This is a genomic window from Empedobacter sp. UBA5036 (assembly GCF_002415215.1).
Lineage (GTDB): Bacteria > Bacteroidota > Bacteroidia > Flavobacteriales > Weeksellaceae > Empedobacter > Empedobacter falsenii_B.
Map to the genome: position 1 here is coordinate 1 of NZ_DICC01000023.1, position 57,671 is coordinate 57,671.

Below are 57,671 nucleotides of genomic sequence, written 5' to 3' on the forward strand. Positions count from 1 at the left end.
CAAAATTTTGGACAGTGTCTATTAAATAAAAAAGGAGCTATTAATTAGCTCCTTTTCTATTTTGATGTTTTTTGGCGTGCAATTCTTTCAATGTTGCTTTTTGTTCTGGTGTAAAAACAGCATTGATTTCATTAAACTCTTTTTCACGAACTTCTTTCATTTTTCGTTTCAATTCAATTTTTTCGTCTTTGTAGCTGTCTTCAATTTGTTTGATTTTGATGACTTGAGCATCTGTCAAGTTCAAATCTTTTTTTAATTGTTGTAATTTCTGCTCTCTTGATCCTTCATTTCTGTCTTGCGCTGAAGCAGTTGTTAAAGTGAAAGCAATTAATCCTAATCCTACATATTTATAAAATGCTGTTCTCATAATTATCAACTTTTTTTGTTTTATTTATTCTTAAGACTTCAAAAAAATAAAAAGGTTTAAAATGATAAATGTTAAAATTTTTCGGTAATGATGAAATCTTTTAAAAGATGTAACATTTGAGACGAATTATCGACCAATATTTTTTGAAATTATTTTTGAAATCGATTAAACCTTTTCCAAAAAGGATTGTCAAACAAGTTGTAAAATTATAAAACTACAAAACGAAAAATTAAACAAATGAGGTTAAGAAGTTTATTTGCTTTGATTTTTATTTGTGTTTGTGCAGGATTGAATGCGCAAGAGCTTTTAAAAATTAAAGGGAAAGTCTTATCAAGTGAAAACAAGCCTGTAGAATATACTACAATATCGCTTGAAAGCTCGGAAGATGGAGTTGTGGCAGAAGCGGCAACGGATGCAAAAGGAGAATTTACAGTAGAAGCAAAGGCAGGACAATATGTTATTGTGATTGAGCCATTGGGATACGATGTAATAGAAAAACAAGTTAATTTAGAGTCTGCATTAGATCTAGGTACTTTTACTGTAAAAACAACGCAAACTGTATCATTGGGAGCAGCAGTTGTAACAGCGGAAAAACCAATTTATAAGGTAGAATTGGACAAGAAAGTATATGATATGGCGAATGATCCAATGTCGCAAGGTCAAACATTGTCTGATGCTTTAGCAAATGTACCATCGGTTTCTGTAGATGCACAAGGAAACGTTTCATTAAGAGGGAATGATAATGTAAAGTTTTTGATTGATGGAAAACCTTCGGGAATGTTAGGTGTTTCTGATGTAGCAGAAGCTTTAAAAAATATTCCGGCCGAAAATGTTGAGCGTATCGAATTGGTGACAAATCCTTCTGCACGTTACGAGGCTTCTGGTTCTGCAGGGATTATCAATATTGTTTTAAAGAAAGGTTCTAATACAGGTTTTAATGGTTCTGTAACGTTAAATGGAGGAATTCCTAAAATGGTTGGAGGAAACGTAAACTTGAACTACAAAACAAAAAAATATAACATCTATACTACTTTAGGTACACGTTATATGGATAGAGAAGGAGAAGGGAATGCTTTGACAACAAACTATCCGAATGGAATTATTTCTGATTATAGAAAAACAGATACGAACAACAATAGAATTCGTAGAAACTATAATGCACGTTTAGGAGGTGAATATTATTTAGATGATAAAAATACATTAGGAGCTTCTGCAGGATATCGTTACAATAATGGAAATAATATTAATGATGTTAGATACTATTATTATGATGCATTATGGAATCAAACAGATAAAACTGCTCGTATCGAAAATGAAAAAGAGTTAGAAAAAAGTTTTGATGCGGATTTTAACTACAAACACGCTTTTGATACAAAAGGACATGAGTTTACTTTTACAGGACGTTACTCGTACCAAAAAGAAGACGAAAATGGAATTATTCGTAATTTAAATGCAAGTGATGTATTGACAGGAAATGAAAGAACATATAGTTTAGAAACTCAAAATTCTGCAGTTTTTACAGCAGATTATGTTCGTCCAATTGGAGAAAAAGGGAAATTTGAACTAGGTGCACGTGTTGATTTAAGCGATACAAAAACAAATAGTGGAAATAATACAATTAATACGTACGGAACAGAAACTCCAAATAAAGCTTTCTTGGCTGATATTGACAATCAACAAAATGTTTACGCTGGATATGTGCAATATGGAAATGCAATTGGAGAAAAATTCCAATACTTTGCAGGTTTACGTGTAGAAAGTTCTGATATGGAAATTGCAAATCATTCAGAAGGAAATACAATCTCAAAAAAATATACAGATTTATTCCCAACATTAACATTGAATTATAAATTGACAGATAAAAATGAGATGCAATTAAGCTATTCTCGTCGTGTTCGTCGTCCAATGGGATTCATGTTGATGCCATATTTTTCTAGTGTAAATGCATTAGATGTTCGTCGTGGTAATCCAGATCTTAATCCAACATATACTAATTCATTTGAATTATCGTATATCGCAACAGTTGGTAAATTGATGGTGACACCAAGTTTATTCTACCAAAGAACAACTGATGTGATTAATGATTTCCAAACATATAATTATATAGAGTCAGGAAATCCTTTAAAACCATATAATCAAGCATTCGAAACAATGCCAGTTAATGCAGGAAATGAAGATCGTTATGGTTTAGATTTAACTGCTACTTATCGTCCTTTCAAATGGTGGAATTTAATGTTTAATGTCAACTTATTTGGATACAATAGAACAGGTTCTTACTCAGCAACAATTTCAGATTATTTAAATCCAGATACAGGAGTTACAGAGTCGAAAGAATTTACACAAAGTTTCAAAGGAGATGGATTTAGTTCTCGTGGACGTTTATCATCAAACTTTATTTTACCAGCTGATTTAAAATTACAAATCGCAGGTAATTATATGGGAGGAATGAAAACTGCTCAACAAAAAACAGAAGATAACTTATCAATGGATTTATCTTTATCAAAAGATTTATTGAAAAAGAGAGCTTCATTAACATTAAATATTCGTGATGTATTCAATTCTCGTAAAAGAGAGCAAACAACTTTCTACGAAGAATCAGAAAACTATCAAAGTATGCGTTGGATGAAACGCTCTATTAACCTTTCATTTACGTATCGTTTCAAAAATACAAACGAGAAAGAGCAACGTGGTAAACAACAACGTTCAAATGGAGAAGAAATGGGAGGTGGAGAAGAAATGCAAATGCAATCAGCTTCTTAGTAGTTTGAAAATAATCGATAAAAAAAGGATCGCAATTGCGATCCTTTTTTGTTTTATTAATTGTTCGAAAAATGATTATTTGTTTTTTAACAAATCACGAATTTCAGCCAATAATTCTTCTTGTGTTGGTCCTGCAGGTACTGGTTCTTCAGCAGGAGCTTCTTTTTTCAATTTGTTAATTCCTTTAATCATTACGAATAAAGCAAATGCAACAACTATAAAAGAAATAGCAGCAGCTAAAAAGCTACCATATTTAATTGCAGTCCCTGGTATTACTAATGCAGCTAAATTTTCAGCGTTAATAGCTTTCAAGGCTGGATTTAAAATGGCTGGCGTAATGATATCTTCAACTAAAGAAGTAACAATTTTACCAAAGGCACCACCGATAACTACACCGACAGCTAAATCTACTACGTTACCTTTTACTGCAAACTCTTTAAATTCTTTAAAAAATCCCATAAGTTTAAAATTTATTTCTAAGTTTATAATAATTCTAAGGTTGATTGGTATCTAATCTATTTTTAGAAGAGATAAATAAGTATAAACCGATTAACATAAAAGGAATACTTAAGATTTGACCATTGTTTAATCCTATATTCAACATTTGAGCAACAGCTTCTTCACCTTGATTTTCTTTATAGAACTCAACAACAAATCGTATTAAAAATAATAAAAATAAGAATACGCCTAACAAGGCTCCTAAATATTTTCTCTTGTCTGTTTTGTTGTACATATAAAGCATGATAATTCCTAAGATAACATACCCTATTGCTTCATAAATTTGAGCTGGATGACGAGGGATTACTTCTCCATATCCCAAACTTTGTTGATGAAATTTTACTGCCCAAGGTAATTCTGATGCCTTTCCTACAATTTCTGAGTTGTAAAAGTTTCCAATTCGAACCGCAGCTCCACCAAAAGGAACAACAACAGCAATACGGTCTAATAACCATAATACATTGCGATGCAAATATTTTCTACTAAATAAATAGGAAGTTAAAATTACACCCAATGCTGCTCCGTGACTTGCAAGTCCACTAAATCCTACAAATTCGTAATCTTGTAATAGACCAAAGAAAGCACTTTGTCCTGGTGAATGTTGTACAGGTAAGAAAACTTCGATTGGTCGTTCGATAAACGCTGCTGGATCATAAAAAATATATTCTCCAAGTCTTGCACCTACAATTGCTCCAATAAATGTGTAAAGGAATAAAGGATCAAGTAATTCTTTTTTCTGATTTTCTTTCTTGAAAATGTTCGACATCAAATACCAACCTACGACAAAGGCAACTATCCAACATAAACTGTAAATATGTACTTTGAATCCTGCTATTTCAAATAAATAAGGTTTTGGATCCCAATCGATAAACGAAATTAAGTTAATCATTAATTTTTCTTTTTAGGTACAGGGTCGTATCCATGTCCTCCCCAAGGATGACAGCGACCAATTCTTTTTGTTCCGAGCCACAAACCTTTCAGTAAACCATGTTCTTTTAACGCCTCTATCATGTAAGAAGAGCAAGTTGGTTGAAATCTACAATTACTTCCCATCCAAGGAGAAATTGCTAATTGATAAAATCTTACCAACAGAATAAATGGTGTAACCAAAATTTTGTTCATCTTGCAAAGTTAATCAATAACCGAAATAAAAAAGAATCAATCTAAAAAGTTTATGCTTTTGCAGATTGATTCTCTATACGATACGTGCTTAACGCAGATTATTTTTTAGTATAACTCGCTGGATCTAATGCTTTGTAAGACCAGTTTTGTAAAAATTCTAACACAACTTTCGGATCGTGTCCTTTCACTTCTTTGCTTTCAAGATAAGCCGAATTTTGTGTGTGAATTAAATTTCCTTTCTCATCTAAAATCACAAAAACAGGAAACCCAAAACGCTCTGGATGTTTCAATGCAGCTAACGTTTCTTCGTTTTTATTTTTTGGAGAATAATTTACATGAACTACTTCATAATTATTCGCGATATAGTCTTTTACTTCTTGATTTTCTTTCGTCAATTTATCAAACATCACACACCAAGCGCACCAGTTACCACCAATTTGCAATAAAACGTGTTTCTTTTCAGTAGAAGCTTTTTGCACCGCATTCGCAATATCTACTTTCGGATTTGCTTCTTCGCTATAAATTTTTGGTTTTTCTGTTTGTTGACCAAATGCAAAACTTAATGATAAAATCATTAAGCTAAAAAACATAGTTAATTTTTTCATTTCAAATTCTAAATATTAAGTCGAATTTACAATAAAAAATTATGCCGAAAACGTTTTTCTACGAATTAATAATCGTGTAGTATAAATTTAGTTTTTCTTGAACTGAATTTATTTCATTATTTTTTTCGTTTTGATTAAATTGATTAATCATATTGATAGAGAATTTAGATTCAAATTCTAAACGATCCAATTCAATTTCATAAAAATTAATTTGATGATGAATTTGCGTGAAATAATAATTCACCAATTCAACATACATCAATCTAAGTTCTTGATTAACTCTGATAAATTCGACAAATTCTTGCAATTCGACCAAAAACTCAATCATTTGTTTATTGATTTCTGATTGTTTATCTTTTAGTTCAATCTTTTTCAAATAATCAGTTGATAAAGCAATTTTATCACCCAAAAGTTGGTGCTTTCTTGTTAAAATTAAAGCACATTCTAACGCTTTCTTCATCATTTTAATTTTTATTCTAACACAAAGAAAATAAATCTAAATGCCAAAATATGTCGTCCAAAAAATCATTCATTTTGACAAAACATTCCCTAACTTTGAAATCTAAACAAGATTTTATGAATGCGCCTTTAGCTGAAAGAATGCGTCCAAAAACGCTTGAAGAATACATTAATCAAAAGCATTTGGTGGGCGAAAACGGACCAATAAAAATGATGTTGCAACATGATATGATTGCTTCGATGATTTTTTGGGGACCGCCAGGAACAGGAAAAACGACACTTGCACAATTAATTTCCGAATTGACTGATCGACCATTTTATACGTTGAGCGCCATAAATTCTGGTGTGAAAGAAGTGCGTGAAGTAATTGAAAAAGCAAAGAATCAAAATTTGTTTTCGGGAACGAAAAATCCGATTTTATTTATAGATGAAATTCATCGTTTCAATAAATCACAGCAAGACAGTTTGTTGGGAGCGGTAGAAACTGGTTTGGTGACTTTGATTGGAGCAACAACCGAAAATCCAAGTTTCGAAGTTGTTCCAGCTTTGCTTTCGCGTGCGCAAGTTTATGTGTTGAAACATCTCGAAAAAGAAGATTTAGTTGATTTAATCGAACGAGCTATAGAAAAAGATAAGGTTTTATCTAAATTAAATATTGAATTAGTTGAAACAAATGCATTATTAAGATATTCGGGTGGTGATGCAAGAAAACTGTTGAATGGTTTGGAGTTGGTGATTAATAGTTTTTCTCCAACAGATAAAATCATCATCAACGATGAAATTGTACATGAACGTATTCAGCAAAATTTAGCGCGTTATGATAAAACGGGTGAACAGCATTACGATATTATTTCCGCTTTTATCAAATCGATTCGTGGTTCAGATCCGAATGGAGCGGTTTATTGGTTGGCTCGAATGATTGAAGGTGGTGAAGATTTGAAATTTATTGCGCGACGAATGTTGATTTCGGCTTCTGAAGATGTGGGAAATGCAAATCCAACTGCAATGATTTTGGCGAATAATACATTTCAAGCTGTTTCGGTGATTGGTTATCCAGAATCTCGTATTTTATTGAGCCAATGTGCGGTTTATTTGGCGAATTCTCCAAAAAGTAATGCGACTTATTTAGCGATTGGTAAAGCGCAACAAATCGTTAAACAAACGGGCGATTTACCTGTTCCGTTGCATTTACGAAACGCACCAACTAAGTTGATGAAAGATTTGGATTATGGAAAAGAATATAAATATTCGCACGATTTTCCAGGAAATTTTGCTGAGCAAGAATTTTTACCAAATGAAATTTCGGGGACGACTTTTTATGAGCCAGGAAATAATAAGCGAGAGCAAGTGGATAAACAATCGCTCAATCAAAAGTGGAAGGGAAAGTATGGGTACTAAAATTAAAAATCCCAGTTAATCATTTGTTAACTGAGATTTTAAGGTTTGGTTGATTTTTTTGGTTTAGATTGGTTTATATGATAATAGGTTGGTAATTGTATATATACAAGGTTTGTGCCAAAACTTAATAAAAAGTAAAAAATTGATTAAAAAAAAGAAAAAATTAAACTTTTTCGATCTAAAAAAGAGATTTATATTTATAAAATAAAGAAAATGAAACAAATACAAATTATAAACGGACCTAATTTAAATTTACTTGGCGTTCGCGAACCAGAAATTTATGGAACACAAACTTTCGAAGATTTTTTTGAACATGAATTGAGAAAGCAATTTCCAGAAGTTTCGTTGCATTATTTTCAATCAAATCACGAAGGAGATATTATTGATAAGTTGCACGAAATAGGTTTTAAATATGACGGAATTATCTTAAATGCTGGTGCGTATACGCATTATTCGTATGCGATTGCAGATGCGATAAAAGCGATTACGACTAAAGTGATAGAAGTTCATATTTCGGATATTTATGCACGCGAAGATTTTAGAAAAAATAGTGTAACAGGTGAAAGTTGTTTAAAAATTATTTCAGGAAAAGGTTTACCAGGTTATGTTGAAGCTGTGAATGATTTTGTGAAATAATTAATAGTCATTATCTTAACAAGATTAAAATCTATTACCTATGAAGAAAATTATTTTAGGATTAATCTTTGGATTAACCATTGTTAGCTGTAATTCGAAAGCTGATAAACATAATGCAGAACAAAAAGCTCAAGCAATGACGGCTTGTGAACAAGCGGCAATAACACCAGGGATATCTGCGGCTAAAAAAGAACTGATTACAAAATATTGTGACTGTTCGACAGATAAAATGATGGATGAATTTACGTATACAGAAATGATGCAAATGAATAATCCAACACCTGAATTACAAGAACGATTAATGAAATTAATAGAACCTTGTATCAATGATTTGAAAACAAAATCTGCTGAATTAGGAGAGTAATAAACAAAAAAGTCGGAACATAGTTCCGACTTTTTTAATATTCTTTTTTGTATTGTTCTTTCTTAAACTCGTCTACAAGATGTTCGTTCAAACTATCAATGTAGCCTAAGATTTCTAATTTACCAATTTTACTCGAAGCCGAACTTGTAAATATTTTTGGTAATTCTTCCCAAGTTTTTAATAACTCGTTTTTGTAATGATTCAAGTTTTTTTGCATTTGTGTACTCGTTAGTTTATCTAATTTTGTAAATACAATCGCAAACGGAATTTGTTTGTTTCCTAACCATTCCATAAACTGTAAATCTATTTTTTGAGGCGTGTGTCGAGAATCAATCAATAAAAAAACATTTACTAAGTTTTTACGAAACTCAATGTAATCATAAATCATTTTATTGAAACCACCACGGACACCTTTTGGTGCTTTAGCAAAACCATAACCTGGTAAATCGGCTAAATACCAAGTATCATCCATTTCGAATGTATTAATCAATTGAGTTTTACCTGGTGTTGCAGAAGTTTTAGCTAATGCTTTTTTATCTGCTAACATATTGATTAATGACGATTTTCCAACATTAGAACGCCCAATAAATGCGTATTCTGGTTTGAAAGGATCTGGACAATCTGTATATTTTTGCGAACTTTTTACGAATTCAGCTTTTTTAATCATAATTATGCTTTAGTGGCTGGATCTAATTGTTTTTCGATTAGCCATTTGTATAAAATTTCGTTGAATAATTCAGGGTGTTCCATCATTGGAGCGTGCCCGCATTTATCAATCCAAAATAAAGAAGCGTCTGGTAATTCTTCTTCAAATTCTATTGCAACTTCTGGTGGAGTTACATTATCTTGTTTTCCCCAAATCAAACAAACAGGCATTTTGATGTCTTTTAAATCATCTTTCATGTTAGATTTGATTGCGTCTCTTGCGATATATAAAGTTTTGATAGCTTTATTTCTGTCATTTACAGTGTCAAAAACATCATCTACAATTTCTTTTGTCGCGATAGCAGGATCGTAAAAAACTTCGCGCGTTTTACGTTCTACATATTCGTAATTACCACGTTTTGGGTAAGTTTCTCCAAAAGATTTTTCGTACAAACCAGAACTTCCTGTTAAACAAAGTGCTTTTACATATTCCGGATGTCTGTGACAAACCATCAAACCAATATGTCCTCCTAAAGAATTTCCAACTAAAATAGCTGGTTCTTTAACGACTTCTTCAATAAAATTTGCAACATGTTTTGCAATATTTTTGATATTAGTATTGATGACAGATAAAGAATATAATGGCAATTCTGGTGCGAAAACCTTATATCCTCTTTGTGCATAATAATTTGTAAGTGAGCTGAAATTGCTAAGTTCACCCATTAATCCATGAAGCAAAACAATTGGTTGTCCCTCTCCTTCTTCTATGTAAGAGAACTTATCTTTTTTCTTTAAGCTAAAAAACATTTACTCGATATTAAGTCGACAAATTTAATTAATTATATTTTTTATTTCGTGGTTTATATGAAAAACTTTAACAATCCATATTAATCACTTATCAAAACAAGGTCTATATAAACATTATTTCTCATTTTATACATGGGGTTTGCGTTAGAAAAAACATAACTATCTGATACTAAATTTTAAATTGTTGATAACTATTTCAATAAAAGTGGTAAAAAATGGTAATTTGTGGTAATATTTTCTTTATTTTTGGAAAAAATCTATCATGAATTCATTAATTGGAACATATGAGTGTAAGGTAGATACAAAGGGTAGGCTCCCAATACCAGCGGGTTTGAAGAAACAACTTGCTGAATGTTTGGAAGATGGCTTTGTGTTGAAAAGATCTGTGTTTCAAAATTGTTTAGAACTGCATCCAATGAAAGAATGGGAAAAAGTGATGAATGATTTGAATAAATTGAATCGATTTGTGAAGAAAAACAATGATTTTATTAGAATTTTTACGGCTGGATTAAAAATTGTCGAAGTTGATGCAAATGGAAGGCTACAGATTTCAAAAGATTTAGTGAAATTTGCAGAAATTAATAAAGAAGTCGTTCTAAATTCTTCTGTAAACATGATCGAGATTTGGGATAAAGACAAATATGAAGAGTCGATTAATGTAGATGATTTAGATTTTGCTTCTTTGGCGGAAGATGTAATGGGAAATTTAGGAGAAGATGAGTGAATATCATAATCCAGTATTATTAAAAGATAGTGTTGATGCGTTAATTATTAACGAATCAGGTATATATGTAGATTGTACGTTCGGGGGTGGAGGACACTCACGTGAAATATTAAGTCGTTTGGATCAAAATGGAAAATTATTTTCATTTGATCAAGATGTGGATGCTGTTCGTAATAAAATTGATGATGATCGATTTGAGTTAGTTGAGCAAAATTTTAGATTCTTGAAAAATAATTTAAGATTTCGTGGAATAAAACAAGTTGATGGTGTTTTGGGTGATTTGGGAGTTTCTTCTCATCAGTTTGATACACCAGAACGTGGTTTTTCAACTCGCTTTGATGGAGAATTGGATATGCGAATGAACCAGAATGCAAAATTATCTGCCAAAACAATTATTAACGAATACGAAGAAGAAGATCTTGCTCGTGTTTTTTATGATTTTGGAGAGTTGCAAGGTTCGTATCGCTTGGCGAGAGAAGTTGTAAAAGCAAGAGCTGATAAACAAATCAATACAATTGATGAGTTGAAGCAAATTTTTTCATTCATTCCAAAAATGAAAGAAAATAAATTTTTCGCTCAAATGTTTCAAGCGTTACGCATCGAGGCAAATGATGAAATGGCAGCATTGAAAGAGATGTTGACGCAATGTGGAGAAGTGATAAAGCCAGGTGGTCGCTTGGTGATTATTTCGTATCATTCGTTAGAAGATCGCTTGACAAAACGCTACATGAAAAACGGAATTTTTGAAGGAGAACCAGAACGTGACGTTTTTGGAAATTGGTCGGCGCCTTTCAAACCTTTACAATCAAAGGTGATTGTGCCAACGCAAGAAGAAATTAATGAAAATCCAAGAGCTCGTAGTGCGAAAATGCGTATTGCGGTTCGTAATGAGGATTAAGAAATAGGAATGGCAAAAAAGAAAAAAATATTACCAGAGAAAAAAACTTTTACAGGTTTGTTGAGAGGTGAGTTTTTAATTAAAACTGGCTCAGAACAAAACTGGAAGTTTATGTTGTATCTGGTAGGTTTGGCTTTTTTGAGTATTTCGAGTTCGCATTTAGTTGATCGAAAAGTGGTTCGAATCGCTGAATTGCAAGATAAAGTAGAAGATTTAAAATCTCAATATACAGATAAGCATCGCGATTTGATGCGTATGCAATTAGAAACGGAAATTTTGGAGCGTACGGCAGTGTATGGTTTGAAAATTCCAGATAAACAACCTTATTATATAGTAGACAAAGTTTATGACGAAGTCAGCGAAAAATAAAAACAATATTGTCATCAAAGGATGGGTATTTGCCGGCGCGCTTGCGATTTGGGCCATCTTTATTATTGTTTTTATGTTTCGAATTAATATTGTAGAAGGGGTTGAATTAGAGCGTTTTGCTGAAAAGAATAATTTTAGATTAGATACTGTTACGGCGGAGCGTGGTAATTTATATGCTTCTAATGGCGCATTAATGGCTACAACTGTTACAAAACACAATGTTTATGTGGATTTGACGGTGATCAAAGATGAATTATTCAAAACAGAAATGCACAATCTTGCCGATTCTTTAGGTAAGATGTTTACAAAATCTCCCTCTTATTTTTACGACAAATTTTCTACAGAACGTAAAAAGAAAAATCGTTACATGATGTTGGTGAAAGATTTGGATTATGAGCAATATCAACGCATCAAAAAATTTCCAATTTTCAACAAAGGTCAAAACAAAGGTGGATTTATTCATGAAACTGAATCAAAACGAGAATTAATTGTTCAAGATATTGGTGTTCGTACAATTGGTTACGATGATCAACGCGGAAAAGTAGGATTAGAAGGAGCTTATTCTGACTTATTAAGCGGTATTGAAGGTCGTCGTTGGGAGCAATTTATGGGACGTGGTAAATGGAAACCAATGAAAAGTTGGGAGCAAGAGCCTCAAGCAGGTTCATCTGTTTACACAACAATAGATGCCGATTTGCAAATGGTTGCTTACGATGCTTTGTACAAACAACTTTCTGAATTTGAAGCGCAACACGGAAGTGTGGTTGTGATGGAAGTTCAGACAGGGAAAGTTCGTGCAATTGTAAATTTATCTCGCAAAAAAGACGGAACATATATCGACGATTATAACTATGCGGTTGGTGAAGCTGCAGAGCCAGGATCTACTTTCAAAACAGTTTCGTTGCTTGCAGCAATGGATGATGGTTTTATCAATAAAAACTCAACTGTAGAAACAGGAGGTGGAAGTTATAAATTCTATGGTCGTACGATTACAGATACACACGGTTATGGAACATTGACTGTAGATGGCGTGATGAAAAAATCGTCTAACATTGGTACAGCAAAAATTATTAATAAATACTACGGAGAAAATCCAAAAGCTTTCTTCAAAAAAATGGATAAATGGCATATGACTTCGCCTCTTGGAGTAGATATTCTTGGAGAAGGAAGTCCAATTATGCACCGTCCAGATAGTAAATCTTGGAGTAATATTACGTTACCTGTAATGGGTTATGGATATGGTTTACAGTTAACTCCAATTCAAATTGTGACTTTTTACAACGCAGTGGCAAATAATGGTAAAATGTTGAAACCATTATTTATGGATAAAATCACGCGTAAAGGTGAACCTGATAAAGTTTTTGAACCTGTCGTTTTAGTAGATCAACTAACGTCTTTGGAAAATGTAAAACAGATGCAAGAAATGCTTCGTGGAGCAGTAGAACAAGGAACGGGACGTATTATTAGTAATAGTAATTACGATATTGCTGGTAAAACTGGTACTGCTCGTGTTGATTATTGGAAGCGAGATGGTAAAGGAATGCAATATCGTGCTTCATTCGCAGGGTATTTTCCAGCAGAAAAACCAAAGTATTCTTGTATCGTAGTTGTGCACAAACCAAATACAGCCAAAGGGTTTTATGGAGGTAGTGTAACTGCTCCGGTTTTTAAGAAAATTGCCGATTGGGTATATTCAAAAACTCCCATACCTTTGCCACGTGATTTAGTAAAAAAGAACGCGGTGAAAGAGTTTAAAAAAGGAGATGATATTAATGTTAGTAATTCTAAAAATATAGTGCCAAATGTGACTGGTCATACAGGATCTAAAGCAATTCCGGTATTAGAAAATTTAGGATTAGATGTGCAATATTCAGGGTTTGGAAAAGTAACAAATCAATCCATTCCTGCGGGAACAAGATTTAAGAAGGGTGAGACAATTTATTTAATGTTGGAAGGATGAGAAATTTAGTTGATTTATTATATAAAGTTTCCATCTCAGAAACGATTGGTTCAACAAAAGTTGAAGTCAATAATATTCAATTTGATTCAAGAAAAGTATCAAAAAATGATGTTTTTGTCGCTGTAAATGGAGTTACAGTTGACGGTCATCAGTATATAGAAAAAGCGATTGGTTTAGGTGCTAAAGCAATTGTTTGCGAAGTTTTGCCAGAAAATTTAGTTGATGGAGTAACGTATGTGAAAGTTGAGAATTCAACGATTGCATTAGGTATTTTAGCTTCTAACTTTTATGGAAATCCAACAAAAGATTTAAAACTTGTTGGAGTTACAGGTACGAATGGAAAAACAACAACGACAACTTTGTTGTACGAATTGTTTACAAAATTAGGTTATGCTTGTGCATTAATTTCGACGATTAAAATTGTGATTGATGGTGAAGTGATTCCGTCTACGCATACAACGCCAGATATTTTGACATTGAACAAAATGTTTCGCGAAGCGGTAGATAGAGGTTGCGAATTTGCTTTTATGGAAGTTTCTTCGCACGGAATTCATCAAAATAGAATTGCTGGTTTGCATTTCGAAGTGGCTGGATTTACGAATATCACACATGATCATTTAGATTATCACAAAACGTTTGCAAATTATCTTGCAGCAAAAAAGAAATTCTTCGACGATTTACCAAAAACGTCTACAGCGATTTCGAATGCAGATGATAAAAACGGAAAAGTAATGCTTCAGAATACAGTTGCTACGAAAAAATTGTACGCACTAAAAACTGATGCAGATTTTAAAGGAAAAATTATTGAACACCAATTTGATGGAATGCAATTAGAATTCAATGGAAAAGAATTCTGGACATCATTAATTGGTCAATTCAATGCATATAATTTATTATTAGTTTTTGGTGTGGCGTCAATTTTAGGACAAGATGAATTAGAAGTTCTAAAAGCATTGAGCACACTTGGGAATGTTGATGGTCGTTTTCAAACATTCAAAACAGAATCAGGAATTATCGTAATCGTAGATTATGCACATACGCCTGATGCATTAGAAAATGTTTTGGATACAATAGAAGGAATTCGTACCAAAAACGAAAAACTAATAACAGTTGTAGGTTGTGGTGGGGATCGCGATAAAACAAAACGTCCAGAAATGGCGGATATCGCGAGCGAAAAATCTAATCTTGCCATTTTTACATCAGATAATCCAAGAACCGAAGATGCAGAAGAAATTCTTCGCGAGATGGAAGTTGGTGTGAAAGCACAATTTTATAATCGCACCTTGAAGATTACAGATCGAAAAGAAGCTATAAAAACAGCACTTAAAATGGCCGAACCAAAAGATATTATTTTGATTGCGGGAAAAGGTCACGAGACGTATCAAGAAATTAACGGAGTAAGAACACATTTTTCTGATGTAGAAGTTGCATCAGAATTGAGTAAAATATTGAACAAATAAAGAATGTTATACTATTTATTTGATTATTTAGAAGGTATCCATTTTCCAGGAGCGCGTATGTTTCAATACACGTCTTTCCGCGCGGGAATGGCAATTTTATTGGCAATGTTCATCAGTTTGTTTTACGGAAAACGAATCATTAGTTATTTACGTAAAGAACAAATGGGCGAAATTGTTCGTGATTTAGGTTTAAAAGGACAAATCGAAAAAGCAGGAACGCCAACAATGGGTGGTTTAATCATCATTTTGGCGACATTAATTCCGACTTTACTTTTTGCGAGATTAGATAATATTTACATTATCATTTTGTTGGTTTCAACAATTTGGTTAGGTGTGATTGGTTTTTTAGACGATTACATCAAAGTTTTTAGAAAAAACAAAGAAGGTTTACAAGGTAAATTTAAAATTTTAGGACAAGTTGGTCTTGGAGTTGTAGTTGGATTAATGCTTTATTTCAGTCCAACAGTTACCGTAAAACATCAAGAAAATAGAGTAAAAACGCCTGTAGGAACAGAACAAACAGAATACAGCCGACAAATAAAATTTGGTCCTGAAGAAAAAACGTTAGAAACAACAATGCCTTTCGTGAAAGGAAATGAATTCAACTATTCTGATATTTTATTTTGGATGGATGCGCAAGATCGACCAACATGGGCGGTTGCAGCGATTTTTATTTTTGCAGTAATTTTTATTATTACAGCAGTTTCGAATGGAGCAAATTTAACAGACGGAATCGACGGTTTAGCAGCAGGTAGTTCGGCTGTGATTATGGCGGCAATCTCGATGTTTGTTTTCGTTTCCGGAAATTTAATGTTCGCCGATTATTTGAATATTATGTTTATTCCGCGTTCAGAAGAAGTCTTGATTTTCTGTGGAGCTTTCCTTGGAGGTTTGATAGGATTTATTTGGTATAATACCTATCCAGCTCAAGTGTTCATGGGTGATACAGGAAGTTTAACAATCGGAGGAATTATTGCTGTTTTGGCAATAATCGTTCGTAAAGAATTATTACTACCAATTTTGTGCGGAATATTTTTCGCAGAAAGTTTATCAGTAATGTTACAAGTGTCTTATTTCAAGTACACGAAAAAGAAATTTGGTGAAGGTCGTAGAATCTTTTTGATGTCTCCTCTACATCACCATTTTCAGAAGTTAGGTTATCACGAAAGTAAAATCGTGGTGCGTGCAATTATCATCGGAATCATTTTAGCGGTAATTAGTATTATTACCTTAAAGATTAGATAAAAAATGAAAAGATTAGTCGTTTTAGGAGGAGGAGAAAGTGGCGTAGGAACAGCTATTCTTGCGAAGAAAGAAAACTTTGATGTTTTTCTTTCGGACATGGGACAAATAAAAGACAAGTATAAACAACTTTTGGAGGAGCGCGGAATTGCTTATGAAGAAGGTCAGCACACAGAAGAATTAATTCTGAATGCCGATGAAGTAATGAAAAGTCCAGGTATTCCAAAAAAAGCAGCGCTAATTCAGAAATTAGAAGAAAAAGGAATTTCAATTATTTCTGAAATTGAATTTGCGTCTCGTTATACAGATGCAAAAATTATTGCGATTACAGGATCTAATGGAAAAACAACAACAACAAGTTTGATGTTCCATATCCTAAAGCAAGCTGGATTAAATGTAGGATTAGGTGGTAACATCGGAAAAAGTTTTGCAAAATCTGTAGCAGAAGACAATTTCGATTATTATGTATTAGAAGTAAGTAGTTTTCAGTTAGATGATATCAAAACAGATTTCAAACCGTATGTTGCAATTTTGCTGAACATTACACCAGATCATTTAGACCAATACAATTATCAGTTTGATTTGTATGCAAAGGCTAAATTCAGAATTACTGAAAACCAAGATGAAAACGATTATTTTATCTACAATTTGGATGATCCAAAAACAATGGAGATGATTGATCAGATTGATATTCGAGCTCATCGTAAACCGTTCACAATGATGGATGCAACAAATGAAGCATACGCAAACAATGAATTGTTCCGTGTGAACGATTCGAATGGTGATTTTACAATGTTAGTGAATGATTTAGGATTAATTGGAAAACACAATGTTTCTAACTCATTGGCTGCGGCTGTAGCCGCAAAAATTATTGATATTAATAATGAGGAGCTTAAAAAGAGTTTATCAGATTTCAAATCTGTTGAACATCGTTTAGAGCCTGTTTTGACAATTGGAGGAATTGATTTTATCAACGATTCTAAAGCAACAAATGTGAATGCAACATATTTTGCTTTGGAAAGTATGACAAAGCCAGTTGTTTGGATTGTTGGAGGAACTGATAAAGGAAACGATTACAACGAAGTTTTACCTTTCGTGAAAAAGAAAGTGAAAGCAATTGTTTGTTTGGGTGTTGATAACGCAAAAATTGTTGATTTTTTCAGTCCATATATCGATACAATTGTTGAGACAAATACAATGAAAGATTGTGTAGAGCAATCATATAAATTAGCAACAAAAGGAGAAACGGTTCTTTTGTCACCAGCTTGTGCAAGTTTCGATTTGTTCAATGGATACGAAGATCGTGGAGATCAATTTAAAGAAAACGTACGCAAATTATAATAATACAACCAACCAATGTCTAACATCGTACAAAAATATTTTAAAGGCGATAAACCGCTTTGGGCTTTCATTTTATTGTTAGCACTATTTTCGTTTTTACCTGTTTATTCAGCAAGTTCTAACTTGGTGTATACGGTAGGATCGGGTACTATTTTTGGGCATTTAGGTAAACACGCTGTGATTTTATTAATCGGTTTATTTATCATTTATGGATTACAACGTATTGATTATCGTTGGTTTGGTTTGTTTGCTTTAACAGCTGTTGTTATACTTTCTGGAGTTTTGGCAATAACACTTGTACAAGGACAGAATATTGGAGGTGCAAATGCTGCACGTTGGTTAACGATTCCAGGAACTGGAATTGGTATTCAGCCTTCGATGATTGCTTCGCAAGCGTTGTTGATTTATATAGCTCGTTATTTAACAAAAAATAGAGACAAAGAATATACGTGGAAAAATACAGCAGTTCCATTATTCTTACCAATTATTGTAATTGTAGGATTAATCTTTCCTTCTAATGGTTCAACAGCGTTGATGTTAGCTGGAATGTGCGGAATATTATTGATTATTGGTGGATTTCCATTCAAATATTTATTTACAATTGCCGGGGTAGGTTTAATACTCGGTGGCGGATTTGTGTGGATGGCTTTATCTCGACCAGATTTAGTAACAAATTCTCGTGTGCACACATGGATGTCACGTATCGAGAAATTTAATGATGATTCTGGATTAGAAAGTTATCAAGTTTTACACGCAAAAGCTGCAATTGCAAGAGGGTTGAATGAAATGGCTGGACCAGGAAAAAGTGTTTTCAAACAAACTTTACCTCAGTCATCATCCGATTTTATCTTCGCGATTATTGTAGAAGAATATGGTGCAATTGGTGCAATTCTATTAATTGGAATTTTCCTTCTGATTTTAATACGGATTTGTATCATCGCATCGAAAATTCATACCGTTTTTGGTACGCTACTTGTATTTGCAGTGGGCTTACCAATTATTATACAAGCAATGGTAAACATGGCTGTAGCGGTTAATTTAATTCCAGTAACAGGGCAACCATTGCCAATGATTAGTTACGGAGGAACATCCATTTGGATGACATGTATTTCGTTCGGAATAATTTTGAGTGTAAGTACTCAGATTAAATCGCAAGAAGAATTAGAACAAGATAGAAAAGTATTAAGTGAAGAATACATCGAAGACATCGCCTAAAGTTTTAATAAGCGGCGGAGGAACAGGTGGACATATTTATCCAGCCATTGCAATTGCAGACGAAATTAAAAGACGTTTGCCAGATGCACAAATTTTGTTCGTTGGAGCAGAAGGAAGAATGGAAATGGAAAAAGTGCCAAAAGTTGGATATGACATAAAAGGTTTACCAATTTCTGGATTTGATAGAAGTAACATGACAGCGAATTTAAAGTTCCCTTTCAAATTGATAAAAAGCTTAAGTCTTGCAAAAAAAATCTACAAAGATTTTCAGCCAGATTTAGCTGTTGGTACAGGAGGTTATGCAAGTGGGCCAATGTTGTGGGTAGCGGGAAGTAAAAATGTTCCGATTTTATTACAAGAACAAAATTCGTTTCCAGGAGTTACCAACAAAATTTTGAAAAATAAAGCGAGTGCAATTTGTACAGCTTACGAAGGAATTTCACAGTTTCCACAAGAAAAAGTGCATTACACAGGAAATCCTATTCGTGCTGAGATTTTTCAAAATTTACCGTCAAAGGCAGAAGCAATTTCAGCTTTTGGATTAGATCCAGAAAAACCAACAATTTTATCTGTTGGTGGTTCTCAAGGATCAAGAGCAATGAACAATGCTTGGTTAGAAAACTTTGACGAATTTGTTGCAAGTGGCGTTCAATTGATTTGGCAAACAGGAAAGTTAGATTATCAAAAAATCAAAAACTTGGTTGGTGATAAGTATCCAACGATTCATGTAACCGAATTTATTTATAACATGAAAGATGCGTATGCAGCTTCGGATATGATTGTTTCTCGTGCAGGAGCAATGGCGATTTCGGAATTGTGTATTGTTGGAAAAGCAACTATTTTGCTTCCATTGCCAACAGCGGCAGAAGATCATCAAACCAAAAATGCACAAGCATTGGTTGAGAAGGATGCAGCGATTATGGTGAAAGATGCAGATGCAAAACAAATTTTAGTCAAAGAAGTAATTGCTTTGGCGAACAATGAAGAATTAAAAAATAAATTATCTCAAAACATTAAGCAATTAGGGAAACCGAATGCGACAAAAGAGATTGTAGATATATTATTGAATTTATTATAATGAATATTTTAGATAAAACATATTATTATTTCATCGGTGCAGGAGGAATCGGAATGAGTGCTTTGGAACGTTTCTTCAAGTCAATCGGAAAAGAAGTTGCTGGTTATGATAAAACACAAACCGAGTTAACAACTGAATTGATTGCTGAAGGAATTGATATTCATTTCGAAGATAACATCGAGTTAATTCCAGCAGGAATTAATGCAGAAAATACGTTGGTAATTTATACGCCAGCGATACCAAAAGATCATTCAGAACTAAATTATTTTTTAGTGAATGATTTCAAAGTCATGAAGCGCTCAGAAGTGTTAGGTGAAATTACTAAACATACATACAATATTGGTGTTGCGGGAACGCACGGAAAAACAACGACTTCGTCTATTTTAGGACATATTCTTAAAGTTGCGAATGTAGAATGTACAGCTTTTTTAGGTGGTATTGCAGAGAATTACGATTCGAATATTATCCTAAATGGATCTAAATATACAGTTGCAGAAGCCGATGAGTTTGACCGTTCTTTCTTACGTCTTTCTCCAAAATTAGCGATTATCACAAGTGATGATGCTGATCATTTGGATATTTATGGAGAGCGTGATGAAGTGAAAAAATCGTTTCAAGAATTTGCAGCAATTGTCGAAGAAAAATTATTTGTTCACAAAGGTTTGCCTTTCGAAGGAGCTTTTACATATGGAGTGGATTTGGACGCAGATTACGATGCACACAATGTAAGAATTATTGACGGACATTATGTGTTTGATGTAAAAACGCCAAATGGATCTTTGACAGATGTCGGAATTTTATTACCAGGGCATCACAATATGGAAAATGCGGTTGCGGCTTTGGCTGTTGCTGATTATATGGGTGTTCCACATGATAAAATTAAAGAAGCTTTATCAACTTTTGTTGGAGTTAAAAGACGTTTTAATCGTTTCGAAGCAAATGGAAAAATTTACATCGACGATTATGCACATCACCCAACAGAATTGAATGCAGCAATTCGTTCAGTTCGTGAACTTTATCCAGGTAAAAAAGTGTTGGGAGTATTTCAGCCTCACTTATTTACGCGTACAAGAGATTTCGCAGAAGAATTTGGACAAAGTTTATCGCAGTTAGATAGTTTGATTTTATTAGACATTTATCCTGCCAGAGAGTTACCAATCGAAGGAATTACTTCAAATTGGTTGCTAGAAAAGGTGAATTTAAATGAAAAAATAGTATCTTCATTAGAAGATAGTTTAGCAAACATCAAAAAACAAGATTTTGATGTATTATTGACTGTGGGAGCAGGAAATATTGATACAATTGTTAAACCAATAAAAGAGTGGTTAAGTGAAGCGTAAATTGAAAATCATAAAAGTGATTTTTGGAGTTGCCTTGCTAATCGGATTGATTAGTTTTACGGTAATTAAGAATGCTTCGCGTACAGTGAATAAAATTGACGTGGCGTTTGTTCAGCCAGTTGATAATTATTTTATTAATGATGAATCGATAAGAGAAATTATTAACAAAGATGGAAAAGACATTCTGAAACAATCTCTAAGAGATGTGAATGTTAAGGAAATCGAACAAAAAGTAAGTGAGAGTCCTTTTGTGGATTCTGTACAAGTAAGTAAAGATATCAACGGACATTTACGACTTGACATAAAAGCAAACTCAGCAGTAGCAAGAATAAAGACGCTGAAAAATGAATTTTATTTGACAACAAAAGGCGGAAAAATGCCTTTATCTAAATTAAATTCAGCAGATGTAATCTTAGTTTCTGGTGATGTGAAACCGAATGAATATGAGGATTTGAGTAAATTTGTTCAAGCTTTGAAAGCAGACGATTTATTAAAAAATCATATCATAGCAATTCAAAAAGTGGGACAACGTTCTTTTAATTTAATTGTAAACACAGGAAACTATTATATAGAATTAGGAACTTTAAACAACTTTGAACAGAAGTTACATAATCTAAAATTATTCTATAATCAATACATTGATTTTATAGGAACTGAAGATTATGAAAAATTGAGCTTGAAATTTGTAAACCAAGTTGTAGCAACCAAACGAATAAAAAATGGAGAACAATAGTAAGATTGCAGTTGGCTTAGACATAGGGACTACAAAGATTGTAGCGCTTGTCGGACGAAAAAATGAGAACGGAAAAATCGAAATTCTTGGACACGGACAAGCAAAAAGCTTAGGTGTACACAGAGGTGTTGTAAATAATATTACACAAACCATTAACTCGATAAAAGAGGCAATTGATAAGGCTGAAAGATCATCTGGTGTCAAAATTACTGATGTTACTGTTGGTATTGCTGGACAACATATTCGTAGTTTACAACATAGCGATTACATTACTCGTACCAATTCAGAAGACGTGATTGATGATAATGATTTAAAGTTATTAACAAATCAAGTTTACAAATTGGTTATGTTACCTGGAGAAGAAATTATCCATGTTCTTCCTCAAGAATTTAAGGTTGATAACGAAGGTGAAATCCGCGAACCAATCGGAATGTACGGAAGTCGTTTAGAGGCTAATTTCCATGTGGTTGTAGGACAAGTTTCATCGATCCGAAATATTGCACGTTGTGTAAAAGCTGCTGGTTTACGTTTGGCAAGTATTACTTTAGAACCAATTGCATCGTCTAGTGCTGCGCTTAGCGAAGAAGAAAAAGAAGCTGGTGTTGCATTGATCGATATAGGTGGTGGAACAACAGATATTGCAATTTTCAAGGATAATATTATTCGTCACACATCGGTTATTCCGTTTGGAGGAAATGTGATTACAGAAGACATCAAAGTTGGATGTTCTATCATTGGTAAGCAAGCCGAAGCTTTAAAAGAAAAATTTGGTTCTGCTTGGCCAGGAGAAAATAAAGAAACTGAAATTGTATCGATTCCTGGTTTAAAAGGACGCGAAGCAAAAGAAATATCATTAAAAAGATTGTCTCAAATTATCCACGCACGTGTGCAGGAAATTTTGGAACAAGTATATTTGGAATTGAAAAACTACGGTTGCGAAGATCAAAACAAAAAACTGATTGCAGGAATCGTTTTAACAGGTGGTGGATCTAAATTAAAACACATTCGTCAACTTACAGAATATGTAACAGGAATGGATGTAAGAATTGGATACTCTAACGAACATATTGTCGGAGCAAAGGCTGAGGAAATTAGCGGACCAGAATATGCAACATCTGTTGGATTATTAATGAAAGGTTTAGAAGAATTAGCGGCGAATTATCAGCACGAAATTTATGAAAAACCAGTTATTAATAATTTAAATAACCAAGAAGAATTAGAAATTGGAATTCAACCAACGCAACAAAAAAAGACTGTAAAAGCTGAAATTGTTGTTGAGGAAGAAATTATCCAAAAACCAAAAAGAGAAGAAGTAGTGGACGAATTCTTGGATCAAGAAATAGGAGAAAAGAAAGAAGCTAAATCTAAACCAGAAAAGAAAAATTTCTTTTCGAAATGGACGGATAAATTTATCCAAATGATCAACGAAACTGAATAATAAGAATAAACTAGAATAAATTACGAACCAATTTAATAAGAAGAATATGAGTGATATGTTAACAGGAGATATTGTGTTCAACTTACCAAAGAGCCGATCTCAAGCTATCAAAGTAATCGGAGTAGGTGGTGGAGGTAGTAATGCCGTAAACTACATGTTTGAACAAGGAATTGCAGGTGTAGAATTTGTAATTTGTAATACGGACTCTCAAGCATTAGCAAATAGTCCAGTACCAACAAGAATTCAATTAGGACAAGCAATAACAGAAGGTTTAGGAGCTGGAGCAAATCCTGAGGTAGGAGAGCAATCTGCTATCGAAAGTATGGATGATGTAAAAGCTGTTTTAGACGAAGGGACTAAAATGGTCTTTATTACTGCCGGAATGGGTGGTGGTACAGGAACTGGAGCAGCACCAGTAATTGCTGGTATTGCAAAAGAAATGGATATCTTAACAGTAGGGATTGTTACAGCGCCATTCTTTTTCGAAGGAAGAATGAGGTTGGAACAAGCCGAAAAAGGTATCGAAAAATTAAGACAAAACGTAGATTCATTGATTGTTATTAACAATGATAAATTACGTGAATTATACGGAAACTTAGGTTTCAAAAATGGTTTCTCGAAAGCTGATGAGGTTTTAACAACAGCAGCTAAAGGAATTGCAGAAGTTATTACTCAACACTATGCAATGAACATCGATTTACGTGATGCGCGTACAGTACTTAAAAATTCTGGTACAGCAATCATGGGATCTGCGCAAGGTTCTGGTGAAAACAAAGCGAAAGACGCAATTTCTTCTGCTTTAGATTCTCCATTGTTAAACAACAACAAAATTACGGGTGCACGTAACGTATTGTTATTGATTTTGTCTGGTAATAACGAAATTACAATGGATGAAATCGGTATCATCAATGATTACATTCAACAAGAAGCTGGTAATAGTGCAAATATTATCATGGGTATTGGTGAAGACTTAGATTTAGGAGATTCTATCTCTGTAACTGTTGTAGCAACTGGTTTTCCTACAGAAGATCAGGCGTATACAGGAAAAGAGGAACAAAAAATTGTACATACATTAGAGGAAGAACAACCAATTAATAAAACGTTATCAGTTGAGCAACCTTTTGTGAATCGTGTAAAACCAATGACGTTAGATTTTGGTCGTTCTAATGCTTCTCAGCAAGCACCACAAACGCCTCAACAAAATCAAACGCCAGAGGCTCCTCAAAATAATTATCGTCAAGCAGATATTAACCAAAGTTTTCAACAACAAACTTATCACAATACGCCAGAAGAATCTTTCGAAGAAAATAATTCTCCAAAGCGTTATGTTTTAGATGATATTGATGATGAGCCAGTGCAAGAGAGACGTTCTTATGATGATTTCGAACCACGTTTGAAATCAGATTTTAATCGTCCGCAAGAACCAACGAATAATGTAAATAATAATCAAACATATAATTCATATTCTAATCCTGTAGCTTCAGAACAGTCAAATTATCCTCAAAATAATTATGCTGGATATCAAGCTCCAAAGAACGAAGGATATGGAAATGTAGAGCCAGTTCAATCTAATGTAGCTCATTCTGTTGCTCCACAAGCTGAAGAAGTACAAGTTGCTATAGATCCATTTAGTCAACCAATTGAGCAATCAAATGATCCTGAATTGAATAGTATGATTGAAGAAAGAAGAAATCGTTTGAAACAATTTAATTTTAAATTCAACAACACGATGACAAATTCTCAAGTAGACGAATACGAAGCAATTCCTGCTTATAAACGTCAAGGATTGAATTTATCTGATCGTAATGATAATCAATCTTCTGATTTTTCTGTAGGAACTAATCGTAACAACGAAACGCAAATTCGTCCAAACAATTTTCTACATGATAACGTAGATTAATAAACGATCACTCGTAAAAAATATTCTTATTATAGAAAAGGTTCATTGCTTTTGCGATGAGCCTTTTTTTGTCTTAAATTTGTAGTCTAAAAGCAAAACAAATGAATTTAGAAACTCAAATAATGGCACAGTTAAAAGAAGCGATGAAAGCTAAAAATACTGTTGCTTTAGAAGCTTTAAGAGCTGTAAAATCTGAATTATTATTAGCAAAAACATCAGGTGCTAACGGAGAATTATCAGAAGATCAAGAAATTGCTTTATTACAAAAATTAGTAAAACAACGTAAAGAAGCTGCTGAACAATTCGAAGCAAATGGACGTGCTGAATTAGCTGAAAAAGAATTGGCACAAGCAGAAGTTATTCAACAATTTTTACCTGCTCAATTATCAGACGAAGAATTAACAGCTGCAATTACAGAAATTGTTGCAGAGGTTGGCGCTACTTCTCCAAAAGATATGGGAAAAGTAATGGGAGCTGCTTCATCTAAATTAGCTGGTAAAGCGGAAGGAAAATTAATTTCAGCTAAAGTAAAAGATATTTTAGCTAGTTTATAATTGATTTTTAAATCTTTAAAAATTAAGAAAAGGTAAAGTTTATAACACTTTACCTTTTTTATTTCTTTATTAGATAAATTTCTTCAAATTATATAAAATTATTATTTATTGATAATCAATAGTATATCCGATTTAAATAAATAATTCCCAAAAAAATTAGGATTATAGTTTTATTTTAACATTAAATTAACAAATCGCTGTAAGCATCTAAATTCGCAAAGCACAAGAGATTTTAGAATTAAAAATCAATTGATTAGAATAATTCTAAATAAGAAGCTGTTTATACCCTTAAATTTGCAAAGTAAATCAGAAAAATCTAAAGGATGACGAAAAGCATTACAGCGTTTATAGCAATGTTAATGATTTTTCCAATAGCAAATGCTGATGGTAAAATTTTTAAGGATTCTGGTAATAATGACACAATTATTATGCCAGCTTCTGAGAAAAGATTTAGTAACGATATTGATAATGATACCATCAAAAAAGATACATTATCAGTTGAAGATGAAAAGTTGGTTGGAGAACTTATCGAGAATAGTGCTCGAAAAATCTCGACAGGAGTTGTTTCTTGGTATGGAGACAAATTCCACGGACGCAAGACAGCTAGTGGTGAAACGTATGACAAACACGAACTAACAGCTGCCCATAAGTCTTTACCATTTGGTACGAAAGTAAAAGTTACGAATATCAGAAATGGTAAATCTGTAGTTGTAGAAATCAACGACAGAGGTCCATACGCTAAATCTAGAGTTTTAGACTTAAGTCAAGCTGCATTCAGCGAAATTGGTCACACCAATACAGGAGTGATGCAAGTTGAATACGAAATTATCAAAAGCGAAGACAAGAAAGACTAAGATGTTCAGAAAAAATTAAAAGGTTTGAGAATTTATTCTCAAACCTTTTTTTATGCTCTTAAGTTTCGTGCAAAAAAAATCCTGACAAATGAATATCAGGATTTATAATTATATGATGTAAGAAAATCTTAATCTAAAATTTTAAGCACTTTAGTTGTACGGGCTCTTGATGCTTCAACTAATTCAGCTTGTGCTAAATCTTCACCGTAAGAAGGGATCATTTCTTTGATTGCTTCGTTCCAGTTGTTTTTCATCAAGTCTGGGAAACATTGTTTCATTAAGTTCAACATTGCACTAACAGATGTAGATGCTCCTGGAGAAGCTCCTAATAAGGCAGACATTGTTCCATCTTGAGATGTTACGATTTCTGTACCAAATTTTAAAACTCCTTTTCCATCTTGTTTTTCGATTACTTGAACACGTTGTCCTGCAGTTTGTTCGAACCAATCTTCTAGTTTAGCTTCAGGAAAATATTCTTGTAATTCTTCTACTTTTTTCGCTTTAGATAACATCACTTGTTCTACCAGGTATTTTGTTAAATCGATATTGTTTAATCCACAATTCATCAAAAATCCTACGTTTCCTAAGTTTACAGATTTGAATAAATCGCAATTAGATCCGTATTTTAAGAATTTTGTTGAGAATGTTGCAAATGGACCAAATAATAGAGATTGTTTTCCATCAATAACACGTGTATCTAAGTGAGGAACAGACATTGGTGGTGCACCAATTTTTGCTTTTCCATATACTTTTGCATGATGTTTTTTGATTACTTCTTCGTTTTGACAAATTAACCATTGTCCACCAACTGGGAAGCCACCAAATTTTTTCGATTCTGGAATTCCAGATTTTTGTAACAATAAAATTGCTCCTCCACCTGCACCAATAAATACGAAATCAGCATTAAGTGCTTTGTTATTTCCAGATTTTAAATCTTTTACTTTAACTGCCCATTTTCCGTTGCTAAGACGAGTTAAGTCTTTTACTTCGTGTTCAGTTTCTAACGTGATTTCTTTTTTGTCTTGTAAACCTTTGAAAATTTGACGCGTTAATTCACCAAAATTTACATCAGTTCCCAAGTTCATATGCGTTGCCGCGACTTTTTCATTACCTTTTCTACCATCAACAATTAATGGAGCCCATTCTTTGATTTTAGAAACATCATCAGAATATTCCATATCCTTAAATAAAGGATGTTGAGATAATTTTTCGTAACGTTTTTTCAAGAAATTTACATCGTCATCGCCCCAAACAAAAGACATATGTGGAGTAGGACGTAAGAATTTTTCTGGAGAAGAAACGTAATTATTTTCGACTAAGTAAGACCAAAACTCTTTCGAAGTTTCAAATTGTTTTGCAATATTAATTGCTTTATCAATATTAACCACTCCATTTTTGTCCATTGGTGTATAATTCAATTCACAAAAAGCAGAGTGACCAGTACCTGCATTATTGAAAGCATCAGAGCTTTCAAATCCAATCTTATCTAATTTTTCGAAAACAGAAATCTTAATAGCCGGATTTATTTTTTTAAGAAGTATGCTTAAAGTAGCACTCATGATACCAGCACCAACTAACACTACCTCTTGAGGTTGTTTTTCCATTTCTCAAAAATATATTTACGTTGCAAAGGTATTAATAAATAGCCTTTTTTGCGAAATAATACGCAGAAAAAACAATGATTTTTTACATAAATTATTGTTTTGAGATAATTTGAATAGATTTTATTTTATAGAAAATTATTCAAACTCAGTTTTTCCAATACTTTCGATGTTGTCTGCTTGTGATAAATCTGCTTCAAAAGCTTTTTTGTTCACAATTGTAGTTTTTGAAATTTTATCGTGCCAACCATTTTCTCCTAAAAAAGTAAGAACATCAAATGGAATTATTCTACAAATACTTCTTGTAAAATAATCTTTCGTTGTAGGTGTAGAACCGTCAATCATCACAACTTTTGTTCCTGTAATAAATTTACCTAATGAACGTCCTTTGGTTAAAAACTCTGATAAAAAAATTAGTAAAACATAAAAAAAGGCTGTGATAACTCTATCAATCAAAGGATTTATATTTTCTAATTGATAAATAATGTCGCTTTCTGGATTAATGATCACAATAACAATTGCTATAAAACCGAAAAATAGCATCGTCAATAAAATGATTGATACATAATCTATAATAAAATTTAAAAAGCGCAATCCTTTGTTCGCTTTATGTTCGCCAACTTTGTAATCTTGGTACATAGTGTTTATGTGTTAATTTAGATGTAAATATATGATAAACACTAAATTTTTAAAATTATTTTATGCAGATAATTTAAGTCTAAATTTTATCCTCCATCCAACGTCTAAGATTAATGTAATTGGTATTTCTTCGCAACAAATTTTGATTGTCCGAATCTTTCAAAAAATCATCTAATTCTCTGAAAGCTTTTACTTTTTCATGTGGGTACAAATCATTCAATTCAATAAAAAATAAACTAATTTTTCGTGTAATAATATTACTATTTTTCATCTTTTTGCAGAATTGATGCGTTTTGTACGAATATGTATCCAATTCTTGATCATTCCCAGAATCATACAAATTCATCATAATCAAAACCAAGGTGTAAAAATGTAAATCTTCTTGAATTGACGCTTCACTATTGATTATTTTTTGACAATACTCGAACGAATTATCCCAATCTTTGTTTAAGAAATAATAGGCAGCAATTTTTAGATAAAGCACCAAAATATGATGATTATCGATTTTATGATGATGCGATTTAATTTCGCGTAAAATATCTTTAATCAAAAATGGACTAATATTTTCTTTCGGATTAATGAAAAAATAATTCAGTTTACTATTAAATTTATTGATAAACCAAAGCGCTTCCACATTATCATTTTGAGGCAAAATCTCGTAAACAGATTCTAATTTATCAAACCAAAATTTGAATTCTTTCGAATTTTTTTTCAGATATAAAATCTTCAATAAATATGAATTTCCTTTGATAAACCAAACAGGATGACTAAGAATTCGTTCTTTTTTCTCGTAAAATAACTCAACCCATTTTTTCGAAAATTCATAGGCAGAATGAAGGTTTTGCGTTAACATCGACAACCAAACATTTGCTTTATAAAACCACAATTTCTCTTTGAATTTTAATTTCTTAAAATCGATATTTTTTGTTTTCGAATCAAAGAAATTCTGAATTTTTTGAATTTCATCATCATCTTTTGCGTATCCATTCTCGAGCAAAATACTATACAATTTTAGCGATAAATTAGACAATTTACTTGCTTGTAAATTCTGTAAACTCAATTCCTCCGATTGTTCAATCAACTGATCTGCACGACCAGAAATACTTCGTGTAATGAATTGTGATTCGATAATTTTTTCGAGTTCTAAAATATCATAAGCAATGGCTTTTTCGTCAAAATCTAAGGCTTGAGTTTTGGCTTTGTCCAACATTTTTAGACTTTGTTTGTGTAAGCCTTTTTGATACAAAATCGTAGCAAAATCAAACTGTTCACGTATTTGCATACGCGAATTTTGTTGCGAAGGATTCATTCTCAAGCTAAACAAAATTTGTTTGTACAAATGCGCTTTTAGATTTGATAATTGTTGTTTCGTGGTAATTTTTTTCTTCAAAATAGCCGTTTCATCATATTCTTCCAACTTATCCAACGCTTCAAATAATAACAAAAATTTTGCATCTGCATTAATTTGCAAACGATTTACATAAAGCTTGAATTGACGTTTTTCGGAACGATTAAGCGACTTTATTAAACTAAATAGTGCGTCTTTGTTATGATTTGACATTGTAATTAAATTATATATAATAGATTGAAAATGAAATAATTGAATAAAATATTTCGGCTTTAAGAATTGTAAAACCTATTTCAATTTGAAAATTTAAAGTTAGTACAATTTTAATTTTACATCACAATAACAAACAAAACTAATTGCAATGAGTGCTGAGAAGATTCAAATTTTTGATACGACACTGAGAGATGGAGAGCAAGTGCCGGGGTGTAAGTTAAACAAAAAACAGAAGTTAGAAATTGCGGCTCGATTGGACGAATTAGGCGTTGATATAATCGAGGCTGGTTTTCCAATTTCAAGTCCTGGAGATTTCGAAGCCGTAAATGCAATTTCAAAATTAGTGAAAAATGCCACAGTTTGTGGTTTAACTCGCGCAAACAAAAAAGATATAGAATCTGCTGCCAAAGCTTTGCAATATGCGGTAAAACCAAGGATTCATACTGGAATTGGAACTTCGGATTCTCATATTATTCACAAATTTAATTCGAATCGTGAAGCGATTATCGAACGTGCAGTTGAAGCGGTTGCTTATGCAAAAACATTTGTAGATGATGTTGAGTTTTATGCTGAAGATGCAGGAAGAACGGATAATGCTTTTCTTGCTCAAGTTTGTGAAGAGGTGATCAAAGCTGGTGCGACGGTTCTTAATATTCCAGATACAACGGGTTATTGTTTGCCTTTTGAGTATGGAAATAAAATTAAATATTTAAAAGATCATGTTCAAGGAATTGATAATGTGATTATTTCTTGCCACAATCATAACGATTTAGGTTTAGCGACAGCGAATGCAGTTGCAGGAGCTATAAATGGAGCACGCCAAATAGAATGTACAATTAATGGAATTGGTGAGCGTGCTGGTAATACGGCCTTGGAAGAAATCGTGATGATTTTTAGACAACACAAAGAATTGAATTTTTATACAGATATCAATGCTCAAATGTTAACAGAATTAAGTCAATTAACTTCTGAAACAATGGGAATGATGGTTCAACCAAACAAAGCAATTGTAGGATCGAATGCTTTTGCGCACAGTTCTGGAATTCATCAAGATGGTGTGATTAAAAACCGTGAAACATACGAAATTATCAATCCAGCAGATGTTGGAGTTAATGAATCCTCTATTATTTTGACAGCTCGTAGCGGGCGTTCGGCGTTAGCTTATCGTCTAAAAGATATCGGTTTTGATACATCTAAAAATGAATTAGATATTTTATATGAACAATTTTTAGAAATTGCAGATTTGAAGAAAGAAGTTGTTCGTGAAGATTTACTTGGATTAATGCATCAGTTTAATCAAACATCACAGAGAAAATTCGCATGAGAACATTATTCGATAAAGTGTGGGATGCCCATGTTGTCAGCCAAGTAGAAAATGGACCACAAGTGATTTATATTGATAAACATTTAATTCACGAAGTAACAAGTCCACAAGCTTTTGCAGAATTAGAAGCGAGAAATATTCCAATTTTTCGACCAAATCAAATTGTTGCAACTGCGGATCACAATGTACCAACGATTAATCAAGATAAGCCAGTTCGAGATCCATTATCAAAACAACAATTAGAGCAATTAGCAATTAATTGCGAAAAAAATAATATTACATTTTATGGCTTAGGTCATCCGTATCAAGGAATTGTTCACATTATTGCGCCAGAATTGGGTGTTACGCAACCAGGAATGAGCATGGTTTGTGGCGATAGTCATACATCTACGCATGGAGCTTTTGGAGCAATTGCTTTCGGAATTGGAACAAGTCAAGTTGCACAGGTTTTTGCTAGTCAATGTTTGTTGATGAATAAACCAAAATCGATGCGAATTACAGTTAATGGAAAACTGAATCCAAATGTTCAACCAAAAGATGTGATTTTGTATATCATTTCTAAAGTTGGAACAAATGCAGGAACAGGTTTTTTCTGTGAATATGCAGGAGATGTTTTCGAGAATATGTCGATGGAAGGTCGAATGACAGTTTGTAATATGTCGATAGAAATGGGCGCTCGTGGCGGAATGATTGCACCAGATGAAACAACTTTTGCTTATTTAAAAGATAAACCATTTGCACCGAAAGGAGAAGATTGGGAGCAAAAAGTAGCATATTGGAAAACTTTACCAAGTGATGCTGATGCAATTTTTGATGAAGAAATAGAATTTGACGCTGCGGATATTTATCCAATGATTACGTTTGGTACGAATCCAGGAATGGGAATTTCGGTGAAAGACAGTATTCCTTCTAAAGATTCGTTAAGCGATAATGAAAAAGAATCGTTTGAAAAAGCGTTGAAATATATGGGATTCCAAGATAATCAATCAATCATCAATCATCCAATTGATTATGTGTTTATCGGAAGTTGTACAAATGCAAGAATCGAAGATTTGCGTGAAGTAGCAAATTATGTGAAAGGAAAACAGCGCAATGAAAATGTAACTGCGTGGATTGTTCCGGGATCGAAACAAGTAGAAAAGCAAGCGATAGAAGAAGGTTTGGACAAAATTTTTGAAGCCTCTGGATTCAGATTGCGCGAACCAGGTTGTTCGGCTTGTTTGGCGATGAACGACGATAAAGTTCCAGAAGGAAAATATTGTGTTTCGACTTCGAATAGAAATTTTGAAGGACGTCAAGGTCCAAATTCTCGTACATTATTAGCAAGTCCTTTGATTGCTGCTGCTGCTGCAATTCACGGAAAAATTGTTGATATCAATTAAAATTTACTCAAAATGGATTCAATCAATCAATTAAAATCATCGGCTGTTCCGATTAAAATAGAAAATATAGATACCGATCAAATTATTCCAGCTCGTTTTTTGAAAGCGATTAGTAGAGAAGGTTTTGGAGATAATTTATTCAGAGATTGGCGATTTAATCAAGAGAATGAAAAAATTGAGAATTTTCCACTGAATGATTCAAAATATGTAGGGAAAATATTAGTTGTCGGAAAAAATTTTGGTTGTGGAAGCAGCCGTGAACACGCAGCTTGGGCAATAAAAGATTACGGATTTGATGTTGTAATTAGTAGTTATTTTGCAGATATTTTCAAAGGAAATGCATTGAATAACGGAATTTTACCAATCGTTGTTTCAGATGAAATTTTAAATCAAATATTTGAGATAATCGATCAAAACCCTTCAACAGAATTTGAAGTTGATTTGGAAAATCAAACCTTGGGAATTCAAAGTCAATCTATCAATTTTGAGGTTGATTCTTATAAAAAAATCTGTTTATTAAATGGGTATGATGATATTGATTTCTTAATCAGTCAGAAAGACAAAATAGAAGCTTACGAACAAAATCATAAATCTTTACAAGATGAAAATGCATAAAATTGCTGTACTTCCTGGCGATGGAATAGGACCAGAAGTCGTTTCGGAAACAATAAAAATTCTGAAAGTTGTAGAACAAGTTTTCAAATATAATTTCGAATTTGAGGAAGCTTTGATTGGTGCAATTGCGATTGACGAAACGGGAAATCCTTTGCCTGATGCGACATTGCAATTATGTAAAGATGCAGATGCGGTTTTGTTTGGTTCTATTGGTGATCCAAAATATGACAATAATCCGAACGCTAAAGTTCGTCCCGAACAAGGTTTGTTAAAGCTAAGAAAGGAACTTGGTTTATTTGCAAATATCCGTCCAATCAAGGCTTACGAATCTTTGTTGGGGAAAAGTCCATTGAAACGTTCGCACATCGAAGGAACAGATATGGTTATTTTTCGTGAATTGATTAATGGAATTTATTTCGGAGAAAAATTTACAGCACAAGATGGTTCGCATGCGTATGATACGTGTTCGTACAACAGAAAAGACATTGAGCAAATTACACATTTAGCTTTTCAGGAAGCAATGAAGCGTCGCAAAAAAGTAACGTTGGTAGACAAGGCAAATGTGTTGGATACCTCTCGTTTATGGCGAAAAGTTGCGATGGATATTAGCCAAGAATATCCAGAAGTTGAATTAGATTTCTTGTTTGTTGATAATGCAGCGATGCAATTAATTATCAATCCAAAACAATTTGATGTGATTTTGACTGAGAATATGTTTGGCGATATTATTTCGGATGAAGGAAGTGTAATTGGAGGAAGTATAGGTTTGTTGCCTTCGGCTTCTATTGGTACAGAAAATGCATTGTTCGAGCCTATTCATGGTTCGTATCCACAAGCAAAAGGAAAAGGAATTGCAAATCCTATGGCTTCTATTTTGAGTGCTGCAATGATGTTGCATTATTTGGGATTAGAAGAAGGTGCGAAAGCAATAGAAAATGCGGTGGAAAATGCGATTAATAATTTGATTGTAACTTCAGATTTAGATGAAACGAGTGATTATTCGACATCTGTTGTAGCAAATTATATTGCGAAGATATTATTGAGCGATCATGATCATCATTCATATTTCAATTTTGAAAATGTATTGATGGGAAAATCGACGATTATATAGTTTTTATTATTTATGACTTAATGAAAAAGCCATTCAGATTTCTGAATGGCTTTTTCTATTGTATATTTTTATGAGTTGATGATTACATCATTCCTGGCATTCCGCCTCCCATTGGCGGCATAGCTGGCTCATCTTTTTTAATTTCTGTAACAACCGCTTCAGTAGTAATTAACATACCTGCAACAGAAGCAGCGTTTTCTAATGCAACACGAGCAACTTTAGTTGGATCAATAACTCCAGCCTCGATCATGTTTACATATTCGTCAGTTTTTGCATTGTATCCGAAATCACCATTTCCTTCTTTTACTTTAGCAACAACTACAGAACCTTCTCCACCAGCGTTGTGAACGATTTGGCGTAATGGTTCTTCAACTGCACGCGTTACAATTTTAACACCTGTCGCTTCGTCAGCATTTGTTGTGTCAATTGTTAAGTTAGATAAAGCTCTAACGAAAGCAACACCACCACCAGCAACGATACCTTCTTCTACAGCAGCGCGAGTTGCGTGTAAAGCATCATCAACACGGTCTTTGATTTCTTTCATTTCAACCTCAGAAGCAGCACCAACGTATAATACAGCAACACCTCCAGCTAATTTAGCTAAACGCTCTTGTAATTTTTCGCGATCGTAGTCAGAAGTAGTTGTTTCTACTTGCGCTTTAATTTGGTTAACACGAGATTTGATTTGCTCAGCATCACCAGCTCCGTTAACAATAGTTGTATTGTCTTTGTCGATAACTACTCTTTCTGCAGTACCTAACATTTCTAAAGTAGCAGTTTCTAACGTAATTCCTTGCTCTTCAGAAATAACAGTTCCTCCTGTTAAGATTGCGATATCTTGTAACATTGCTTTTCTACGATCTCCGAATCCTGGTGCTTTAACAGCAGCAATTTTTAAAGATCCTCTTAAACGGTTCACTACTAAAGTAGCTAAAGCTTGACCTTCAACTTCTTCAGAAATGATTAAGAATGGACGACCTGATTGAGCAACTGGCTCTAATAAAGGTAAGATTTCTTGTAAGTTAGATATTTTTTTCTCGCATAATAAAATGTAAGGATTTTCTAACTCAGCAATCATTTTATCTGCATTTGTTACGAAATATGGCGATTGGTATCCACGGTCAAATTGCATTCCTTCAACAACGTCAACGTAAGTTTCTGTTCCTTTTGCTTCTTCAACAGTGATAACACCTTCTTTTCCAACTTTAGAAAAAGCTTCTGCGATTAATGATCCAATTGTATCATCGTTATTTGCAGAGATAGAAGCAACTTGTTTAATTTTTTCTGATGAATCACCAACTTCTTGAGATTGCTCTCTTAAGTTAGCAACGATTCCAGCAACAGCTTTATCAATACCACGTTTCAAATCCATTGGATTCGCACCTGCAGCAACGTTTTTCAAACCTTCGCGAACGATAGCTTGAGCTAAAACTGTAGCAGTTGTAGTACCATCACCAGCAACGTCATTTGTTTTAGAAGCAACTTCTTTTACCATTTGCGCACCTAAGTTTTCGATTGGATCTTCCAATTCGATTTCTTTTGCTACAGAAACTCCGTCTTTAGTTACATGTGGAGCACCGAAAGATTTTTCTAAAACTACGTTACGACCTTTTGGTCCTAATGTTACTTTAACTGCATTTGCTAATGCATCAACACCTCTTTTTAAAGCGTCTCTTGATTCAATATCGAATTTAATATCTTTTGCCATTTTTATTTATGTTTTGATGTCTTAAGTCTTAAGTCTTAAGTCGAATATGATTAAAAATTAAAAAATAAGTTACTTTGTACTTAATACATTTTACTTATTACAACTAAATTTAGATAATTGCCAAAATATCAGCTTCACGCATGATTAAGTAATCTTTACCTTCTAATTTTAATTCAGTTCCTGAATATTTACCGTAAAGAACTTTGTCACCAACTGCAACTGTCATTGGTTCGTCTTTTTTACCATTACCAACTGCAACTACAATTCCTTCTTGTGGTTTTTCTTTTGCTGAATCTGGGATAATAATTCCTGAAGCTGTTTTAGTTTCTGCTGGAGCAGGCTCAATAACCACTCTATCTGCTAATGGTTTAATGTTTAATTGTGACATATTTGTATTTTTTATTTTTTCTAAATTGATGATTTTTAATCAACGAAAAACGTGCCAATAGCCAATTTCTGCCATTATGGATAAGTTAATTGTAATGAGAAAAAATAAAAATGCCAAGCTGTCAGACAACTTGGCATTTAAAGTAATTTTTATGAATAATTATTTTTTGATAATCACTTTTTTCGTGAATTGTTCGTTACCTGCTTCAATCGAAACAATGTAAACACCATTTGATAAACTAGATAAATTAACTTGTTGAGATTTCGAAGAATTCAATTTGTTTGAGTAAACTGTTCTTCCTGCTAAATCTGTCACAGTAATTTTACCTGTTGTAAATGAGTTTGTAAAATCTAAATTGATTATTCCATTTGAAGGATTTGGAGAAATCGTACCTAAATCTTTTCCTTTTATATCATTTGTAGTTAAAGAACTTTCTATAGAAAAATCAGTAGAGTTAACAGCTAAGAAAACGTTATCAATAGCTTTAATCATAATTCTCGCTTTATTAGTAATTCCTAATCCTGCAGGAACTGTGAATGTATAAGAACCGTTGTTCGGAACTGATTCAGCTAAAACATAATCAAATGTTTTTCCACCATCAACCGATAATAAAATTTTTACGTTTTGTGTATCAATTCCATTTGCATCCGTTCCCGCAACATCCCAAGTAATTGATGCTGGATAATTTTGAGTCCAATAATCAGTTGTTGCTTGCGAAGTCACTTTGAATGGACCAAAATTTAGAAAGTTTAACTGAACATTTTGTCGAGCGGTTAATCCAACTTCAGAATTATTGTCACGAACTGTTACAGAGAAATTCATTGTACGAGGAACTGAAGGAATGACTTCCCAATTGTTTTTATCGTAATTTGAAACGTTTGACAGATATAGATTTGTTTGAAATACTAATTCATTTGAAATAATTTTTTCTAAACGAGGAAAATAGCGAATTCCAACTTTTTGTGGAGAGAATGATCTGAAATTTGGGCCTTGAGAATTAGAGGAAATAGGAGGAAGTGATTTAATAGAAGTTTCAGAAACTTCAGGATTCATCTGCTCCCAAGAATATGTTAATTGATCATTATTTGAGTCAGTGGCTAATGTTTCTAAAGCAAATGCAGTTGAAATTGGAATGTTATATTTTGTTTTCAAGTTAGAAGCTATAATAGGTGCAGCATTAGTTGTTGTAACGAATTGTCCACAATTCACATAATTTAGCACTTTTGCCATTTCTTCTAAACTTTTTGTATGGAAATATGCATCACTTTGATTTTGTACGTTTGGTGAACAGATACCAGTGTAAGCCATAATTGTAGAACCACTTCCAGGTTCAACAGAACTGTTAAGTGTACGATTACAATTGTTGTTTTGTGTATGGTAGGCACCTAATTGATGACCAATTTCGTGGGCAGTATAATCAATATCAAAAGCATCCCCAATAGGAACTATTGTACCAGTCACTCCTCCTGCTTTTGCTCTATCATTACAAACTGCTGGCGTATTGGCTAATCCATTTGAATTATTATCATCATTCACTTGAAAAAATAAATGACCAATATCGTAGTTAGCAACTCCAATAACATTATTTGTAACAGTAATATTTTCCTCAAGATTGTAATTTGCTGCAGAATTAGAATTAATATTAGGGTCTTGGAAAGAATCAGAATCAATAAAAAATAATTGATCAGTATTTGGAATTAATTCTAAAAAAACACCAACATCATTTTTTAAAACGCCATTAATTCGTGTGAGTGATAAATTGACTGCAGCTAATATTGACGCTTTCTTTTGAGCTTCTGTACCAGATGATAAATTAGCTTGTTTGATTACAAAATCTGAATACTCAGTCGTTGTTGTAATGGCTAATCTAAATTTTCTTAAACTTCCATTTTGAGTTGCTGTTCGAGAAGATTGTTTAATAGTTTCAAAATTCAAATTATCTATCCCAAGAGCACTTTCAGAAGGTTCTGTAGCACATTTGAAAGAATTTGTATTAACTAAATCTTTTTTATCATACACAATATATGACGCTTTATTTTTGGTGTAAGCGTCTATTAACACTGTTTTATTGCCGTTTGAAACTAAACCATACAAACCAAATTGAGGAGATAAACTAAAATTGATTTTCTCTGTCAAATCATTTGTATTGTATCCAGAAAAAGATTTTATATCTGGGTATTTAGTTTGTAATTCAGGAGATAAATTTGAGGTTTCTACAATACGATATGTATTAAACTTTCCGTTCTCAGTTGGAAATTTTAATAAAAAATTTTGTTGATTCGTATTGTTTAAATAGTTCACCAAATTATCATAAGCTAAGTCTAATTTAACCGATTTAGTTGGTATATGTGCTCTTGGATTTAATTGCTCTTTAGAAATATTTCCTTTCGCATTGGTAGTTTTCCAAAAGTTTTGTTGAGCAAATAAGTTTGTGCTAAATGCAAGACAAATAAGTAAATATTTAGATGTATATTTTTCCATTTTTATTTAGTTTTTACTAAAATCTTCTCTACAGATTTAGGTACAATCATCATCAATAAATTTGAAGAATCTTGTGTTTGATTAATTCCTTTTATAGGTGTTAAATGTAAATTATAAATCTTTTCATTACCAGTAATAGAATCAATATTATATGAATTAATATGTTTTTGAGGAATCAAAATTATTTGATTTTGTTCATAATCAATAACGAAACGAGGTAATGATTTATTGTAATCTTTTGGTAATGTGGCATACATGTTGTTTAATTCAGTTTCATTTTTGAAGAAATGTGTTCCTGATAATTCATATTGCGCAGAAAAAGTTGTGAGTAATTGATAATTTTCTTTTGGAATTTTCTGATATACTTTTTGACCAACACAGCTTATAAAAGTAAGTAAGATGGTTATAAATGAAACGAATGTTTTCATAATTTAGGTTTTGATAAATTTAAAGATAATATTAATCAATCAACAAAAAAAGCCTCACAATTTGTGAGGCTTGTATATTTTCTTATCAAAATTACTTCGCTGGTTGAGCTGGTAATTGATTTTGACTTGCTCCGTTTGCAGCAGGTTGCGTTGGTAAATTATTAGCTGGTGCCGTAACATTTGGCTTAATTGGTTTTATCGCATTTGGATTTTCATGCGAAGCACTTGCTCCAATAATCAATACGATTACAGCGATAAATAATCCCCAAGTTGTGTTGTCTAAGAATTTATTCGTTCTTTGAACTCCAAACATTTGGCTTCCTCCGCCACCTCCGAAAGTAGAAGATAATCCTCCTCCTTTAGGGTTTTGAGATAATACGATTAGTACTAATAATACACATAAAATCATGATAATAATCATGAAAAACTGAAATAGTCCCATTTTATTATTTAGAGTTTTTTAAATTTTCAATTTCTTTAATTCGATTTGCAAATAAACTATTTTTTTCTGGATATTTCAAAATTAATATCTTATAAGCTTTAATTGCCTTATCATATTTTTTTTGCTCAATATAAATTTGAGCCAAAGTTTCGGTCATCAAATCCGAATATTCTTCCGTATTCTGAACGAAATTTGATGGTGTGTTAACTGGTGTAATATCCGTTTTTTTCATCGGAACGATTTTCGGATTTTTTTCCAAAAAGTCATCAATCAACTTATATTTTATTTCTCTTTCTGCAATTTCTTGCTCTTCCTCAATCTCTTGTTGAGTTTTTGATTGAGAAGGAACTTTCTTCAACCAATCCGAAAAAGAGAACGTCGAATCATCCGAATTATTTTCAATGATTTCTACTTTTTCTTCAATCGTTTCAGGTTCAGATTCTTCAATTACCTCCGCATTTTCAGACAATCCTTCTATAATTTCTTCTTCCTGATTATCTTCAATTGTTTCAATTACCTGCTGAGGTTCAGATTCAATAATTTCAATTCCAGAAGTTTGTTGAACAGCATTTTCGATATCATTCTCAGAAGTTAAATTTTCTTCTTTCGAATTATTTTCTACCACAACTTTATTCGTGATTTCAGCAACTTCGTTCAATTCTTCATCCGAAATAATATCAACAACATGATCTGTTCTCAATTCAGATTCTTCTGTATCATTTTCGATCATTTCGTCTACAATATCTTCATTGATTTCTTCTGAATTAGTTTCAGAAACAACTTCAATTTCTTGGTTTAATTCTTCTTCTTTTTCTTCAATGATTTCATCAATAACTTCAACTGTTTCGTTATTGTTTTCGATGATTTCAGAAGTAGAATTTTCTAAAATTGGTTCAGAAATAATTTCGTTTTCAACTAATTCTTCCATTATTTCTTCTTCCATTTCAGGAGAAATAGTTTCAGTTTTTGTTTGAATTTCTTTTTGAATTGGTTCTGAATTGATGTAATGATACAAATCGACACGATTGCTACTGTGAATTGAAGTTTTGTTCAAATAATCCTCAAAAGAAGGATGATTTTCCTTTTTTAAACCATAAAGTAATAAAGCGCGCAATGTGTAGAAATACGGATATTTTTCTACCTCTTTTTTAAGAAGTGGAATGTCCGATTTCTCAACTTCGTACGGATGTGCTACTAAATATTCAATTCTGGTCATTGCTCAAATATAAGGTTATTTTTTTACCAATCCATCGCAATAGACGCAAAAACTTGGTCGCGAATATCATCAATAATTAAAGGAACAATTGACGATTCTACAGCGCTTAACATTGCATTTCCGTCATATAATTGGAAAGCAGAAAATGTTCTGTCATAACTTTTTGATTCGTCTTTATTGTTGATGTATCGAACTTTTACATAAATCGTCAAACGGTTTTTTGCCGCAATATCATTTGATTGAATTGCTTCTGGAACAACATCGTATCCCGTAATTTCACCTTCGATAATTAAGTCAGAATTTTCATTCGAATTTAACTTTAACTTCGTTCTACTTCTAAAAATATCTTGAATCGCAATCGTTAAATCTTGACTCAAAGTAGGATTTTGTTGAGGTGCGTAATTCGGAAAAGTTGCCACATAAATTGTGTTCCAATCTGGTTGAATTGCTGCTCCCGAAAGTGAATATTTTATACATCCTGTTAAACTAAAAATAGCAAAAATACTAAGGACGAATAGTTTTATTTTGTTCATATTACAAATGATATTGTTTGATTTTTCGGTACAATGTTCGCTCAGAAATTCCCAATTCGTCAGCCGCCATTTTACGTTTTCCTTTGTGTTTTTCCAACGCCAATTTTATCATTTCCTTTTCATTATCTTGCAACGAAAGAGATTCTGGTTCTTCGATTGGACTTACATCATATACATCGTTCGAATAATCGTATTGCGATTGTTGATAATTTGGTGTAATTGGAGCAGATTTCGTTGGAACCAAATTATATTGACTTGGCACAAAATCTTCTTCTGGTTCGTTTTGATCTTGATAAACGCGCTGAATCAATTCTTGTGTATTGCCATTAAAATCTTCAACATCTTTGTGTTTGATTAAATCTAATGTTAAAGCACGTAAATCGTTCAAATCTTTTTTCATGTCCAATAAAACTTTGAACAATAATTCACGTTCCATAAAATCAGAAGAACTTCCATCTTTCGATTTATTTGTTACCGTCAACATTGTTGAATTATTGGGTAATAATTCCATGATTTTTTCTAACGAAATCACACGGTCTTTTTCCACAACAGAAACTTGTTCAGCAAAATTTCTTAATTGACGCACATTTCCCGGCCAAGGATAATTCGCAATATAATTTTGGGCTTCTGGAGAAAGCTCAATATGCGGCATTCTGTATTTATTTGCAAAATCTGAAGCAAATTTTCGGAACAATAAATTAATATCTTCCTTACGCTCGCGCAAAGCAGGAATATCAATTTGAACTGTATTTAATCGATAATATAAATCTTCACGAAATTTACCTTTTTCAACAGCTTCTTTCAATTTTACATTCGTTGCAGCAACAACACGAACATTTGTTTTTTGAAGTTCCGAAGAACCAACTTTCATAAATTCACCCGACTCTAAAATACGCAATAAACGCACTTGTGTAGCTAAAGGCAATTCACCAACTTCATCTAAGAAAATAGTTCCACCATCTGCTACTTCAAAATAACCTTTACGTGTTTGTGTAGCGCCTGTAAAAGCACCTTTTTCGTGTCCAAATAATTCAGAATCGATTGTTCCTTCTGGAATCGCACCACAGTTCACTGCAATATAATTGTTGTGTTTGCGTGCAGATTGATTGTGAATAATTTTCGGAATAAATTCTTTACCTACACCACTTTCTCCGATAACAAGAACAGAAATGTCTGTAGGTGCAACCTGAATCGCCTTTTCTAAAGCACGATTCAAGGCTATATTATTTCCAATGATTCCAAAACGTTGTTTGATAGTTTGTAAAGAATCCATTTTTTTATTTTTTAGGTTTTTGAAAAATGATCTATCAAATTTCAATTATTGTCTTATTAAAACCGTCATTTCGAGTAAAATTCTTTAGAATTTTGTATCGAGAAAAAGGTTTTAAACTATTAAAATTCTATTCTCGATACAATTTTTAATCATTTCATTTATAAAAATCACTCGAATTGACGAATTTTATTTTTAGTATACAATTGACGGATTGATTGTTTATCCTTCTATCATTTCACCAATCAAAGTAGCCGTTGTACAGCTATTTGCTTTTACGTTTACAAAATCTCCTATTTTAGTTCCTTCTACTTTAGGGAAAACTAAAACCGCGTTTTGTGTATTACGTCCGTACCAGAAATTTTCGTCACGTTTAGAGTTTCCTTCAATCAAAACTTCATGAGTTTTTCCAACATAACTATTCATACGCTCTGCAGAGTGTTTTTGTTGCATTTCGATGATTTCTTGTAAACGACGTTTTTTATCTTCTGGTAAAACATCATCAGGCATTTTTTTGTGCGCTGGCGTTCCTGGACGCTCAGAATAAGCGAACATATAACCGAAATCATATTTCACATATTCCATTAACGATAATGTATCTTGATGTTCTTCTTCTGTTTCGCCACAGAAACCTGCAATCATATCGTGAGATAAAGCACAATCTGGAACGATACGTCGAATTTTATCAATCAATTCGAAATATTCTTCACGAGTATGTTGACGATTCATACGTGCTAAGACAGTAGTAGAACCCGATTGAACAGGTAAGTGAATGTATTTACAAATATTTTTGTGTTTCGCCATCATTTGCAATACGCCTTCTTCCATATCTTGTGGATTAGAAGTTGAAAAACGTAAACGAATGTTAGGAAACTGCGTAGCAACCATGTCTAATAATTGAGCAAAATCTACAGCAGTCGCTTTCTGAATATCAGTTGCATTTTTGAAATCTTTTTTTGGTCCTCCACCATACCATAAATATGAATCGACATTTTGACCTAAAAGTGTAATTTCTTTGTAACCAGATTCTGCTAATTCTTTACATTCATTCAAGATTGAGTGAGGATCACGAGAACGCTCACGACCACGCGTAAAAGGAACAACACAGAATGTACACATGTTATCACAGCCACGAGTAATCGTAACAAAGGCTGTAACGCCATTTCCACCTAAACGAACAGGAGAAATTTCGGCATATGTTTCTTCTTTTGATAATTGTACGTTTACCGCATCACGACCATCTTCTACATCGTTGATTAAGTTTGGTAAATCGCGGTAAGCATCTGGTCCTACAACGATATCTACTAAATGTTCTTCTTCTAAGAATTTATGTTTCAAACGTTCCGCCATACAACCTAAAACTCCAATTTTAAGACTTGGATTTTGTTTTTTGATTGCGTTTAAAGTTCCTAAACGTTTACGAACTGTTTGTTCCGCTTTTTCACGAATAGAACAAGTGTTTAAAAGAATTAAATCTGCTTCGTCAACTTTTTGAGTGGTTTGATAACCTTCGTTATTTAGAATAGATGCAACAATTTCACTATCCGAGAAATTCATTTGACATCCGTAACTTTCTAAGAATAATTTCTTTGTTGCATTACGAGTAGGAGCAGTCATCAAAGCCTCTCCTTGTCTTGCTTCATCTATATGTTTTTCTTCTGTATGCATTCTAAAATGGATATTTTATCGTGCAAAAATAATAAATCTATGTGACATATTGGCAGTAAAATTTTCTTTTGCATTTTATTAACATTTTGTAGATTTGAGGAAATCTAAAAAAATATAAAACTATGGATGATAGAATTAGACAAAGAATAGAAGAAATTAAACAACGAGGAGTAAATATAAACGTTGGCGATATTTTTTCAAAATCATGGGAAATTTTTTCAGGAATCGCTTTATATGCAATTCTTGCAATTGTAATAACATTCGCAATTAGTTTCATGATTAATTTCTTCTTAGGATTAATCATTTCAGCACCAACTATGGTTATTAATGATCCATCTGATTTAAATGAAGTGTTTGCAGAAGCATCATCTCCTTTAGCGTGGGTGAGTAATATTGTTAGTATTGTAGTTGCAGCAGCTTTAGCACCGATTACAGTAAGTATTTTGACAATGGCTAAAAAATTTAATAAACATCAAAATCCTGATTTTTCAGATTTGTTTGTTCATTATAAAGATGGAAAATTTGGTGTGATTTTTACAACATATTTAGCTGTTCAATTTTTAGGATTCATAGGTATTTTATTATGTATTGTACCTGGATTTATTTTCTATGTTACATCAATACTAGCAATTCCTTTTGTATTGTTTACAAGTTTTACTACAACGGAAGCTATAAAATCAAGTGTAAGTATTTTATTTAAAAACTTCGGATCAGCATTTGTTTTTTGTTTGGCTTGTTTTGGAGTTGCAATTTTAGGCGTACTTGCTTGTGGAGTTGGATTATTAGTAGCAATGCCTCTAATTTATATTGCTACATATGTTTTATATGAAACAGTTATAGGAACAGAAGACAATGAACAATCAGAAATAGACCAAATAGGAACAGATATTTACAAGGATAATCCTTACATGAAATAGACAAAATTATGAAGCAGTTGAAAATCATTTTTGGCTGCTTCATTTTTTTGTTATTAATTTTGCAGAAATTTTTTAAGAAAACAATATGTCTAAAAATCTCGTTATTGTTGAGTCCCCAGCAAAAGCTAAAACCATTCAAGGTTTTTTAGGTGATGATTTTATCGTGGAATCAAGTTTTGGTCACGTGGTCGATTTACCAAAGAAAGGAATGGGAATCGAAATCGAGAATCATTATAAGCCAATATACGAAGTAACACCTGATAAAAAGGAGGTTGTAAGTAAACTGAAAAAATTGTCTTCGAAAGCCCAAACAATTTGGTTAGCATCCGATGAGGACCGCGAAGGAGAAGCAATTTCTTGGCATTTGTATCACGTTCTTGGATTAGAAAAGAAAGATACAAAACGTATTGTTTTTAATGAAATTACAAAAAAAGCGATTCAACGTGCGGTAGAAAATCCACGTCAAATTGATGAGAATTTGGTTGATGCACAACAAGCTCGTCGTGTTTTGGACAGATTAGTTGGTTTCGAAATGTCGCCAATTTTATGGAAAAAAATCAAACCAGGCTTATCTGCAGGTCGTGTTCAATCAGTTTCTGTTCGATTAATTGTTGAACGTGAAAAAGAAATTCAAAATTTTGTTCCAGTTTCGTCATATAAATTCATTGCAATTTTCGAAACAAATGAGGGAAGAACATTAAAAGCAGTTTTAACAAAAGAATTTTCTACGTTAAAAGAAGCCGAAGATTTCTTAGAAACATGTGTTGGAGCAGATTTTAAAGTAAATGATTTACAAAAGAAACCAGCAAAGCGTACACCTTCAGCACCATTTACAACATCAACTTTGCAACAAGAAGCATCTCGTAAATTAGGTTTTTCAGTTTCAAGAACGATGCGTGTCGCACAACAATTATACGAATCTGGACATATCACATATATGAGAACAGATAGTGTGAATTTGTCTGATGATGCATTAACAGCAGTAAAAGCTGAGATAGAATCTGCTTACGGAAACAAATATGTTGAGATAAGAAAATATAAAAACAAAAATTCATCTGCACAAGAAGCGCACGAAGCGATTCGTCCAACGCATTTCGAAAATCATTCAATAAATGCAGACGATTCTATGCGAAAATTGTACGAATTAATTTGGAAACGTACAGTTGCTTCTCAAATGGCAAATGCAGAATTGGAACGAACTATTATTGATATTGATAACAACAAAAACAACTTTATTTTCCAAGCGAAAGGAGAAGTAATTGTGTTTGATGGTTTCTTAAAAGTATATCAAGAATCGTTTGACGACGAAGATGCTGATGATGATAAAGTATTATTACCAAGTGTAAAAGTAAATGAGCAATTGAAAGCAGATGAAATAAACGGTACTGAACGTTTTTCTCGTCCTTCGGCTCGTTATACAGAAGCATCTTTGGTAAAAAAATTAGAAGAATTAGGAATTGGTCGTCCATCAACTTATGCGCCAACGATTTCTACAATCCAGAATAGAGGCTATGTGGAAGTTGGGGAATTGGATGGTCAAGAACGAAAATATAATACCTTAACGCTAATCGATAATCAAATCAAAAAAGTTCAACAAAAAGAAATTTTTGGAGCTGATCGTCGCAAATTAATGCCAACTGATATCGGAATTGTGGTAAATGATTTCTTGGTTGATTATTTTACGAATGTGATGGATTACGATTTTACAGCGCGTGTCGAAAATAGTTTTGATGATATTGCGGAAGGTAAATTGAATTGGACAAAAATGATTGATGAATTTTATACGAAATTTCATCATGTTGTAGAAGATGTTCAAGAAAATGCTGATCGTGCAACTGGAGAACGCGAATTAGGAATTGATCCTGTATCGGGTAAAAAAGTGCATGCACGTATTGGACGTTTTGGGCCAATGATTCAGATTGGTGAAGCAGAAGATGAAGAAAAACCTCGCTTTGCAAGTCTTCAAAAACATCAATCTATTCATAATATTACCTTAGAAGAGGCAATGAAATTGTTCGAATTACCAAAAACTTTAGGTGAGTATAAAGCGCACGAAGTAGAAGTGAATATTGGACGTTTTGGACCTTATGTGAAATTTGATGATAAATATATTTCGATTCCGAAAGAGGAAGATCCAATGGATTTATCATTTGATCGTGCAGTAGAATTAATCGAAGAAAAATTAAAAGCTGATGCACCGATTGCACAATACGAAGGGTATGATGTAACAAAAGGAAAAGGACGTTTTGGACCATTTATCAAATGGAATGAATGGTTTATTAATGTTCCGAAAAAATACGATTTCGATCATTTATCTCAAGCTGATATTATCGAATTGATTGAAGATAAAAAACGTAAAGAATCTGAACGTGTTGTTCGCGAATGGTCAGAACAGGAAATTCGATTAGAGAAAGCGCGTTGGGGACGTTATAATTTGATTCAAGGAAAAATAAAAGTTGAGTTATCGAAAGAGACGAATCCAGAAGCGTTGACTTTGGCTGAGGTTGAAAAATTAATAGAAGCTGCGAAACCTAAAAAGAAAGCAGTGACTAAAAAAGCGCCTGCAAAAAAGACAACTGCGAAGAAAACGACAACTAAAAAAACAACGACTAAAAAGTAATAATGTACAACGACTTTTTAAAACCCGTTTCTGAAGAATTACAAGATTTTGCTAAATCTTGTAATTCTTTTGCGTTAGGACAAGCTATAAAATTTCGCGAAGATGTTATCGAAAGCGATGAAAAATCGAACGATAAAATTGCGATTATTGGTGTGACAGAATCTCGTTCGAAACAAAAAGATTTGATCGAAGATGTAGATTTTAGCCTTGTTCGTACACAATTGTACGAATTGCAAATGGGAAATTGGTCGATAGATTTGTACGATTTTGGCGATGTTGTTTATTATGATGATAAAGCCGAAACCGAAAAAGTTTTTAGAGAAGTTACCAACGGATTAATTCGTGATGGATATGTTGTTGTTATTTTGGGTGGAAACCCAAGTTTAGGTTATCAACAATATCGTGCTTATGACGAAATTGTTGATAAAGTTTATTACTTAACAATCGATCATAAATTACGATTAGGAAAAGATGAAGCACAAACAACAGAAAATAATTATTTAACAAAAATTATTTCGAATGAGCCTTTCAATTTATTGGATTATACGAATATCGGTTTTCAAACGTATTTTGTTGCTCAAGAAAAATTAGATTTGTTAGATCAGTTAAATTTTGATGCTGTTCGTTTGGGTGTGATTTCTGAAAATGTAAAAGAAATAGAACCTTATTCGAGAGATGCAAATGCGGCTTTGCTTAATTTATCGAGTTTACAAGGTTCGGATTTCTCTTCTTCAAAAAATATGACGCCAAATGGATTTACTTCACGCGAAATTTGTGCGTTAACAAGATATTTAGGTTTCAGCAATAAATTGACTTCACTTTACGTTTGTGATTATATCGAAAATTATAAAAAATTAGATCATCTATTAATTTCGCAGATGATTTGGTATTTTATTGATGGAAAAAATCACCGTCCAGAGATAAAAAGTTTTGAGGATACACAATATTTTGAGAAAATTTTTGTTCCTACAGAAGGATACAATTATATTTTTTACCGAAATATATTAACCAATCAATTGTGGATAGAAGTTGATAACACTGTTGATGGAGAGCGAAAATTTGAAATTATTCCGTGTTCAGAAAAAGATTATGAGCAAGCCTTGAATGGAGAAATACCGAATAGGTGGTGGAAATATTTCAAAAAATTTTATTAAAAAATAAAGAACAATTTTAAAAATCAATTAATAAATTGCCTTAATTTGTAGCCTTATTAATTGAGAACTAAAAGTATAAAACCTGTATAAAAATAAATCTATAACAGAATGAATAGAATTTTGGTAAGTGCATTGTTGCTATCTCTTTCTTTATCATCATGTAAAATGTTGAAGAACAGAGGGAGTAGTGATAGAAATGATGGACAAATAGTTTCGAAAACATCTTCGGCTTGGACGCCAGTTCGTCCAAAAGGAATGGTTCCGATTCCGAGTGGATCGTTTGTTTTAGGACAAACCGATTACGATTTTACAAAAACAAATGATGCTCCAGTAAAAACGGTTACTGTTACAGGTTTCTTTATGGATGATACAGAGATTACAAACTCTGAGTATCAGTATTTTGTAAATTATGTAAAAGATTCTATCGCTCGTACTGCTTTGGCAAACAAGGCAGAAACTTTAGGTTTTGACCCTATGAATCCAAATAATGGAGCAGGAGGTATTGGTGATTATGCATATATTTCTGGTTCACAAGATGGACAAGGGACGCCATATGATGAATATATTAAAAACAGTAATACAGGTCGTGATGGTCAATCTTTAGATGCAAAGAAATTAAATTGGAAACAGCGTTTGGAGTGGGATAAATACAAATATCCAGATGTAGATTATGCTGAGGTTATGGAAGGATTATATTATCCTCCAGAAGAGCGTATGAATGGAGAAAGACGTATTGATACGCGTAAATTAAACTATTCTTATGTGACAGTTGATCAAACTGCTGCAGCAAAAAAACGTGGTACTTTCCGTGTAGATTTTCGTAAAGAATTTAGTTTAAACATTTATCCTGATACAACAGTTTGGGTAAGAGATTTCAACTATTCGTACAATGATCCAATGCACCAAGACTATTTTTGGCATAAAGCTTATGCAAATTATCCTGTTGTAGGTGTTAACTGGAATCAAGCAACAGCTTTTTGTGATTTCCGCACAAGATATCATAACACAGCATTGAATAATAAAAAGAAAAGAGGAAGTCAAGTAAAAGTTATTAGTTACCGTTTACCAACAGAAATTGAGTGGGAATACGCAGCGAAAGGTGGTTTAGAAAATGCACCTTATCCTTGGGGAGGTCCTTATTTAACAGATGATAGAGGTTGTTATCTAGCGAACTTCAAACCAAAACGTGGAGATTATTTAGAAATCAACGATGGCAAGAAAACTGGTTACATGTATACGGCTCCTATAAAAACATTCCGTGCGAATGGATATGGTCTTTATGACATGGCTGGTAACGTAGCTGAATGGACAAGTTCTCCGTATAACAGATCATCTTATACAATGTCTTCATCACTTAATCCGTCAATTACAATGTCTGGAGAAGTAAATAGAAGTGTAAGAGGAGGATCTTGGAAAGATGTTGGATATTTATTAATGACTTCAGCAAGAGATTGGGAACACAAAGATTCTGCAAGAAGTTTCATCGGATTCCGTACAGTTCAATCTTTCCCAGAAGGATCAAAAGTAAATTTTAGAAAAACCAAATAACCTAATTAATAAAACAATTTAATAAAAAGCACTCTTATGGCAGTACAAGCTTCAAAACAAGAACGTCTTACAAATTTTTTGTATAATTTCTTTGCCGCAGTAGTAATTATCGGGGCATTATGTAAAATTACGCACACGAATTTAGGACCAATATCAGCCAATTTAATCTTAACAATCGGATTAGTAGCTGAAGCATTCGTCTTCTTTTATTCAGCATTTTTCGATAAACCTCAAGGAAGCTATGAATGGGAAAAAGCTTATCCAGAATTATTAAATGGAGAACCAGTACAAAGAAAAACTGCTGCTGTTGCAACTGCAGGAAATAATTTAACTGCTGAGTTAGACAAAGTATTAGCAGATGCAAAATTAGATAAAGAAGTTTTCGAAAGATTACGTGGTTCTTTAGACAAATTTGGTTCAGCTGTTAACGAATTAAACACAACAACATCAGCTGTCGCTTCAACAGAACAATATAGCAACGAAATTGCAAAAGCATCAACTAACATCAGCCAATTAAATGCTGTATATGCTGAGCAAATTGTAAATAGCCAAAAACAAGTAGAATTAAATAAACAATTTATCGAAGAAATGCAAAAATCTTCAGGTAGTTCAGAGCAATTCTTGAAAGAAATGCAAGAGCTTTCTGCTAACATTAATGCATTAAACAAAGTATACGGAGGTATGCTTTCTGCAATGAAAAACAACTAATACATTGCTCCGATAAATTAAACTAATTATTCATTAATTCTATAAATTATTATGGCAGGAGGTGGTAGACTAACCGGACGTCAGAAGATGATCAACCTGATGTATCTCGTGTTCATTGCAATGATGGCTTTGAACGTGGATCGTGAGGTGTTGAGATCTTTCGAAACGATAAATACTTCTTTAGAGTCAACAACGACTTTAACGAAAACAAATAACGATACCTTCTATGGTCAAATTGATCTAAAAGCGAAGGATGATCCAACTTATGCAAAAACTCAAGCTGAGGCTGCAGAAGTTAAAAAGCAAACAAATGATTTTGTTGCTTATATCGATGGATTGAAAAAAGAATTAGCTGGTGCTGATTTTGTTTCTGGAGCAGAAGATACAGATTACAATGCATTGTCTAATACAGAGCCTGTTGTATCTTTATTCTTTAAAGGAAAAGGAGGTGACAAAGGAAATGAGAAAGCACAAGAGTTTACAAACAAAATTGATGGTTTCAGAAATTTCTTAATGACTTTTGCAAAACAAAGTCCTGATGCTAAAAATGCGGAAGCTCGTATCAACGAATTTTTTGGAACAACTCCAAAATCGAAGAAACAAAGTTGGATGCAAGAAAAATTCTATGATCAACCAATGGTTGCTTCTTTAACGAATTTATCGAAAATGCAAATGGATGCTCGTACAGAAGAAGGTAACTTAGTGAGAGCATTATTATCTGGTAAATTAGAAGAAAAAATCGAATTGGATGCTTTCCAAGGTTTATTCTTATCTCCAGGTGTTGTTAAAGTCGGAGATGAAGCTGTTCTTAATGTAGTTTTAGGAGCTTACGATAATTCAATCAAAGGTTCTGTTTCTACAAGTGTTGGTTCTGCTACTGTTGTTGATGGTAAAGCATCTATTAAGCTGAATACATCTGCAGTTGGTATGCATCAATTAACAGGTAACATTACATACGTATCGAATGGAAAAACGAAAACGGTAGCCATAGCACCTTCAACTTATCAAGTTGTTGCACAAACATTAGATAAAAAAGCTGCTGAGATTATTGAAAAAGATCCAACAGGAGGTTCTATTGTTGCAGATAATTTACGTGTAGTTTATCGTGGAGTATCTAATCCAATTTCAGCAACAATTAACGGTGCAAACGGACCTGTTAGTTTAAGTGCTTCTTCTGGAAGTCCTTCTTCTGCTGGAGCTAATAAATGGAATTATACTCCTGGAGGAGGAAGCGAAGTAGTGTTTACTGCATCTGCGAGAGCAAGCTCAGGAAAAACATTGTCAGTAAAAGAAACGTTCCGTATCAAACCAGTTCCACCAGCACGTGGTGTAATCTTAGGAAATACAAGTCCAGCTATTCCAGATAATGGAATTGCAGCACAAACAATTCGCGTAGATTGGCCAGATTTCTTATTCCCAATTTCGGGTGAAGTAACATCTTTCAATGTAAAAGTTCCTGGTCAGGCAACGGCTCGTGTTTCTGGAAATAAAATGTCAGGAGCGGCTGGAGTTATTTCGAAAGCGAAAAAAGGTGATATTATTGGTGTGTTCGATATTAAATATCGTACAAATTCTGGAGCAACTGGAGAAGCATCATCTATCGCAATTCAAGTACAATAATTTAAAAAGTAAAAATTTAAAATATGAAGTATCTTTTGTTTGGTTTAATGAGTTTTTTCTCAACTCTTACAATGGCGCAAAATGTTCTTAATGCTGTTTCGCCAGAACAGTTAAGAAAAGACCGCGAAAATAAAACAAGAGTTGATGAAGCTGGAGATACAGTAAGTACGGCTCAAGATCCTATGAAATATGGCTTTATCGAAGATAAAGATGTTTTATGGTCGAAAGTTGTATGGGAAGTAATTGATTTGAATGAGCGTCTAAATCAACCTTATTATAGATCTGGTGATGAGTTAGTGCAAAATTCTAAATCATTATACGATGTATTGGTTGACGGAGTTCGTAGCAAAAAGATTAGAGAAGTTTACGACGATGAGTACTTTCAAACTAAAATGAGTTATGAGCAAATTATGGCTCGTAATGAGAAGAAAGATACACAACAGTATTACTACGATATGAAAGCTGCTGGAGAAACTCCTGATGAAGCTGCTATTTTTAATTATAAAATTAAATCTGACGATATCAAAATGGTAAAAACGAAAGGTCTATGGTACATCGACCGTCGTTTAGGAGAATTAAAATATCGTTTGTTAGGTTTAGCAATTATGGGACCTGATGCGCAATCGTTAGGAACAGAGTTTGCTGACGGAGCTTTCGTAGATTTGTTCTGGATTTGGTATCCAGATGCTCGTAATGTTTTGGTGAATGCAACGGTATTCAATCCAAGTAATTCAAATTCGGCAATTACATATGATGAGATGTTAAATGCACGTAGATTTAGTTCTATTATTTACAAAGCTCAAACAATGTATGGAACGAAAATGATTGATGATTACATTCCAAATGATGCGAAAGGTCAATTAGAAGAACATCACAAAATTAGAAATTCTATCATTCAGTCAGAAGCTGATATGTGGAATTACTAATCAGAATACAAAACAAAGAATCCAGTCATTTGACTGGATTTTTTGTTTAAACTTTAGTTCAAATTAAATAAAAGCCATGAAAAATATTTTATTATTATCATTACTAATAATATCAATTAATAGTTTTGGACAACAAAAAGTTTTAACGAACTCTATTAAAAAAACAACAACAAAATTAGATGAAAGCTCAGATAGAAAAACTTTAAAAGAGTTTGTAGAGAGCATTTACATTAATTCATTAAATACTTTTGAAGGAGAGAAACTATTGATAAACACTGATGAGCTTAGTGTGCAGATAAAAAGAAACTCTGGTAAATTTGAATCGATGAAATTGAAAGATTTGAATGATATTTCTGTAGGTCAATTAAAATCTTTTGAGTATAAAAAAGATAAAACAATCGAAGCTCTTTACGGAAGAAGAGGCGAATTATTTGGAATGGTTATGATAGAATTAAAATAAATAAAATCCAGTCATTTGACTGGATTTTTTTGTATTGTATTTATAAGAATTTAACTTTCTAAAATCTAATTCGCGTCTCCTTTTTCAATTCCTTCCTCTATTTTTTCCTCAACTTCTGCCTTTTCTTCACGGTCCAATTTCATTTCTCCCGAATCATCATCACTACGTAAAACAACTTGAATACTGATAGGAAAATGATCCGAACCAATATTTGGTTCTCGTATCATATCAATTAATCGAAACTGCGAACTCAAAAAATAATGATCCAAAGGCCAACGTAAGAACCAATGATGCGCATGAAAAGTATTGAACATTCCACGACCACGACGAGGATCTAAAAGTTGCGAAGTTTTCAAAAATAAACGTGTTGTTCTGCTCCACGCAACATCATTCAAATCGCCAAAAACAATACACGCTTTTCCATATTCTTTCGCTTGTTTGCCAATTGTTAAAATCTCAGCATCGCGTTCAGCACTTTCTTCATTTTCTTGCGGAACTGGCGGAGTTGGATGTAAACCATACAAACGCACAATTTGATTATTATATTCGATATCAGCAATGATAGAAGGAATTTCTGTGCTGATTAAATAATTAATTTCTTGATATTTTATAGGTAATTTAGAGTAAAACAATAATCCATAAGTATTTTCTAACGGAACTTCTATTTTGTACTCAAAATCGTTTGTAGCCTCTTTTATTTGTTCCATCCATTCGTTGTTTGTTTCCAATAAAAAAACGATATCAGGATTTCTTTTCTTAATTAATTCAACCAAATTTTGATATTTCGTATTGTCTTGCAAAACATTATAAACAAGTAAATCAAACGGTTTTTCATTTGGTTTAAAGGTTACTTGTTCAATCATTTTTTTACCAAAAGGAGAATAAGGAATAATGACCCAAAGCAAATAAATTGAAGTAAAAATTAAGCAAATAAATAGACTTATTGTTATTGAAGTTTTTGGTACAAAAATGAATAAAATACAAGTTGCAATTACCAAAGCAAATTTTTGAAATCGCGGATAATCAAAAACTCTAACCGTCCAATGTGTATGTTTGATGAATGGAATAATGACGGAAAGGAGAATAAGGCAAGAAATTATGGTATAGAATATTTGCATAAAATGGTTGATTTTAAGAATAAAGATAAGTAAAACCGAAACATTATTTACCTTTGTAAGCAAATTTTAGAAATTGAAAAAAGTAGAATATATCATCGTTGGTCAAGGTGTTGCAGGGAGTTGTATGGCGATGAAATTGTTGAAAGAAAATAAATCTTTTGTGGTAATTGATAATCATTTTCACAAAGCATCGGCAATTGCTGCTGGAATTTTTAATCCTGTAGTGCTAAAACGATTTTCAATTGTTTGGAATGCGACAAAACAAATCGAAAGATTACGCGAGGTTTTTGGTGATTTTGAACAATTATTAAACAAAAAATATATCTACAATTTTCCAGTTTATAGAATTTTTAATGACGAACAAGAGAAAAAAACGTGGTTGAAAAAAGCGACAACTCATCCAGATTTGATTGATTATTTAGCAACAGATACAGAACAACTGAATGATTTTTCTTCAATAAATTCTCCGATAGGTTCTGGCGAAGTTTTGCATACAGGCCGTGTTGATTTGACAAATCTTTTGGCTGATTTTAAAAATTATTTAGTCAAAAATGATTTGTTTCTTGATGAAACTTTTGATTTTAATGAATTAAAATTAGAGGATAATCAAACGAGCTATAAAAAAATCGAAGCAACTAAAATAATTTTTGCCGAAGGTTATAATATTTTGAACAATCCTTATTTCAAAAATTTACCTATAATTGGTGTAAAAGGCGAAGTGTTGAGAATTAAAACAGAAGCTAATTTACCTGAAGCAGTTGTGAAAGGAAAAGAATTTTTGATGCCTTTAGAAAATAATCAATATTTTGTAGGCGCAACTTACGATCGTGATCATGTGAATTATGAAAATACTGAGGATGCAAAACAATATTTGGTTGAAGGTGTTCAGAATTTTTTTAAAGATGATTTTGAAGTTGTGGAACAACATGCGTCAATTCGTCCAACGGTTGTGGATCGTCGTCCAATTATAGGAGCGCATCCAACGCATCAACAATTGATTTGTCTAAATGGAATGGGAACGCGTGGGACAATGTTAGCGCCTGTGATGGTGGATGATTTGTACGATTTTTTAGAAAATAATCAACTAATTGACAAAGAAGCGAACATTGCACGTTTCTATGATCGATTTTAAACCTATTTTGAATGAAAAAATTTGACATAAAAATATTTGCAATTCAACTTGTAGCAAGCGTTTTGTTATTTTTAGGAATTCAACAATTTTACGTCTTGGCTGAATTAGATTTGATTGAATTAATTCATTCAATGGGAAAAGATAATTTTGCCTTTTTGGTTAGAAAAAGTGACGAATTCGGAATCAGCGAAAAACTGAAACATTTAGCTACAATGAAAACAATTTTGAGTTTTGTAGGTATTGTTTTGGCGTATATTTTATGTTCAGTAATTAATCATAAACGCAATTACGATTGGAAAATGTCTGTAATTATAGTAGTATTGTGTTTTTTAGT

The 57,671-nt window shown here is 32.9% G+C and carries 55 protein-coding genes (1 of these 55 running past the window's edge); 34 read left to right on the top strand and 21 right to left on the bottom strand.

Annotated features, from left to right (window positions below; genetic code table 11):
* Positions 1 to 40 precede the first annotated feature (40 nt).
* Entirely contained in the window at positions 41 to 367 is a 327-nt protein-coding gene (locus B4J88_RS04115) for a Spy/CpxP family protein refolding chaperone (protein ID WP_291066502.1), read from the bottom strand.
* A 237-nt stretch (positions 368 to 604) separates the two neighbouring features.
* On the opposite strand from B4J88_RS04115, the gene B4J88_RS04120 reads away from it, so the two are divergent.
* Positions 605 to 3,127, top strand: a complete 2,523-nt coding sequence (locus tag B4J88_RS04120) for an outer membrane beta-barrel family protein (RefSeq protein ID WP_180905161.1) — start codon at positions 605 to 607, stop codon at positions 3,125 to 3,127.
* Positions 3,128 to 3,202: 75 nt separating this feature from the next.
* Here B4J88_RS04120 and mscL read toward each other — a convergent pair whose 3' ends face one another.
* From mscL to B4J88_RS04145, 5 genes are all read right to left on the bottom strand, one after another.
* A complete protein-coding gene (gene mscL, locus B4J88_RS04125; RefSeq protein ID WP_180905160.1) occupies positions 3,203 to 3,586 on the bottom strand; it encodes a large conductance mechanosensitive channel protein MscL in 384 nt (127 codons plus the stop codon).
* A 34-nt stretch (positions 3,587 to 3,620) separates the two neighbouring features.
* Entirely contained in the window at positions 3,621 to 4,514 is an 894-nt protein-coding gene (gene lgt / locus B4J88_RS04130; protein ID WP_180905159.1) for a prolipoprotein diacylglyceryl transferase, read from the bottom strand.
* On the bottom strand, positions 4,514 to 4,747 hold the full coding sequence (gene yidD, locus B4J88_RS04135) for a membrane protein insertion efficiency factor YidD (protein WP_038332792.1): 234 nt from the start codon (positions 4,745 to 4,747) through the stop codon (positions 4,514 to 4,516). Before yidD ends, lgt begins: the two co-directional genes overlap by 1 nt.
* Before the next feature lie 98 nt (positions 4,748 to 4,845).
* A complete protein-coding gene (locus tag B4J88_RS04140; RefSeq protein WP_291066505.1) occupies positions 4,846 to 5,337 on the bottom strand; it encodes a thioredoxin family protein in 492 nt (163 codons plus the stop codon).
* A 73-nt stretch (positions 5,338 to 5,410) separates the two neighbouring features.
* Positions 5,411 to 5,815 (bottom strand): hypothetical protein, encoded by a 405-nt coding sequence (locus B4J88_RS04145; protein WP_115001760.1) that lies wholly within the window; start codon positions 5,813 to 5,815, stop codon positions 5,411 to 5,413.
* Between the two features lie 113 nt (positions 5,816 to 5,928).
* Here B4J88_RS04145 and B4J88_RS04150 point away from each other — a divergent pair, with 113 nt between their 5' ends.
* The 3 genes from B4J88_RS04150 (at position 5,929) to B4J88_RS04160 (ending at position 8,209) form a co-directional block, all read left to right on the top strand.
* Positions 5,929 to 7,209 (top strand): replication-associated recombination protein A, encoded by a 1,281-nt coding sequence (locus B4J88_RS04150; protein ID WP_180906865.1) that lies wholly within the window; start codon positions 5,929 to 5,931, stop codon positions 7,207 to 7,209.
* A 213-nt stretch (positions 7,210 to 7,422) separates the two neighbouring features.
* Complete coding sequence (locus B4J88_RS04155; protein ID WP_125349650.1) at positions 7,423 to 7,845, top strand: type II 3-dehydroquinate dehydratase; 423 nt, start codon at positions 7,423 to 7,425, stop codon at positions 7,843 to 7,845.
* 40 nt (positions 7,846 to 7,885) lie between these two features.
* Positions 7,886 to 8,209: a hypothetical protein gene (locus tag B4J88_RS04160; protein WP_286511310.1), complete on the top strand. Its 324-nt coding sequence runs from the start codon at positions 7,886 to 7,888 to the stop codon at positions 8,207 to 8,209.
* Positions 8,210 to 8,243: 34 nt separating this feature from the next.
* On the opposite strand, the gene yihA is transcribed toward B4J88_RS04160, so the two are convergent.
* A complete protein-coding gene (gene yihA, locus B4J88_RS04165; protein WP_084106860.1) occupies positions 8,244 to 8,876 on the bottom strand; it encodes a ribosome biogenesis GTP-binding protein YihA/YsxC in 633 nt (210 codons plus the stop codon).
* 2 nt (positions 8,877 to 8,878) lie between these two features.
* Positions 8,879 to 9,661, bottom strand: coding sequence for an alpha/beta fold hydrolase (locus B4J88_RS04170; protein WP_038332809.1), 783 nt, complete (start codon positions 9,659 to 9,661; stop codon positions 8,879 to 8,881).
* Positions 9,662 to 9,923: 262 nt separating this feature from the next.
* On the opposite strand from B4J88_RS04170, the gene mraZ reads away from it, so the two are divergent.
* The 15 genes from mraZ (at position 9,924) to B4J88_RS04245 (ending at position 26,767) form a co-directional block, all read left to right on the top strand.
* Positions 9,924 to 10,385, top strand: a complete 462-nt coding sequence (mraZ, locus tag B4J88_RS04175; protein WP_038332815.1) for a division/cell wall cluster transcriptional repressor MraZ — start codon at positions 9,924 to 9,926, stop codon at positions 10,383 to 10,385.
* Entirely contained in the window at positions 10,378 to 11,283 is a 906-nt protein-coding gene (gene rsmH, locus B4J88_RS04180) for a 16S rRNA (cytosine(1402)-N(4))-methyltransferase RsmH (RefSeq protein WP_180905156.1), read from the top strand. Before mraZ ends, rsmH begins: the two co-directional genes overlap by 8 nt.
* 9 nt (positions 11,284 to 11,292) lie before the next feature.
* Positions 11,293 to 11,652, top strand: a complete 360-nt coding sequence (locus B4J88_RS04185) for an FtsL-like putative cell division protein (RefSeq protein ID WP_052217625.1) — start codon at positions 11,293 to 11,295, stop codon at positions 11,650 to 11,652.
* Positions 11,630 to 13,612, top strand: a complete 1,983-nt coding sequence (locus B4J88_RS04190; RefSeq protein WP_038332822.1) for a penicillin-binding protein — start codon at positions 11,630 to 11,632, stop codon at positions 13,610 to 13,612. Before B4J88_RS04185 ends, B4J88_RS04190 begins: the two co-directional genes overlap by 23 nt.
* The gene (locus B4J88_RS04195; protein ID WP_291066510.1) at positions 13,609 to 15,072 is read left to right on the top strand and encodes a UDP-N-acetylmuramoyl-L-alanyl-D-glutamate--2,6-diaminopimelate ligase; all 1,464 of its coding nucleotides are present in this window, start codon (positions 13,609 to 13,611) and stop codon (positions 15,070 to 15,072) included. Before B4J88_RS04190 ends, B4J88_RS04195 begins: the two co-directional genes overlap by 4 nt.
* A gap of 3 nt (positions 15,073 to 15,075) precedes the next feature.
* A complete protein-coding gene (mraY, locus tag B4J88_RS04200) occupies positions 15,076 to 16,317 on the top strand; it encodes a phospho-N-acetylmuramoyl-pentapeptide-transferase (protein ID WP_125349644.1) in 1,242 nt (413 codons plus the stop codon).
* Between the two features lie 3 nt (positions 16,318 to 16,320).
* The gene (gene murD, locus B4J88_RS04205; protein WP_291066512.1) at positions 16,321 to 17,655 is read left to right on the top strand and encodes a UDP-N-acetylmuramoyl-L-alanine--D-glutamate ligase; all 1,335 of its coding nucleotides are present in this window, start codon (positions 16,321 to 16,323) and stop codon (positions 17,653 to 17,655) included.
* Between the two features lie 15 nt (positions 17,656 to 17,670).
* Positions 17,671 to 18,870, top strand: coding sequence for an FtsW/RodA/SpoVE family cell cycle protein (locus tag B4J88_RS04210; protein ID WP_291066514.1), 1,200 nt, complete (start codon positions 17,671 to 17,673; stop codon positions 18,868 to 18,870).
* Positions 18,842 to 19,948, top strand: a complete 1,107-nt coding sequence (gene murG / locus B4J88_RS04215) for an undecaprenyldiphospho-muramoylpentapeptide beta-N-acetylglucosaminyltransferase (RefSeq protein WP_291066516.1) — start codon at positions 18,842 to 18,844, stop codon at positions 19,946 to 19,948. The genes B4J88_RS04210 and murG overlap by 29 nt, the downstream gene beginning before the upstream one ends.
* Complete coding sequence (murC, locus tag B4J88_RS04220) at positions 19,948 to 21,288, top strand: UDP-N-acetylmuramate--L-alanine ligase (RefSeq protein WP_291066518.1); 1,341 nt, start codon at positions 19,948 to 19,950, stop codon at positions 21,286 to 21,288. Before murG ends, murC begins: the two co-directional genes overlap by 1 nt.
* 1 nt (position 21,289) lies before the next feature.
* Entirely contained in the window at positions 21,290 to 22,021 is a 732-nt protein-coding gene (locus B4J88_RS04225) for a cell division protein FtsQ/DivIB (RefSeq protein ID WP_280035426.1), read from the top strand.
* Positions 22,008 to 23,459, top strand: coding sequence for a cell division protein FtsA (gene ftsA, locus B4J88_RS04230; protein ID WP_180905149.1), 1,452 nt, complete (start codon positions 22,008 to 22,010; stop codon positions 23,457 to 23,459). Before B4J88_RS04225 ends, ftsA begins: the two co-directional genes overlap by 14 nt.
* 55 nt (positions 23,460 to 23,514) lie before the next feature.
* On the top strand, positions 23,515 to 25,359 hold the full coding sequence (ftsZ, locus tag B4J88_RS04235; protein WP_286494801.1) for a cell division protein FtsZ: 1,845 nt from the start codon (positions 23,515 to 23,517) through the stop codon (positions 25,357 to 25,359).
* Positions 25,360 to 25,460: 101 nt separating this feature from the next.
* Entirely contained in the window at positions 25,461 to 25,913 is a 453-nt protein-coding gene (locus tag B4J88_RS04240) for a GatB/YqeY domain-containing protein (RefSeq protein WP_125349638.1), read from the top strand.
* Positions 25,914 to 26,236: 323 nt separating this feature from the next.
* Positions 26,237 to 26,767, top strand: a complete 531-nt coding sequence (locus B4J88_RS04245; RefSeq protein ID WP_125349637.1) for a septal ring lytic transglycosylase RlpA family protein — start codon at positions 26,237 to 26,239, stop codon at positions 26,765 to 26,767.
* 128 nt (positions 26,768 to 26,895) lie between these two features.
* Here B4J88_RS04245 and mqo read toward each other — a convergent pair whose 3' ends face one another.
* The 3 genes from mqo to B4J88_RS04260 all read right to left on the bottom strand — a co-directional run bounded on the left by mqo (position 26,896) and on the right by B4J88_RS04260 (position 30,568).
* Positions 26,896 to 28,371, bottom strand: a complete 1,476-nt coding sequence (mqo, locus tag B4J88_RS04250; RefSeq protein ID WP_286484939.1) for a malate dehydrogenase (quinone) — start codon at positions 28,369 to 28,371, stop codon at positions 26,896 to 26,898.
* Positions 28,372 to 28,506: 135 nt separating this feature from the next.
* Complete coding sequence (locus B4J88_RS04255; protein WP_038332867.1) at positions 28,507 to 29,007, bottom strand: RDD family protein; 501 nt, start codon at positions 29,005 to 29,007, stop codon at positions 28,507 to 28,509.
* Between the two features lie 79 nt (positions 29,008 to 29,086).
* Complete coding sequence (locus B4J88_RS04260) at positions 29,087 to 30,568, bottom strand: hypothetical protein (RefSeq protein ID WP_291066522.1); 1,482 nt, start codon at positions 30,566 to 30,568, stop codon at positions 29,087 to 29,089.
* A 148-nt stretch (positions 30,569 to 30,716) separates the two neighbouring features.
* Here B4J88_RS04260 and B4J88_RS04265 point away from each other — a divergent pair, with 148 nt between their 5' ends.
* The 4 genes from B4J88_RS04265 to leuB are packed head-to-tail and all read left to right on the top strand — an operon-like array spanning position 30,717 to position 35,000.
* Positions 30,717 to 31,892: a 2-isopropylmalate synthase gene (locus tag B4J88_RS04265; RefSeq protein WP_221855341.1), complete on the top strand. Its 1,176-nt coding sequence runs from the start codon at positions 30,717 to 30,719 to the stop codon at positions 31,890 to 31,892.
* Positions 31,889 to 33,274: a 3-isopropylmalate dehydratase large subunit gene (leuC, locus tag B4J88_RS04270; protein WP_221855339.1), complete on the top strand. Its 1,386-nt coding sequence runs from the start codon at positions 31,889 to 31,891 to the stop codon at positions 33,272 to 33,274. The genes B4J88_RS04265 and leuC overlap by 4 nt, the downstream gene beginning before the upstream one ends.
* A 12-nt stretch (positions 33,275 to 33,286) precedes the next feature.
* Complete coding sequence (gene leuD / locus B4J88_RS04275) at positions 33,287 to 33,889, top strand: 3-isopropylmalate dehydratase small subunit (RefSeq protein ID WP_019975022.1); 603 nt, start codon at positions 33,287 to 33,289, stop codon at positions 33,887 to 33,889.
* The gene (leuB, locus tag B4J88_RS04280; RefSeq protein WP_291066525.1) at positions 33,876 to 35,000 is read left to right on the top strand and encodes a 3-isopropylmalate dehydrogenase; all 1,125 of its coding nucleotides are present in this window, start codon (positions 33,876 to 33,878) and stop codon (positions 34,998 to 35,000) included. The genes leuD and leuB overlap by 14 nt, the downstream gene beginning before the upstream one ends.
* 82 nt (positions 35,001 to 35,082) lie before the next feature.
* Here leuB and groL read toward each other — a convergent pair whose 3' ends face one another.
* The 9 genes from groL to miaB form a co-directional block, all read right to left on the bottom strand.
* Positions 35,083 to 36,708, bottom strand: coding sequence for a chaperonin GroEL (groL, locus tag B4J88_RS04285; RefSeq protein WP_115001715.1), 1,626 nt, complete (start codon positions 36,706 to 36,708; stop codon positions 35,083 to 35,085).
* A 109-nt stretch (positions 36,709 to 36,817) separates the two neighbouring features.
* Positions 36,818 to 37,096, bottom strand: coding sequence for a co-chaperone GroES (locus B4J88_RS04290; protein WP_019975019.1), 279 nt, complete (start codon positions 37,094 to 37,096; stop codon positions 36,818 to 36,820).
* Between the two features lie 159 nt (positions 37,097 to 37,255).
* Entirely contained in the window at positions 37,256 to 39,577 is a 2,322-nt protein-coding gene (locus B4J88_RS04295; RefSeq protein WP_291066527.1) for a zinc-dependent metalloprotease, read from the bottom strand.
* Positions 39,578 to 39,579: 2 nt separating this feature from the next.
* On the bottom strand, positions 39,580 to 40,005 hold the full coding sequence (locus tag B4J88_RS04300) for a hypothetical protein (RefSeq protein ID WP_125349627.1): 426 nt from the start codon (positions 40,003 to 40,005) through the stop codon (positions 39,580 to 39,582).
* A 91-nt stretch (positions 40,006 to 40,096) separates the two neighbouring features.
* Complete coding sequence (secG, locus tag B4J88_RS04305; protein ID WP_038332909.1) at positions 40,097 to 40,447, bottom strand: preprotein translocase subunit SecG; 351 nt, start codon at positions 40,445 to 40,447, stop codon at positions 40,097 to 40,099.
* Between the two features lie 4 nt (positions 40,448 to 40,451).
* The gene (locus B4J88_RS04310) at positions 40,452 to 41,663 is read right to left on the bottom strand and encodes a tetratricopeptide repeat protein (RefSeq protein ID WP_219034382.1); all 1,212 of its coding nucleotides are present in this window, start codon (positions 41,661 to 41,663) and stop codon (positions 40,452 to 40,454) included.
* Between the two features lie 23 nt (positions 41,664 to 41,686).
* Positions 41,687 to 42,196: an LptE family protein gene (locus B4J88_RS04315; protein ID WP_125349625.1), complete on the bottom strand. Its 510-nt coding sequence runs from the start codon at positions 42,194 to 42,196 to the stop codon at positions 41,687 to 41,689.
* A 1-nt stretch (position 42,197) separates the two neighbouring features.
* Positions 42,198 to 43,469: a sigma-54 interaction domain-containing protein gene (locus tag B4J88_RS04320; RefSeq protein WP_125349624.1), complete on the bottom strand. Its 1,272-nt coding sequence runs from the start codon at positions 43,467 to 43,469 to the stop codon at positions 42,198 to 42,200.
* A 219-nt stretch (positions 43,470 to 43,688) separates the two neighbouring features.
* On the bottom strand, positions 43,689 to 45,134 hold the full coding sequence (gene miaB, locus B4J88_RS04325) for a tRNA (N6-isopentenyl adenosine(37)-C2)-methylthiotransferase MiaB (protein ID WP_125349623.1): 1,446 nt from the start codon (positions 45,132 to 45,134) through the stop codon (positions 43,689 to 43,691).
* A gap of 122 nt (positions 45,135 to 45,256) precedes the next feature.
* Here miaB and B4J88_RS04330 point away from each other — a divergent pair, with 122 nt between their 5' ends.
* The 8 genes from B4J88_RS04330 to B4J88_RS04365 all read left to right on the top strand — a co-directional run bounded on the left by B4J88_RS04330 (position 45,257) and on the right by B4J88_RS04365 (position 55,087).
* A complete protein-coding gene (locus tag B4J88_RS04330; protein ID WP_125349622.1) occupies positions 45,257 to 46,051 on the top strand; it encodes a hypothetical protein in 795 nt (264 codons plus the stop codon).
* A gap of 85 nt (positions 46,052 to 46,136) precedes the next feature.
* On the top strand, positions 46,137 to 48,671 hold the full coding sequence (topA, locus tag B4J88_RS04335) for a type I DNA topoisomerase (RefSeq protein ID WP_125349621.1): 2,535 nt from the start codon (positions 46,137 to 46,139) through the stop codon (positions 48,669 to 48,671).
* Positions 48,672 to 48,673: 2 nt separating this feature from the next.
* Positions 48,674 to 49,825 carry an arginase family protein gene (locus tag B4J88_RS04340; RefSeq protein WP_125349620.1) on the top strand — a complete coding sequence of 384 codons (1,152 nt, stop codon included), beginning with the start codon at positions 48,674 to 48,676 and terminating at the stop codon, positions 49,823 to 49,825.
* A 108-nt stretch (positions 49,826 to 49,933) separates the two neighbouring features.
* Entirely contained in the window at positions 49,934 to 51,373 is a 1,440-nt protein-coding gene (gene gldK / locus B4J88_RS04345; RefSeq protein WP_414646627.1) for a gliding motility lipoprotein GldK, read from the top strand.
* 36 nt (positions 51,374 to 51,409) lie between these two features.
* Positions 51,410 to 52,081, top strand: a complete 672-nt coding sequence (gene gldL / locus B4J88_RS04350; protein ID WP_125349619.1) for a gliding motility protein GldL — start codon at positions 51,410 to 51,412, stop codon at positions 52,079 to 52,081.
* Positions 52,082 to 52,132: 51 nt separating this feature from the next.
* Positions 52,133 to 53,701, top strand: coding sequence for a GldM family protein (locus B4J88_RS04355; protein ID WP_291066531.1), 1,569 nt, complete (start codon positions 52,133 to 52,135; stop codon positions 53,699 to 53,701).
* Positions 53,702 to 53,724: 23 nt separating this feature from the next.
* Entirely contained in the window at positions 53,725 to 54,627 is a 903-nt protein-coding gene (gene gldN / locus B4J88_RS04360) for a gliding motility protein GldN (RefSeq protein ID WP_038332933.1), read from the top strand.
* Between the two features lie 76 nt (positions 54,628 to 54,703).
* Entirely contained in the window at positions 54,704 to 55,087 is a 384-nt protein-coding gene (locus B4J88_RS04365; RefSeq protein ID WP_115001695.1) for a hypothetical protein, read from the top strand.
* 65 nt (positions 55,088 to 55,152) lie between these two features.
* On the opposite strand, the gene B4J88_RS04370 is transcribed toward B4J88_RS04365, so the two are convergent.
* The gene (locus tag B4J88_RS04370; protein WP_260392494.1) at positions 55,153 to 55,950 is read right to left on the bottom strand and encodes an endonuclease/exonuclease/phosphatase family protein; all 798 of its coding nucleotides are present in this window, start codon (positions 55,948 to 55,950) and stop codon (positions 55,153 to 55,155) included.
* A 144-nt stretch (positions 55,951 to 56,094) separates the two neighbouring features.
* Here B4J88_RS04370 and B4J88_RS04375 point away from each other — a divergent pair, with 144 nt between their 5' ends.
* The 3 genes in view from B4J88_RS04375 to B4J88_RS04385 are tightly spaced (at most 40 nt apart) and all read left to right on the top strand, a layout consistent with a single transcriptional unit that may run on beyond the window.
* On the top strand, positions 56,095 to 56,238 hold the full coding sequence (locus tag B4J88_RS04375; protein ID WP_291066534.1) for a hypothetical protein: 144 nt from the start codon (positions 56,095 to 56,097) through the stop codon (positions 56,236 to 56,238).
* 40 nt (positions 56,239 to 56,278) lie between these two features.
* Entirely contained in the window at positions 56,279 to 57,337 is a 1,059-nt protein-coding gene (locus B4J88_RS04380) for an NAD(P)/FAD-dependent oxidoreductase (RefSeq protein ID WP_115001693.1), read from the top strand.
* A gap of 11 nt (positions 57,338 to 57,348) precedes the next feature.
* Positions 57,349 to 57,671, top strand: partial view of a hypothetical protein gene (locus tag B4J88_RS04385; RefSeq protein WP_291066537.1) — the 5' portion only. Its footprint extends 139 nt past the window's final position; only the first 323 of its 462 coding nucleotides appear in the window; it begins with the start codon at positions 57,349 to 57,351; the stop codon falls past the right edge of the window.

Coding starts and splice junctions, on each gene's coding strand:
- B4J88_RS04255 (WP_038332867.1), bottom strand. CDS start 29,007: ATGTACCAAGATTACAAAGTTGGCGAACATAAAGCGAACAAAGGATTG.
- B4J88_RS04300 (WP_125349627.1), bottom strand. CDS start 40,005: ATGAAAACATTCGTTTCATTTATAACCATCTTACTTACTTTTATAAGC.
- B4J88_RS04210 (WP_291066514.1), top strand. CDS start 17,671: ATGTCTAACATCGTACAAAAATATTTTAAAGGCGATAAACCGCTTTGG.
- ftsZ (WP_286494801.1), top strand. CDS start 23,515: ATGTTAACAGGAGATATTGTGTTCAACTTACCAAAGAGCCGATCTCAA.
- mraY (WP_125349644.1), top strand. CDS start 15,076: ATGTTATACTATTTATTTGATTATTTAGAAGGTATCCATTTTCCAGGA.
- ftsA (WP_180905149.1), top strand. CDS start 22,008: ATGGAGAACAATAGTAAGATTGCAGTTGGCTTAGACATAGGGACTACA.
- secG (WP_038332909.1), bottom strand. CDS start 40,447: ATGGGACTATTTCAGTTTTTCATGATTATTATCATGATTTTATGTGTA.
- B4J88_RS04190 (WP_038332822.1), top strand. CDS start 11,630: ATGACGAAGTCAGCGAAAAATAAAAACAATATTGTCATCAAAGGATGG.
- B4J88_RS04355 (WP_291066531.1), top strand. CDS start 52,133: ATGGCAGGAGGTGGTAGACTAACCGGACGTCAGAAGATGATCAACCTG.
- mscL (WP_180905160.1), bottom strand. CDS start 3,586: ATGGGATTTTTTAAAGAATTTAAAGAGTTTGCAGTAAAAGGTAACGTA.
- B4J88_RS04370 (WP_260392494.1), bottom strand. CDS start 55,950: ATGATTGAACAAGTAACCTTTAAACCAAATGAAAAACCGTTTGATTTA.
- B4J88_RS04195 (WP_291066510.1), top strand. CDS start 13,609: ATGAGAAATTTAGTTGATTTATTATATAAAGTTTCCATCTCAGAAACG.
- B4J88_RS04150 (WP_180906865.1), top strand. CDS start 5,929: ATGAATGCGCCTTTAGCTGAAAGAATGCGTCCAAAAACGCTTGAAGAA.
- B4J88_RS04365 (WP_115001695.1), top strand. CDS start 54,704: ATGAAAAATATTTTATTATTATCATTACTAATAATATCAATTAATAGT.
- B4J88_RS04330 (WP_125349622.1), top strand. CDS start 45,257: ATGGATGATAGAATTAGACAAAGAATAGAAGAAATTAAACAACGAGGA.
- B4J88_RS04170 (WP_038332809.1), bottom strand. CDS start 9,661: ATGTTTTTTAGCTTAAAGAAAAAAGATAAGTTCTCTTACATAGAAGAA.
- mqo (WP_286484939.1), bottom strand. CDS start 28,371: ATGGAAAAACAACCTCAAGAGGTAGTGTTAGTTGGTGCTGGTATCATG.
- B4J88_RS04295 (WP_291066527.1), bottom strand. CDS start 39,577: ATGGAAAAATATACATCTAAATATTTACTTATTTGTCTTGCATTTAGC.
- B4J88_RS04260 (WP_291066522.1), bottom strand. CDS start 30,568: ATGTCAAATCATAACAAAGACGCACTATTTAGTTTAATAAAGTCGCTT.
- B4J88_RS04120 (WP_180905161.1), top strand. CDS start 605: ATGAGGTTAAGAAGTTTATTTGCTTTGATTTTTATTTGTGTTTGTGCA.
- gldL (WP_125349619.1), top strand. CDS start 51,410: ATGGCAGTACAAGCTTCAAAACAAGAACGTCTTACAAATTTTTTGTAT.
- gldK (WP_414646627.1), top strand. CDS start 49,934: ATGAATAGAATTTTGGTAAGTGCATTGTTGCTATCTCTTTCTTTATCA.
- B4J88_RS04245 (WP_125349637.1), top strand. CDS start 26,237: ATGACGAAAAGCATTACAGCGTTTATAGCAATGTTAATGATTTTTCCA.
- B4J88_RS04320 (WP_125349624.1), bottom strand. CDS start 43,469: ATGGATTCTTTACAAACTATCAAACAACGTTTTGGAATCATTGGAAAT.
- B4J88_RS04310 (WP_219034382.1), bottom strand. CDS start 41,663: ATGACCAGAATTGAATATTTAGTAGCACATCCGTACGAAGTTGAGAAA.
- B4J88_RS04290 (WP_019975019.1), bottom strand. CDS start 37,096: ATGTCACAATTAAACATTAAACCATTAGCAGATAGAGTGGTTATTGAG.
- groL (WP_115001715.1), bottom strand. CDS start 36,708: ATGGCAAAAGATATTAAATTCGATATTGAATCAAGAGACGCTTTAAAA.
- miaB (WP_125349623.1), bottom strand. CDS start 45,134: ATGCATACAGAAGAAAAACATATAGATGAAGCAAGACAAGGAGAGGCT.
- B4J88_RS04185 (WP_052217625.1), top strand. CDS start 11,293: ATGGCAAAAAAGAAAAAAATATTACCAGAGAAAAAAACTTTTACAGGT.
- gldN (WP_038332933.1), top strand. CDS start 53,725: ATGAAGTATCTTTTGTTTGGTTTAATGAGTTTTTTCTCAACTCTTACA.
- yidD (WP_038332792.1), bottom strand. CDS start 4,747: ATGAACAAAATTTTGGTTACACCATTTATTCTGTTGGTAAGATTTTAT.
- B4J88_RS04315 (WP_125349625.1), bottom strand. CDS start 42,196: ATGAACAAAATAAAACTATTCGTCCTTAGTATTTTTGCTATTTTTAGT.
- yihA (WP_084106860.1), bottom strand. CDS start 8,876: ATGATTAAAAAAGCTGAATTCGTAAAAAGTTCGCAAAAATATACAGAT.
- murC (WP_291066518.1), top strand. CDS start 19,948: ATGAATATTTTAGATAAAACATATTATTATTTCATCGGTGCAGGAGGA.
- B4J88_RS04240 (WP_125349638.1), top strand. CDS start 25,461: ATGAATTTAGAAACTCAAATAATGGCACAGTTAAAAGAAGCGATGAAA.
- B4J88_RS04115 (WP_291066502.1), bottom strand. CDS start 367: ATGAGAACAGCATTTTATAAATATGTAGGATTAGGATTAATTGCTTTC.
- B4J88_RS04155 (WP_125349650.1), top strand. CDS start 7,423: ATGAAACAAATACAAATTATAAACGGACCTAATTTAAATTTACTTGGC.
- B4J88_RS04140 (WP_291066505.1), bottom strand. CDS start 5,337: ATGTTTTTTAGCTTAATGATTTTATCATTAAGTTTTGCATTTGGTCAA.
- B4J88_RS04340 (WP_125349620.1), top strand. CDS start 48,674: ATGTACAACGACTTTTTAAAACCCGTTTCTGAAGAATTACAAGATTTT.
- leuD (WP_019975022.1), top strand. CDS start 33,287: ATGGATTCAATCAATCAATTAAAATCATCGGCTGTTCCGATTAAAATA.
- leuB (WP_291066525.1), top strand. CDS start 33,876: ATGAAAATGCATAAAATTGCTGTACTTCCTGGCGATGGAATAGGACCA.
- B4J88_RS04265 (WP_221855341.1), top strand. CDS start 30,717: ATGAGTGCTGAGAAGATTCAAATTTTTGATACGACACTGAGAGATGGA.
- leuC (WP_221855339.1), top strand. CDS start 31,889: ATGAGAACATTATTCGATAAAGTGTGGGATGCCCATGTTGTCAGCCAA.
- lgt (WP_180905159.1), bottom strand. CDS start 4,514: ATGATTAACTTAATTTCGTTTATCGATTGGGATCCAAAACCTTATTTA.
- topA (WP_125349621.1), top strand. CDS start 46,137: ATGTCTAAAAATCTCGTTATTGTTGAGTCCCCAGCAAAAGCTAAAACC.
- B4J88_RS04160 (WP_286511310.1), top strand. CDS start 7,886: ATGAAGAAAATTATTTTAGGATTAATCTTTGGATTAACCATTGTTAGC.
- murD (WP_291066512.1), top strand. CDS start 16,321: ATGAAAAGATTAGTCGTTTTAGGAGGAGGAGAAAGTGGCGTAGGAACA.
- mraZ (WP_038332815.1), top strand. CDS start 9,924: ATGAATTCATTAATTGGAACATATGAGTGTAAGGTAGATACAAAGGGT.
- rsmH (WP_180905156.1), top strand. CDS start 10,378: ATGAGTGAATATCATAATCCAGTATTATTAAAAGATAGTGTTGATGCG.
- B4J88_RS04145 (WP_115001760.1), bottom strand. CDS start 5,815: ATGATGAAGAAAGCGTTAGAATGTGCTTTAATTTTAACAAGAAAGCAC.